The organism is Streptomyces sp. NPDC048277, assembly GCF_040652235.1.
Lineage (GTDB): Bacteria > Actinomycetota > Actinomycetes > Streptomycetales > Streptomycetaceae > Streptomyces.
In genome coordinates this window covers 1-56,047 of sequence record NZ_JBEZLQ010000034.1, presented here as the reverse complement: position 1 = coordinate 56,047, position 56,047 = coordinate 1, and the positions used below count along the sequence as shown (strand labels likewise).

The 56,047-nt window shown below is 70.3% G+C and carries 53 protein-coding genes and 3 pseudogenes (1 of these 56 cut by a window edge); 32 read left to right on the top strand and 24 right to left on the bottom strand.

Annotation, left to right across the window (positions count from 1 at the left end; genetic code table 11):
- Positions 1-88, bottom strand: the start of a protein-coding gene (locus AB0D85_RS45580) for a glycosyltransferase (RefSeq protein WP_362335107.1). 1,613 nt of this gene lie to the left of the window's left edge; the window shows 88 of its 1,701 coding nt (coding positions 1-88); it begins with the start codon at positions 86-88; its stop codon lies beyond the left edge, outside the window.
- Positions 89-257: 169 nt separating this feature from the next.
- Here AB0D85_RS45580 and AB0D85_RS45575 point away from each other — a divergent pair, with 169 nt between their 5' ends.
- From AB0D85_RS45575 to AB0D85_RS45545, 7 genes are all read left to right on the top strand, one after another.
- Positions 258-668: a BlaI/MecI/CopY family transcriptional regulator gene (locus AB0D85_RS45575; protein WP_362335104.1), complete on the top strand. Its 411-nt coding sequence runs from the start codon at positions 258-260 to the stop codon at positions 666-668.
- A gap of 4 nt (positions 669-672) precedes the next feature.
- Entirely contained in the window at positions 673-1,815 is a 1,143-nt protein-coding gene (locus AB0D85_RS45570; protein WP_362335101.1) for a M56 family metallopeptidase, read from the top strand.
- Between the two features lie 305 nt (positions 1,816-2,120).
- Complete coding sequence (locus AB0D85_RS45565) at positions 2,121-3,104, top strand: cyclase family protein (protein ID WP_362335098.1); 984 nt, start codon at positions 2,121-2,123, stop codon at positions 3,102-3,104.
- Positions 3,105-3,225: 121 nt separating this feature from the next.
- A complete protein-coding gene (locus AB0D85_RS45560) occupies positions 3,226-4,806 on the top strand; it encodes a GMC family oxidoreductase (protein ID WP_362335095.1) in 1,581 nt (526 codons plus the stop codon).
- A gap of 249 nt (positions 4,807-5,055) precedes the next feature.
- Positions 5,056-5,850, top strand: coding sequence for an SDR family oxidoreductase (locus tag AB0D85_RS45555; RefSeq protein ID WP_362335268.1), 795 nt, complete (start codon positions 5,056-5,058; stop codon positions 5,848-5,850).
- Between the two features lie 43 nt (positions 5,851-5,893).
- Positions 5,894-7,336 (top strand): cytochrome ubiquinol oxidase subunit I, encoded by a 1,443-nt coding sequence (locus AB0D85_RS45550; RefSeq protein ID WP_362335090.1) that lies wholly within the window; start codon positions 5,894-5,896, stop codon positions 7,334-7,336.
- Positions 7,333-8,361: a cytochrome d ubiquinol oxidase subunit II gene (locus AB0D85_RS45545; RefSeq protein WP_362335086.1), complete on the top strand. Its 1,029-nt coding sequence runs from the start codon at positions 7,333-7,335 to the stop codon at positions 8,359-8,361. Before AB0D85_RS45550 ends, AB0D85_RS45545 begins: the two co-directional genes overlap by 4 nt.
- A 15-nt stretch (positions 8,362-8,376) precedes the next feature.
- On the opposite strand, the gene AB0D85_RS45540 is transcribed toward AB0D85_RS45545, so the two are convergent.
- Together AB0D85_RS45540 and AB0D85_RS45535 are read right to left on the bottom strand one after the other, a co-directional pair.
- Positions 8,377-10,215 carry a glycoside hydrolase family 15 protein gene (locus tag AB0D85_RS45540; protein WP_362335083.1) on the bottom strand — a complete coding sequence of 613 codons (1,839 nt, stop codon included), beginning with the start codon at positions 10,213-10,215 and terminating at the stop codon, positions 8,377-8,379.
- A 44-nt stretch (positions 10,216-10,259) separates the two neighbouring features.
- Positions 10,260-10,823, bottom strand: coding sequence for a gluconokinase, GntK/IdnK-type (locus AB0D85_RS45535; protein WP_362335080.1), 564 nt, complete (start codon positions 10,821-10,823; stop codon positions 10,260-10,262).
- Between the two features lie 241 nt (positions 10,824-11,064).
- Between AB0D85_RS45535 and AB0D85_RS45530 the strand changes: the two genes are divergently transcribed.
- Positions 11,065-12,618, top strand: coding sequence for a hypothetical protein (locus AB0D85_RS45530; protein ID WP_362335077.1), 1,554 nt, complete (start codon positions 11,065-11,067; stop codon positions 12,616-12,618).
- A gap of 58 nt (positions 12,619-12,676) precedes the next feature.
- Here AB0D85_RS45530 and AB0D85_RS45525 read toward each other — a convergent pair whose 3' ends face one another.
- Complete coding sequence (locus AB0D85_RS45525; RefSeq protein WP_362335074.1) at positions 12,677-12,835, bottom strand: hypothetical protein; 159 nt, start codon at positions 12,833-12,835, stop codon at positions 12,677-12,679.
- Between AB0D85_RS45525 and AB0D85_RS45520 the strand changes: the two genes are divergently transcribed.
- The 3 genes from AB0D85_RS45520 to AB0D85_RS45510 all read left to right on the top strand — a co-directional run bounded on the left by AB0D85_RS45520 (position 12,834) and on the right by AB0D85_RS45510 (position 15,839).
- The gene (locus tag AB0D85_RS45520; protein WP_362335072.1) at positions 12,834-14,141 is read left to right on the top strand and encodes a hypothetical protein; all 1,308 of its coding nucleotides are present in this window, start codon (positions 12,834-12,836) and stop codon (positions 14,139-14,141) included. The genes AB0D85_RS45525 and AB0D85_RS45520 overlap by 2 nt on opposite strands.
- A 254-nt stretch (positions 14,142-14,395) precedes the next feature.
- The gene (locus AB0D85_RS45515) at positions 14,396-14,809 is read left to right on the top strand and encodes a hypothetical protein (RefSeq protein ID WP_362335068.1); all 414 of its coding nucleotides are present in this window, start codon (positions 14,396-14,398) and stop codon (positions 14,807-14,809) included.
- A 142-nt stretch (positions 14,810-14,951) separates the two neighbouring features.
- Entirely contained in the window at positions 14,952-15,839 is an 888-nt protein-coding gene (locus tag AB0D85_RS45510; protein WP_362335065.1) for a TOPRIM nucleotidyl transferase/hydrolase domain-containing protein, read from the top strand.
- A 500-nt stretch (positions 15,840-16,339) separates the two neighbouring features.
- Here the strand turns inward: AB0D85_RS45510 and AB0D85_RS45505 are convergent, their stop codons facing one another.
- From AB0D85_RS45505 to AB0D85_RS45490, 4 genes are read right to left on the bottom strand one after another with little or no spacing between them, the layout of a single operon-like run.
- Positions 16,340-16,690, bottom strand: a complete 351-nt coding sequence (locus tag AB0D85_RS45505; protein ID WP_362335062.1) for an ASCH domain-containing protein — start codon at positions 16,688-16,690, stop codon at positions 16,340-16,342.
- A complete protein-coding gene (locus AB0D85_RS45500; RefSeq protein WP_362335059.1) occupies positions 16,687-17,802 on the bottom strand; it encodes a hypothetical protein in 1,116 nt (371 codons plus the stop codon). The genes AB0D85_RS45505 and AB0D85_RS45500 overlap by 4 nt, the downstream gene beginning before the upstream one ends.
- Positions 17,803-17,857: 55 nt before the next feature.
- Positions 17,858-18,250, bottom strand: coding sequence for a hypothetical protein (locus AB0D85_RS45495; protein WP_362335057.1), 393 nt, complete (start codon positions 18,248-18,250; stop codon positions 17,858-17,860).
- A gap of 32 nt (positions 18,251-18,282) precedes the next feature.
- Positions 18,283-18,699 (bottom strand): hypothetical protein, encoded by a 417-nt coding sequence (locus AB0D85_RS45490; protein WP_362335054.1) that lies wholly within the window; start codon positions 18,697-18,699, stop codon positions 18,283-18,285.
- Between the two features lie 118 nt (positions 18,700-18,817).
- Between AB0D85_RS45490 and AB0D85_RS45485 the strand changes: the two genes are divergently transcribed.
- From AB0D85_RS45485 to AB0D85_RS45470, 4 genes are read left to right on the top strand one after another with little or no spacing between them, the layout of a single operon-like run.
- Complete coding sequence (locus tag AB0D85_RS45485) at positions 18,818-19,861, top strand: hypothetical protein (protein ID WP_362335051.1); 1,044 nt, start codon at positions 18,818-18,820, stop codon at positions 19,859-19,861.
- Positions 19,858-20,547 carry a YdcF family protein gene (locus tag AB0D85_RS45480; protein ID WP_362335048.1) on the top strand — a complete coding sequence of 230 codons (690 nt, stop codon included), beginning with the start codon at positions 19,858-19,860 and terminating at the stop codon, positions 20,545-20,547. Before AB0D85_RS45485 ends, AB0D85_RS45480 begins: the two co-directional genes overlap by 4 nt.
- Positions 20,483-21,304 carry a WbqC family protein gene (locus AB0D85_RS45475; RefSeq protein ID WP_362335045.1) on the top strand — a complete coding sequence of 274 codons (822 nt, stop codon included), beginning with the start codon at positions 20,483-20,485 and terminating at the stop codon, positions 21,302-21,304. The genes AB0D85_RS45480 and AB0D85_RS45475 overlap by 65 nt, the downstream gene beginning before the upstream one ends.
- The gene (locus tag AB0D85_RS45470) at positions 21,301-21,855 is read left to right on the top strand and encodes a flavoprotein (RefSeq protein ID WP_362335042.1); all 555 of its coding nucleotides are present in this window, start codon (positions 21,301-21,303) and stop codon (positions 21,853-21,855) included. The genes AB0D85_RS45475 and AB0D85_RS45470 overlap by 4 nt, the downstream gene beginning before the upstream one ends.
- A 141-nt stretch (positions 21,856-21,996) precedes the next feature.
- On the opposite strand, the gene AB0D85_RS45465 is transcribed toward AB0D85_RS45470, so the two are convergent.
- From AB0D85_RS45465 to AB0D85_RS45450, 4 genes are read right to left on the bottom strand one after another with little or no spacing between them, the layout of a single operon-like run.
- A complete protein-coding gene (locus tag AB0D85_RS45465) occupies positions 21,997-23,616 on the bottom strand; it encodes a glycoside hydrolase family 13 protein (RefSeq protein ID WP_362335039.1) in 1,620 nt (539 codons plus the stop codon).
- Between the two features lie 32 nt (positions 23,617-23,648).
- Complete coding sequence (locus tag AB0D85_RS45460) at positions 23,649-24,494, bottom strand: carbohydrate ABC transporter permease (protein ID WP_362335036.1); 846 nt, start codon at positions 24,492-24,494, stop codon at positions 23,649-23,651.
- Complete coding sequence (locus AB0D85_RS45455; protein ID WP_362335033.1) at positions 24,491-25,558, bottom strand: sugar ABC transporter permease; 1,068 nt, start codon at positions 25,556-25,558, stop codon at positions 24,491-24,493. Before AB0D85_RS45455 ends, AB0D85_RS45460 begins: the two co-directional genes overlap by 4 nt.
- An 11-nt stretch (positions 25,559-25,569) precedes the next feature.
- Positions 25,570-26,874 carry an ABC transporter substrate-binding protein gene (locus tag AB0D85_RS45450; RefSeq protein ID WP_362335030.1) on the bottom strand — a complete coding sequence of 435 codons (1,305 nt, stop codon included), beginning with the start codon at positions 26,872-26,874 and terminating at the stop codon, positions 25,570-25,572.
- Between the two features lie 395 nt (positions 26,875-27,269).
- Between AB0D85_RS45450 and AB0D85_RS45445 the strand changes: the two genes are divergently transcribed.
- Positions 27,270-28,289: a LacI family DNA-binding transcriptional regulator gene (locus tag AB0D85_RS45445; RefSeq protein ID WP_362335026.1), complete on the top strand. Its 1,020-nt coding sequence runs from the start codon at positions 27,270-27,272 to the stop codon at positions 28,287-28,289.
- Positions 28,290-28,298: 9 nt separating this feature from the next.
- Positions 28,299-29,050: pseudogene (locus tag AB0D85_RS45440) on the top strand (site-specific integrase); the annotation flags it as partial.
- A 67-nt stretch (positions 29,051-29,117) separates the two neighbouring features.
- On the opposite strand, the gene AB0D85_RS45435 reads toward AB0D85_RS45440, so the two are convergent.
- A complete protein-coding gene (locus AB0D85_RS45435) occupies positions 29,118-29,807 on the bottom strand; it encodes a hypothetical protein (RefSeq protein WP_362335023.1) in 690 nt (229 codons plus the stop codon).
- Between the two features lie 310 nt (positions 29,808-30,117).
- Between AB0D85_RS45435 and hemL the strand changes: the two genes are divergently transcribed.
- The 9 genes from hemL to AB0D85_RS45390 all read left to right on the top strand — a co-directional run bounded on the left by hemL (position 30,118) and on the right by AB0D85_RS45390 (position 38,928).
- Entirely contained in the window at positions 30,118-31,446 is a 1,329-nt protein-coding gene (gene hemL, locus AB0D85_RS45430; RefSeq protein ID WP_362335020.1) for a glutamate-1-semialdehyde 2,1-aminomutase, read from the top strand.
- Positions 31,443-32,135, top strand: a complete 693-nt coding sequence (locus AB0D85_RS45425; protein ID WP_362335018.1) for a histidine phosphatase family protein — start codon at positions 31,443-31,445, stop codon at positions 32,133-32,135. The genes hemL and AB0D85_RS45425 overlap by 4 nt, the downstream gene beginning before the upstream one ends.
- A 133-nt stretch (positions 32,136-32,268) precedes the next feature.
- Positions 32,269-33,525, top strand: coding sequence for a hypothetical protein (locus tag AB0D85_RS45420; protein ID WP_362335014.1), 1,257 nt, complete (start codon positions 32,269-32,271; stop codon positions 33,523-33,525).
- Positions 33,526-33,591: 66 nt separating this feature from the next.
- Positions 33,592-34,182, top strand: a complete 591-nt coding sequence (locus tag AB0D85_RS45415) for a TlpA disulfide reductase family protein (RefSeq protein ID WP_362335011.1) — start codon at positions 33,592-33,594, stop codon at positions 34,180-34,182.
- 1 nt (position 34,183) lies between these two features.
- The gene (locus AB0D85_RS45410) at positions 34,184-34,948 is read left to right on the top strand and encodes a cytochrome c biogenesis protein CcdA (protein WP_362335008.1); all 765 of its coding nucleotides are present in this window, start codon (positions 34,184-34,186) and stop codon (positions 34,946-34,948) included.
- Positions 34,949-34,951: 3 nt separating this feature from the next.
- Positions 34,952-36,664, top strand: coding sequence for a cytochrome c biogenesis protein ResB (locus AB0D85_RS45405; protein WP_362335005.1), 1,713 nt, complete (start codon positions 34,952-34,954; stop codon positions 36,662-36,664).
- The gene (gene ccsB, locus AB0D85_RS45400) at positions 36,661-37,770 is read left to right on the top strand and encodes a c-type cytochrome biogenesis protein CcsB (RefSeq protein ID WP_362335002.1); all 1,110 of its coding nucleotides are present in this window, start codon (positions 36,661-36,663) and stop codon (positions 37,768-37,770) included. Before AB0D85_RS45405 ends, ccsB begins: the two co-directional genes overlap by 4 nt.
- A gap of 69 nt (positions 37,771-37,839) precedes the next feature.
- Positions 37,840-38,472, top strand: coding sequence for a response regulator transcription factor (locus AB0D85_RS45395; protein WP_362334998.1), 633 nt, complete (start codon positions 37,840-37,842; stop codon positions 38,470-38,472).
- A gap of 57 nt (positions 38,473-38,529) precedes the next feature.
- Positions 38,530-38,928, top strand: a complete 399-nt coding sequence (locus AB0D85_RS45390) for a hypothetical protein (RefSeq protein ID WP_362334995.1) — start codon at positions 38,530-38,532, stop codon at positions 38,926-38,928.
- 93 nt (positions 38,929-39,021) lie between these two features.
- Here the strand turns inward: AB0D85_RS45390 and AB0D85_RS45385 are convergent, their stop codons facing one another.
- The 4 genes from AB0D85_RS45385 to AB0D85_RS45370 form a co-directional block, all read right to left on the bottom strand.
- Entirely contained in the window at positions 39,022-40,569 is a 1,548-nt protein-coding gene (locus AB0D85_RS45385; RefSeq protein ID WP_362334992.1) for a hypothetical protein, read from the bottom strand.
- Positions 40,569-42,680, bottom strand: coding sequence for a hypothetical protein (locus tag AB0D85_RS45380; protein ID WP_362334989.1), 2,112 nt, complete (start codon positions 42,678-42,680; stop codon positions 40,569-40,571). The genes AB0D85_RS45385 and AB0D85_RS45380 overlap by 1 nt, the downstream gene beginning before the upstream one ends.
- A 94-nt stretch (positions 42,681-42,774) precedes the next feature.
- Positions 42,775-43,755, bottom strand: coding sequence for a 2-oxoglutarate and iron-dependent oxygenase domain-containing protein (locus AB0D85_RS45375; protein ID WP_362334986.1), 981 nt, complete (start codon positions 43,753-43,755; stop codon positions 42,775-42,777).
- On the bottom strand, positions 43,748-44,197 hold the full coding sequence (locus AB0D85_RS45370) for a nucleoside deaminase (protein WP_362334983.1): 450 nt from the start codon (positions 44,195-44,197) through the stop codon (positions 43,748-43,750). The genes AB0D85_RS45375 and AB0D85_RS45370 overlap by 8 nt, the downstream gene beginning before the upstream one ends.
- A gap of 112 nt (positions 44,198-44,309) precedes the next feature.
- On the opposite strand from AB0D85_RS45370, the gene AB0D85_RS45365 reads away from it, so the two are divergent.
- Positions 44,310-45,698, top strand: coding sequence for a PucR family transcriptional regulator (locus AB0D85_RS45365; protein ID WP_362334980.1), 1,389 nt, complete (start codon positions 44,310-44,312; stop codon positions 45,696-45,698).
- A 22-nt stretch (positions 45,699-45,720) separates the two neighbouring features.
- On the opposite strand, the gene AB0D85_RS45360 is transcribed toward AB0D85_RS45365, so the two are convergent.
- Positions 45,721-46,629 carry a transglutaminase domain-containing protein gene (locus AB0D85_RS45360; RefSeq protein WP_362334977.1) on the bottom strand — a complete coding sequence of 303 codons (909 nt, stop codon included), beginning with the start codon at positions 46,627-46,629 and terminating at the stop codon, positions 45,721-45,723.
- 204 nt (positions 46,630-46,833) lie between these two features.
- On the opposite strand from AB0D85_RS45360, the gene AB0D85_RS45355 reads away from it, so the two are divergent.
- On the top strand, positions 46,834-47,811 hold the full coding sequence (locus AB0D85_RS45355; protein WP_362334974.1) for a CorA family divalent cation transporter: 978 nt from the start codon (positions 46,834-46,836) through the stop codon (positions 47,809-47,811).
- 108 nt (positions 47,812-47,919) lie between these two features.
- Here AB0D85_RS45355 and AB0D85_RS45350 read toward each other — a convergent pair whose 3' ends face one another.
- The 3 genes from AB0D85_RS45350 to AB0D85_RS45340 form a co-directional block, all read right to left on the bottom strand.
- Positions 47,920-49,308: a cytosine permease gene (locus AB0D85_RS45350; RefSeq protein WP_362334971.1), complete on the bottom strand. Its 1,389-nt coding sequence runs from the start codon at positions 49,306-49,308 to the stop codon at positions 47,920-47,922.
- Positions 49,309-49,501: 193 nt separating this feature from the next.
- Positions 49,502-49,765 (bottom strand): chaplin, encoded by a 264-nt coding sequence (locus tag AB0D85_RS45345; protein ID WP_362334968.1) that lies wholly within the window; start codon positions 49,763-49,765, stop codon positions 49,502-49,504.
- 108 nt (positions 49,766-49,873) lie between these two features.
- On the bottom strand, positions 49,874-50,524 hold the full coding sequence (locus AB0D85_RS45340) for an NAD(P)H-dependent oxidoreductase (RefSeq protein ID WP_362334965.1): 651 nt from the start codon (positions 50,522-50,524) through the stop codon (positions 49,874-49,876).
- 131 nt (positions 50,525-50,655) lie between these two features.
- On the opposite strand from AB0D85_RS45340, the gene AB0D85_RS45335 reads away from it, so the two are divergent.
- Positions 50,656-51,009 carry a helix-turn-helix domain-containing protein gene (locus AB0D85_RS45335; protein ID WP_362334962.1) on the top strand — a complete coding sequence of 118 codons (354 nt, stop codon included), beginning with the start codon at positions 50,656-50,658 and terminating at the stop codon, positions 51,007-51,009.
- 291 nt (positions 51,010-51,300) lie between these two features.
- Here the strand turns inward: AB0D85_RS45335 and AB0D85_RS45330 are convergent, their stop codons facing one another.
- On the bottom strand, positions 51,301-52,143 hold the full coding sequence (locus AB0D85_RS45330) for a hypothetical protein (RefSeq protein ID WP_362334959.1): 843 nt from the start codon (positions 52,141-52,143) through the stop codon (positions 51,301-51,303).
- Between the two features lie 374 nt (positions 52,144-52,517).
- Positions 52,518-52,628 (bottom strand): annotated as a pseudogene (locus AB0D85_RS45325) (oxidoreductase); the annotation flags it as partial.
- 232 nt (positions 52,629-52,860) lie between these two features.
- On the opposite strand from AB0D85_RS45325, the gene AB0D85_RS45320 reads away from it, so the two are divergent.
- Complete coding sequence (locus AB0D85_RS45320; protein ID WP_362334956.1) at positions 52,861-53,670, top strand: helix-turn-helix transcriptional regulator; 810 nt, start codon at positions 52,861-52,863, stop codon at positions 53,668-53,670.
- Here the strand turns inward: AB0D85_RS45320 and AB0D85_RS45315 are convergent.
- Positions 53,653-54,045 carry a transposase gene (locus AB0D85_RS45315; protein ID WP_362335286.1) on the bottom strand — a complete coding sequence of 131 codons (393 nt, stop codon included), beginning with the start codon at positions 54,043-54,045 and terminating at the stop codon, positions 53,653-53,655. The genes AB0D85_RS45320 and AB0D85_RS45315 overlap by 18 nt on opposite strands.
- Before the next feature lie 56 nt (positions 54,046-54,101).
- Between AB0D85_RS45315 and AB0D85_RS45310 the strand changes: the two genes are divergently transcribed.
- Entirely contained in the window at positions 54,102-54,368 is a 267-nt protein-coding gene (locus AB0D85_RS45310) for an integrase core domain-containing protein (RefSeq protein WP_362334952.1), read from the top strand.
- A gap of 194 nt (positions 54,369-54,562) precedes the next feature.
- Positions 54,563-56,047: pseudogene (locus tag AB0D85_RS45305) on the top strand (hypothetical protein); the annotation flags it as partial.

Here is a 56,047-nt window from a genome sequence, read left to right as displayed (position 1 = left end):
CGGCCCGGGCCGTCGGCGGCACCGGCTCGGGGCGCAGGGCGGCGGCCGCAAGGGCGCGCAGATGCACCGTACTTCCGAGGTGGGGCATGGGGCTCGTTCCTCCGCGGGTGGAGTGGGCGGCCGAACTCTACAACATGTAGTAGGTAAGCTCGTACAAGATGTAGTAGATCTGCTGGTCGGCGGCCGTTCCTCGTTCTACAAGGCGTAGTACATCCACAGGTAGGCTGGGCGGCCGAGCGGGAAGAAGGCGGTGAACGGTGCGCGACCGGAAGAGCGAGGAAATCGGTGGAGCGACCGGCAGAAGGGCGCGCGGCGAGCTGGAGAGCGGCGTGCTCGCCGCCCTGTGGGCCGCGGACGCACCGCTGACCGCACGGCAGGTCCAGGAACGGCTGTCCGGGGGCCTCGCCTACACGACCGTGCTGACGATCCTGTCGCGGCTGTACGACAAGGGCATGCTCGTACGCCGGCCCGCGGGCCGCGGCTACGCCTACGCGCCCGTCCGGGACGAGGCGTCCGAGACCGCCGTACGGATGCACAGCCTGCTGGAGCGGGGCTCGGACCGGGAGGCGGTGCTCACCCGTTTCGTGTCCGAACTCTCCCAGGCGGACGAGCAGCTGCTGCACCGCCTGCTGGGCGAGCAGGACCCCGGACGCGGCGACGGGCAGTGAGCCCATGAGGATCAGCGTCTACGTCCCCCTGCTGGTCACCGTGGTCCTCGCGCTGCTCGCCCCCGGGGCGGCCCGGCGGCCGGCACCGCGGCCCGCGGCCTGGTCCCTGGCGTGCGCGGCGCTCGTGGCGGCGGCCGGCTGGCTCGGCTCACTGGCCCTGCTGGCGTTCGCCGGGTTCGCGCAGCTCCCCGAGGTCGCGGCCGAGGGCCACTGGTCGGCGGCCGCGCTGCGCACCCAGGACCCGGTCTCCCTGGCCGTCGCGACCGTCAGCGCCCTGGCCCTGGCGGCCGGGCTCGTGGCGCTGGGGGTGGCGGCCGTACGGCAGGTCCGCGACACCCTGTGGGCCCGGCGGGAGAGCGGCCGGATGCCCGGGGACACCGAACTGGCGGTGCTCGACGAGGCGGCCCCGCAGGCGTTCGCGCTGCCCGGCGCACCCGGGCGGATCGTGGTGTCCCGCGGGATGCTGCGCTGTCTCGGCGACGCGGAGCGCGAGGCCCTCCTGGCCCACGAACGGGCCCATCTGCGCTGCCGTCACCACCTCTTCCAGGCCGTGTGGCGGCTCACCGCGGCCGTCAACCCGCTGCTGCGGCCGCTGGCCCGGTCGGGCGGGTTCGTGCTGGAGCGCTGGGCCGACGAGGAGGCCGCGGCCCGGGTCGGCAGCCGTACGGTCGTCGCGCGTGCCGTGGGCCGGGCGGCCCTCGCCACCGCGGGCGCCGAACGCCCCGCCGCCCTGGCCGCGACCGGCGGGGCGGTGCCCCAGCGGGTGCGGGCGCTGCTGGCACCGCCGCCTCCGCGCCGCACCGCGACCTTCGCGGCGGGCGCGCTCCTGCTCGCCCTGTGCTGCGCCAGCCTGGCGAACGCGGCCTCGGACAGCGAGGAGATGGTCGAGAGCGCGGAGCACGCCCAGTGCGTCGCGGACGCGGACGCGCCGGACGCGGGGGCGACGGGCGCCGGGGTGACCGACGCCGGCCCGGCGGACGCGGCGTGGGCGGGCCGCCTTCCGCAGCGGCCGGACGCGGCGGGCGAGACGCCGGAGAACCGGTCGGCGGAACGTCCCCCGCAGCGTCCGGCGGACCGTCCGCACCTGCGCCCGGACGCCTGCTGCGACCACCGGGGAGCCGACGCACCCCCATGGCACCGCGGGTAGCCGCGTAGCTGCAGCCCCGCGGTGGGACGTGCCGGGCGCAGGCAGGCCTTCCGGTACGGGTCGGGCGCGGGCCCGTCTCCCGGGTACGCCAGCGTCGGGGCGCTCCCTCTCTCGGCGTGACGGCGTGACGGCGAGGCAGCGTGGTGATCGTCCGCATCGGTCTCGGGCCGGACCCGGTGTGGAGCCCCCCGCCCGCCTCGGCAACCGCGGCCAGGGCGCCGCCGCGGCCGATCGGCGCAATCCGCTCGTGCTCGGCGTGTGGGCCGGGGTTCGGGGTGGTTCGGTGGCGGCAGGAGGAGTTTCCGATGACCTCGCACGAGCAGCCCCCGCCGTCTCAGCCCACGCCACCTCAGCCACCGCCGTCTCACCCCCCGACACCCCGGCCCCCGCTCTCCGAAGCGGCCTTCCGTGACCTTTACCGTCGGCTGCGGGGCCGGGCCCTGGACCGTGGTGCGCTGGAGCGGCTGACGCCGGAGCGGGTCGTGGCGGCTGCCGCCGAGGTCCGGATCGGGCGCAGCGTGTCGCTGGCCGCGACCGTCGAGACGCGGAGCGGTCCGGACTGTCCGGAGCCCGCGATCCACCGGATGACGGCTCCCGCCGCCGGGGAGACCGCCGCACCCGGGCTCGCGTTCGCCCGTGACCGGTTCGCCATGAACGTGCACGGCGATGTCGACACCCACCTCGACGCGCTCTGCCACGTGATCTACGACGGCGAGCTGTACGGCGGCGTCCCGGCGAGCACCGTGACACCGGACGGCGCCGGCGCGCTCACGCTCGATCTGGTGCGGGACGGCATCGTCGGCCGCGGTGTGCTGCTGGACATCCCCCGGCTGCGCGGGGTGCCCTGGCTGGAGCCCGGCGACCAGGTGACCGCCGACGACCTCGGCGCGGCCGAGACCGCCCAGCGGACCACGGTCGGACCCGGTGACCTGCTGTTCGTGCGGGTGGGGCACCGGCCGCGGCGCAGGAGCCTCGGGCCCTGGGACGTGACGCGGGCCCGGGCGGGCCTGCATCCGACGGCGATGGAGTTCCTGGCCGAGCGGGGCGTGTCCGTCCTGGGGTCGGACGGCAACAGCGACGCGGCGCCGAGCCCGGTGGCCGAGGTCGGGTTTCCCGTGCACGTGCTGGCCGTCAACGCCATGGGACTGCACCTGCTGGACTGGCTGGACTTCGAGGAACTGGTCCCGGTGTGCGAGCAACTGGGGCGCTGGCACTTCCTGTGCGTGGTCGCCCCGCTGCGCCTGCCGGCGGCGACCGGCTCTCCGGTGAACCCGATCGCCGTCCTGTGACCGCACCCGGAGCGGGTCCCGCTCCGGGTGCCGCGCCCCCGTACGGCGCGTACGTTCGAAGAGGAGGGCCCGCAAGGCCCCGCACCGGCCGCGGACCATGCGAACAAGGACGGTGGTTGCCATGGACGCCCTGCCCCCGTACGACGTCGTCGTCATCGGTAGCGGTGCCGGCGGCGGCACGCTGGCCCACCGTCTGGCCCCGTCCGGCAAACGGATCCTCATCCTCGAACGCGGCGGCTACCTCCCGCGCGAACGCGACAACTGGGACTCCACGGCCGTGTTCGTGAAGGCCAAGTACCGGGCCCCGGAGTTCTGGCTGGACCGGCACGGCAACGAGTTCCCGCCCGAGGTGAACTACTACGTCGGCGGGAACACCAAGTTCTACGGCGCGGCCCTGTTCCGGCTGCGCCCCGAGGACTTCGGCGAACTCCGCCACCACGACGGCATCTCCCCGGCCTGGCCCCTCGGTTACGACGACCTGGAGCCGTACTACACCCAGGCGGAGCACCTCTACCTGGTGCACGGCCGGCACGGCGAGGATCCCTGGGAGGGGTCGTGCAGCGCCCAGTACGCCTACCCTCCGGTCGAACACGAGCCGCGCATAGAGCAGTTGAGCATGGACCTGGAGAAACAGGGGCTGCACCCCTTCCACCTGCCGATCGGCGTCAACCTCACCCAGGACGAGGACGGCCGGGCCACCCACTCCAGCGCCTGCATCCGCTGCAACCGCGTGGACGGCTTCCCCTGTCTGCTCCGCGCCAAGTCGGACGCGCAGGTGATCTGCGTGGAGCCCGCGCTGGAGCACCCGAACGTGGAGATGGTCACCAACGCCCGGGTGACCCGGCTGGAGACCGACGCCACCGGACACAGCGTCACCACCGTCGTCGCCGAACTGCCCGGTGAGCGGGAGGCCCGGTTCTCGGCCGATGTCGTGGTCGTGGCCTGCGGGGCCGTCAACTCCGCGGCGCTGCTGCTGGCTTCGGCGAACGACCGGCATCCGCGCGGACTGGCCAACAGCTCGGACGTGGTCGGCCGGCACTACATGCGCCACAACAACCTTGCGCTGATGGCCGTTTCGAAGGAACCCAACGACACCCAGTTCCAGAAGACCCTCGCCCTGCACGACTGGTACCTGGGCGCGGACGACTGGGAGTACCCGCTGGGCGGGATCCAGATGCTCGGCAAGTCGGACGCGGACCAGATCCACGGCGAGGCCCCGCGCTGGGCCGGAGCGGTCGCACCGGACATGCCGTTCGAGGTGCTGGCCCATCACGCCGTCGACTTCTGGCTGTGCGGCGAGGACCTGCCGCGGCCGGACAACCGGGTGACCCTGGAGCCCGACGGGCAGATCCGGCTCACCCTCGACGAGGGCAACAACATCGCCGGTCTCCGGCGCCTGCGGCACAAACTGCAGCACATCCTGGGCCATCTCGGCATGCAGGAGCACCGTCTGCTGTCCCGCAGCATCTACCTGCACAAGGGGATGCCCATCGGCGCCACCGCACACCAGGCCGGCACCGTGCGCTTCGGCACCGACCCGGCGTCCTCGGCCCTGGACGTCCACTGCAAGGCCCACGACCTGGACAACCTCTACGTCGTCGACACCAGCTTCTTCCCGAGCATCGGCGCGGTGAACCCGTCCCTGACGGCCATCGCGAACGCCCTGCGCGTCGGCGACCACCTGCTGGAGCGACTGGGCTGAGCCCACGCGGGCACCCGGCCCCCGACCGGGTGGCCCCCGACCGGGCGGCCCCCGACCGGGCGAAGATCCTGCGCCGGGCAGCGCAACACGGTCCGCCGCGGCAGGCGGGCGTCTTTCCCCGGTGCTTGTCTGATCACCGGACTTCCGGGCGACGGGCCCGGCGGCAGCGGGCGCGCAGTGGAGGAGCAGGACATCGTGAGTTCCACCGAGGGGACATCCGGGGCACCCCAGGGCGTGATCCCCGCCCAGCTGCTGCGCGGCCAGAAGGCACTCGTGACCGGCGCGAACTCCGGGATCGGCAGGGCGACGGCCATCGCCCTGGGCCGGGCGGGGGCCGATGTCGTCGTCAACTACGTGGCCGGCGGCGACGAGGCCGAGAAGGTGGTCGAGGAGATCACCGCCCTCGGGGTCCGGGCCGCCGCCTACGAGGCGGACGTCTCCGACGAGCAGCAGGTCGTCGCCATGACGGACCGGATGGTCCGGGAGTTCGGCACGATCGACATCCTGGTCGCCAACGCGGGACTCCAGCGGGACGCGGCGCTCACGGACATGACCCTCGCCCAGTGGCAGAAGGTCCTGGACGTCAACCTCACCGGGCAGTTCCTGTGCGCCCGCGAGGCGGTCAAGGAGTTCCTGCGGCGCGGTGTCGTGCCCGAGGTGTCCCGCGCGGCCGGGAAGATCATCTGCATGAGCTCGGTGCACCAGATCATCCCCTGGGCCGGGCACGTCAACTACGCCTCCTCCAAGGGCGGGGTGCAGATGATGATGGAGACGCTCGCCCAGGAGCTCGCCCCGAAGAAGATCCGCGTGAACGCGATCGCCCCCGGAGCCATCAGGACCCCCATCAACCGCAGCGCCTGGGAGACGCCCGAGGCCCGGAAGGACCTGCTGCGGCTGATCCCGTACGACCGGATCGGCGACCCCGAGGACATCGGCCACGCGGCCGTCGGCCTCGCCTCCGACCTCATGGACTACGTCGTGGGCACCACCCTGTACGTCGACGGCGGGATGACCCTCTTCCCGGGCTTCGCCACCGGCGGCTGACCCACCCCCACTCGCGCGGCGGCCTTCCCCGGAGAGACGACACATGCACACGGTCCTGCTGCTGGCCGCCGTACCGGCGCAGACGCTGCCGGCCAGATCGATGATGGCCTTCACCCTGGCCACCCACATCATCCTGGTGCCCCTGGGCGTGGCGCTGCCGCTGATCACGCTGGTCATGCACGGCTACGGCCTGCGCCGCGGCGACGCCACCGCCCTGCTCCTCGCCCGGCGGTGGTCGGCCGTCATGGCCGTGCAGTTCGCGATCGGCGTGGTCACCGGCACGGTGCTGTCCTTCGAGTTCGGGCTGCTGTGGCCGGGCATGATGGGCCGGTGGGGCGATGTCTTCGGCATCGGCTTCGGCGTCGAGGCATGGGCGTTCTTCCTGGAGGCCGTCCTCATCGCCATCTACCTCTACGGCTGGCGCAGGCTTCCCGCCCGGACCCACTTCCTGCTCGGACTGCCCCTGCCGCTGGTGGCCCTGCTCGGCGCCTTCGGCATCCTGGCCGCCAACTCGTGGATGAACACCCCGCGCGGCTTCACCCTCGACTCCGCGGGCAACCCGGTCGACGTGAAGATCTGGAAGGCCGTCTTCACCCCCATGTTCGGCCCGGAGTACTGGCACTTCGTCTTCGCGATGTTCGTGACGGCGGGTTATGTCGTGGCCGGCGTCTACGCCGTCGGGTGGCTGCGCGGCCGCCGGGACCGCTACCACCGGCTCGGCTTCACCATCCCCTTCACGCTCGCCGCCGTCTGCACCCCCGTGCAGTTCGTGCTCGGCGACTCCATCGCCCGGCAGGTCTTCCACAAGCAGCCGGTGAAGTTCGCCGGCATGGAGATCGTCTGGAAGACCGCCACCCACCAGCCGGAGTACCTGTTCGGCCGGCTGCACCCGGACGGCACCGTCTCCGGCGGCATCAGGATCCCGCAGCTCGACTCCATCCTGGCGGGCTTCCGCCCGGACACCCGGGTCACCGGGCTGACCTCGGTCCCCGCCGACGACCGGCCGACGGCCGCCCAGGCCACCATCGCCCACTTCGCCTTCGACACCATGGTCGGGATCGGCTCCCTGCTGCTCCTGCTCGCCCTCTGGTACGGCCTCCTGTGGCTCCGGCGCCGCCGGCTGCCCGGCTCCCCGTGGTTCTACCGCGCCGCCGCGTGCGCGGGCGTCGCCTCCGTCGTCGCCGTCGAGTGCGGCTGGATCACCACCGAGGTCGGCCGCCAGCCGTGGATCGTCTACCAGAACATGCGGGTCGCCGAGGCGGTGACGGCGACCCGCGCCACCAGCCTGTGGATCATGTTCGCCCTGGTCGTCGTCGTGTACGTCTTCGTCTTCGGATCGTTCCTCGTGGTGCTGCTCAGGATGCGCGCACGCTGGCGGCTCGCCGACGAGCGGGGCGGACCGCTGCCGCCGAAGGAGACACCCGAGCCCGACACACCCGAGACGGACACCCCGTACGGGCCGCGCTCCACCGGGAGCCGGCTGTGATCGCCGGGGTCATCGCCGTCGTCCTGCTGCTCGCCATCTCCGCCTACGCCTGCGGCGGAGGCACCGACTACGGAGCCGGCTTCTGGGACCTGACCGCGGGCGGCGCGGAGCGCGGCAGGCGCCCGAGACAGCTGATCGACCAGGCGATGGAGCCCGTCTGGGAGGTCAACAACGTCTGGCTGATCTTCGTACTGGTCATCATGTGGACGGGGTTCCCCGTCCTCTTCCAGCGGGTCTTCACCACGATGTGGCTGCCGCTGGCGCTGGCCGCCCTGGGCATCGTGCTGCGCGGCGCCGGCTTCGCCCTGCGCAGGCCCGTCCGGCGGCTGGCCGGCCGGCGCCTGTACGGGGCGGTCTTCGCCGTCTCCTCGATGCTGACGCCGTTCTTCCTCGGCGCCGCGGCCGGGGGAGTGGCCTCGGGCCGGGTGACCGCCACGACCACGGCGTCCACCGACGTCTGGGCCAACCCCACGTCCCTGCTGTTCGGCCTGCTGGCCATCGCGACCACGGCGACACTCGGCGCCGTCTTCCTCGCCGCGGACGCCCGCCGCTTCGCCGCACCGGACCTGGACCGCTACTTCCGCCGCCGGGCCCTCGCCGCGCTCGCCGCCGTGGCCGTACTCGCCGTCGTCACCCTCTTCGTCACCCACGGCGACGCGCCCCACGTCTGGCACGGCCTCACCCACGGCGTCGGCCTCGTCTTCGTGATCGTGGCCGTGCTGGCCACGCTCGCCACCGTATGGCTGCTGACCCGTCCCGCCGGGGCCTGGTCCCGGGTCACGGCGGTCGGCGTGGTCGCCTCGGCCGTCATCGCCTGGGGCATGGCACAGCGCCCCTACCTCATCCCGACCTCGCTGACCGTCGCCGAGGGCGCGGGTGCCCACACCACCCTGCGCTGGCTGGCCCTCGTCACCCTCGTCGCCCTCGTACTCGTCGTCCCCGCGGTCGCCTTCCTGTACTGGCTGGACACCCACGGCGAACTGGAGGGTCTGACGGACGCGGACCTGCGGCGGGACAGCTCCTAGCCTGAACGAGCCCGGCTACTTCTTGTCGAGCGCCTCGTTCAGCGTGAGGGCCGAGTCGATGAGCGCGAGATGCGTGAACGCCTGCGGGAAGTTGCCGAGCTGACGGCCCGTCGGGTCGATTTCCTCGGAGTACAGGCCCAGATGGTTGGCGTACCCCATCATCTTCTCGAACACCAGCCGCGCCCGGTCGGTCCGGCCGGCGCGGGCCAACGCGTCGACGTACATGAACGTGCACAGGGAGAACGTGCCCTCCGAGCCGCGCAGGCCGTCGGGCGAGGCCTCGGGGTTGTAGCGGTAGACGAGGCTGTCGCTGACCAGTTCCTCCTCCATGGCGTCCAGGGTCGACGCCCACATCGGGTCCCCGGGGGTGAGGAACCCGACCGTCGCCATGCGCAGCAGCGAGGAGTCCAGGACCTCACCGCCGTAGTGCTGGACGAAGGTCTTGCGGTCCTCGCTCCACCCCTTGGCCATGACCTGCTCGTAGACAGCGTCCCGCTCCGCCTTCCAGCGGTCGGCCGCGGACGGCCACCCCTTCGACTCGGCGAGCCGCAGGGCGCGGTCGAACGCCACCCACGACATCACCCGCCCGTACGTGAAGTCCTGGCGGCCGCCGCGGGTCTCCCAGATCCCCTCCTCCGCCTGGTCCCAGTGGTCGGCCAGCCACTCCAGGTCCGTCCGCAGCGAGGTCCAGCCCCCGTGCCCGAGTTCGAAGCCGTGCCGGTGCGCGAAGTAGATGCTGTCCAACGCCTCGCCGTAGATGTCCAGTTGGAGCTGGGTGGCGGCGCCGTTGCCGATCCGGACCGGGGCGGAACCCGCATAGCCCTCCCAGTGGTCGAGGATCTGCTCGTTCAGGTCGGAGGAGCCGTCGACCTTGTACATGATGTTGAGCGGGCCCGAGATCCCGTCGCCGCCGGCCCGCTCCCTGACCCGGTCGCCCAGCCAGATGATGAACGCCCTGGCCTCCTCCGTGAACCCCAGCCCCAGCAGGGCGTACACGGAGAAGGAGGCGTCCCGGATCCAGGTGAAGCGGTAGTCCCAGTTGCGTTCGCCGCCCAGCTGCTCCGGCAGGGCCGCCGTCGGGGCGGCCACCAGGGCGCCGCTGGGGGCGAAGGTCATGAGCTTCAGCGTGATCGCGGAACGCTCCACCACCTCCCGCCAGCGCCCGGTGTAGCGGGACTGGGCCAGCCAGGAGCGCCAGAACGCCGTCGTCTCGTCGAAGAGCCGCCAGTGTTCGTCGTGGCGGACCTCCCTGGGCGGGCCCTCGGCAGCCGTCTCCAGGATCAGCCCGCGCTCCTCGCCGGCCTGCAGGGTCAGCGAGACCTGGAGGTCGCCGTCCCGGTTCGTGAGAACGTCCGCCAGCCGTTCGTCCCCCGGTTCGCGGACGGGGTGCACGGTGAGCGACGTGCCGTCCTCCGCGGCGAAGACCGCTCCGTGCGGGGTGATGTGCAACTCGTGTTTCATGAGCCCGTAGTCGAACCGCGGGGCGATCTCCACCTCGAAGGTCATGCTGCCGCGCACACAGCGGACCAGGCGGACCAGCCGGTGGCGGTCCGTGGCCGTCGTACCGGTCACCGGCATGAAGTCGATCACCTCGCCGGCGCCCGCCTCGGTCATGAACCGGGTCACCAGGATCGCCGTGTCGGGCAGGTACAACTGCTTGGTCGAATGGGTCGGGTGGGCCGGCCGGACCGTGCAGTGTCCGCCGTTGTCCTTGTCCAGAAGCGCCCCGAACACACTCGGCGAGTCGAACCGCGGGGAGCAGAACCAGTCGACCACTCCCTCGGTCGTCACCAGCGCCGCGGTCTGCAGATCGCCGATCAGCCCGTGGTTCTCGATCAGCGGGTAGTCCTCCATCGGGGCGCCCCTTCCGGTGTGCGATTCACCCGAATGCCCCTCGATCAGCGTAGGCCTGAGCTCGTGTTCCGGCTCGTCGGACCGCCGTCCGTCAGGGCCCGTACGACGGCCTCCAGCACCTCCGCCGGGCTCTCCGACGCGTTGACGTCGACGGTGACGCCCGGTTCGTCGGCGTGCAGCGGGTCCAGCGTGGCGTACTGGGAGTCGAGCAGCCTCGCGGGCATGAAGTGGCCCCGCCGTCGCGCCAGGCGCCGCTCGGCCACCGCGCGGTCGAGGGCCAGGTACACGAACCGCACGTCCGCCCCGGTCCGCCGGAACCGATCGCGATACGCGCGCCTGAGCGCGGAACAGGCGGCCACCCCGCCCTGTCCACTCGCCGCGGCGGCCCGGATCCACTCCGTGACCGCCGCCAGCCAGGGCCGCCGGTCGGCGTCGTCCAGCGGGTGTCCGGACGCCATCTTCGCGCGGTTGGACGCGGGGTGGAGGTCGTCCGCCTCCAGGAACGGCACACCGAGCAGGTCCGCGAGCCGGGCTCCCACGGTGGACTTGCCGGACCCGGACACACCCATCACGACCACCACCCGCGCACCGCCGACCACCTCGCCCAACGCGCCTCCCGGAACCGGCGGCGGAATGCGTCACCCGTCCACTGTCGCCCGCACCACGGACAGCGGCATCCCCACGGAAACGGCCCGCATCCGCTGAACCGTCCGACGGTCCGTGCCGTCGGCGCCGTAGCGCCATACGGCTGAGTCGCGCCCGACACGACGCCGGTCGCCCGGGTGCCGGACGGACCGGCTGGATAACTGGATTTCCACACGATCAGTCGCCGATGTGTTCGGAGGGTTGATGCAGGTATCCCGCGCCTTGCGGTCGATCGTCGTCGTCGCCTCGATGGGAGCGGCGCTGCTGGCCTCCCCGGCGTGGTCCGCCGCGCCCGCCGCCGGCACCGTGCCCAAACCGGCCGGCCGGACAGGGGCCGTTCGGTCCCCTGACTCCGGCCCCGCGGTGCACCATGACACCTCGCCACCGTTGCGAGAGCTGTGGAAGAGATCCAGAACGCTTCGGTCCACCCCGCAGCAGCACCACCACGGCGGCCGGGGCCCGATCCGGCTGGGCGTGAATTTCGAGGGCATCAGGAAGGGCGGGGGCGTCCCGCCCGACCCCAACGCCTCGGTCGGCTCCCGCCAGCTCGTGGAGATCACCAACTTCGACCTCGCGGTGTACTCCAAGTCCGGTGCCACGCTGCTGGGACCGCTGACGACCCAGACCCTGTTCCGCGGCTTCGGCGGACCGTGCGAGACCGCGGGGACCGACTTCCTCGGGGACCCCGAAGTCCGCTGGGACTCCCTGGCCCACCGCTGGGTCATCAACCAGTTCGCCAGCGACGACGGAACCACCACGAACCGGCTGTGCGTGGCCGTGTCCCGCACCGCGGACGCCACCGGCCAGTACTACCGCTACGCCTTCGGGTACCGGAACCTCCCCGACCACCCGAAGTTCGCGGTGTGGCCGGACGCCTACTACGTGGTCGCCACCGCCGCCGATCCGCTCTTCGAGGCGTGCGCCTGGGACCGGCACAGGATGCTGCGCGGAGCCGACGCCGACCAGCAGTGCTACACCCTCCCCGCGGCGACCATCCCCATCGGCTCGGACCTCGACGGTAGGACCCCGCCCCCGCGCGGCGAGCCCAACCTGCTGATCAACCTCGGCCCCACCGGTGACAGCCTGCAGTACTGGCGGTTCCACGTGGACTGGAAGAACCAGACCCGCACCACCCTCGCGGGCCCGGACCGACTGCGGGTGGCCCCCTACACCCCGGCCTGCACGCACACCGATCCCACCCGGTGCGTCCCCCAGGCCGGCACCGCCCAGAAACTGGACTCGCTCTCGTACTCCCCCATGTACCGGTTCGCCTACCGCAACTTCGGCGACCACGAGTCCCTGGTCGTCAACCACGCCGTCGACGCCCGCGGCGGTGTGGGAGTGCGCTGGTACGAACTGGGGCTGCGCCACGGCCGGCCGGTCGTCCGCCAGCAGAGCACCTACGCTCCGGACTCCACGTACCGGTGGATGGGCTCCGCGGCCATGGACGGGAACGGCGACATCGCCCTGGGATACTCGCAGTCGTCCTCCCGGACCCGCCCCTCGATCCGCGTCACCGGACGCCTGGCGCACGACCCGCCGAACCGGATGACGTTCCACGAGACCACCGTGTGGACCGGCGCCGGCTCCCAGACCGGGAGCAACCGCTGGGGCGACTACACCTCCATGGCGATCGACCCGGTGGACGACTGCACGTTCTGGTACACCAACCAGTACCAACCGTCCGACGGCACCGGAAACTGGCACACCCGTATCGCCTCCTTCCGGCTCTCGGACTGCCACGCCCACAGCCGGTGACACCCGGGGCGGACGGCACACCGCCGTCCGCCCCGCCGTACCGCCGTACTGCCGTGCTTCAGACCACCCCCACCAGCACGATGACCAGGGCGGGCAGCGCGAGGAAGACGGTGCCGAGGTAGACGGCCGAGGCCGCCGCCGGGACCGGCGTCGCGGTGCTGGTCCTGGACGAGTCGGTCAGCTGGCTGTCGGCGGCGGCCGACTGCCGGGCCCTCATGGCATCGCCCGTGCCCGACGCGCTCGGCCTGCGGCACGGGGCCCTGATCGACGAGGTGATCGACGCCGTCGCCCTGCTGCTGGACGCGCCGGTGATCCTGACCGATCCGCAGCACCGGCTGCTGGCCTACTCCGGCAGGCAGGAAGCGGCCGACGACCCGAACCGCTGGGTGATCGTGCACCGCCGGCTGCCGGACGTCACCGTCGACGGCCTGAGGCGCGGCGGAGGCGAGGAGCAACTGCGCCGGAGCACCGACCCGGTGCACATCCCCGCCTACCCGGAGCACGGAAATGACCCGAAACTGGGCGTGCCCATCCACGCCGGCGGCGAACTCCGCGGTGTCCTGTGGGTGCACGGGGCCGGCGAGCCCACGGAGGAGGACCGCCGTCGGCTCACACCGGCCGTGCACGCCCTCGGCATGGCGCTGCTGCGGATCGCGCAGTACCGGTCCGCGCTGCGCGCCGGGTACACCGAGGACGTGCGGGCACTTCTGCGGGGCGGCGGCACACCAGGGGCGGGGGAGGCGGCCGGACGGCAGGGCGTGGCCGGCCACCGGCTGGGGGTCCTCGCCCTGGTTCCCGCGGACGGCGCGAGCACCGGCGTGCTCGATCTGGAGCGGATCCGCACGGCGCTCGCCCTCTACCTGGCCGCGCTCCACGAGCGGTCGCGGACGGCCGTACTGGACGGAGCCGTCTACGGGATCGTCCCGGTACCGGCCGGGGTGCCGGACGGCGGGGACGGGGCGGAGCACTGGCTGACGGGGGTGGCCGGCGACTTCCTGGAACGCGCGGATCGGGCCCGGGAACTGGTCGGCGGCGTGGGGCGGGTTGCTCGTAGCGCCGAGGAAGTGCCCCTGGCCAGGAAGGACGCCGACCTGGCGGCGTACACCCTGAGGTCCCGTCCCGGCGACCGGAGCCCGCGGGCGGTGCCCCTCGCGGCCGTACGGGCGGAAGCGGTCCTGCTCCAGGCGGCTCGTGCGGTGGCCGCGGACCACGGTCGGCTGGACGGGCCGGTCGCCCAGCGCATCGCCCGGCAGCTCCTGAAGCACCGTGACCGATTCGCATGGGACAGCTGGGCCCGGTACTGGCTGGAGGAGATCGTGGAGAACCTCGACAACCGGGACGACGCCGCGAAGCGCGCCCGCTTCACCGACTGGGTCGAGAACTTCGTCAAGGCCGTCCACGCCCACGCACGCCGGCGCAATCAGCCCTCCTCCACCACCGATGCCGCCCAGTGTGCTCTGCCGCCGGGCCCGAGGCGGTCGGCCGACCAGATGACCCTCCCCACCGATTCCGTCACCCCATGATCCGCCATTTCGTCGGTCGCCCCCTCCTCGATGAGGCCGTGCACCCACAGCCCGCAGCCCACTAAGCCGTCATTCCAACTGTGATCAATGCAGGTCACAGGCGTGCCGTCCCGCTGTTCCGTCATCTGCGCGGTCGGCCTGGAGGTCAAGAACAAACCGGAACCTAGTCTCTTACCCGATCACTCCGGAACGCGTGCTCGGGTGCTCCACGGCGCGTCCCGGTTACGTCCCAACGGCTACCTCAGGAGAGACTCGTGCGTTCTCGACGCATACTCGCCACCGCTGCGACCGGACTCGCGGCCGCCACTCTCGCGTTCGGCTTCCCGGCCCAGGCCTCGGCCTCCACGGGCGGCGGCTGTGGCACGGGCGCCGACGGCGGCGCCATCAAAGCCTGCATCAGTGCCAGCGGCATCTACGAGATTCCCGACATGTACATCAACTGGATCCCCAGCGGACCGTGTCAAGGGGTGACCTTCTATGTCACCGACGACAGCACGGGACAAACCATCTGGAGCACGGGGATTCCCTGCAAGACCGGTCACTTTCCCGAGGCCAGTCCCTGGCACCTCGTGGGCGTGAATGGGGACAAGTACAGCAGCCACGTGACGTACTACGGCGCGAATCTCGTCGAGACGGTCAATTCAAAGGAGCAGACGTTCAGCTGGTAGCGACAACCGACCCGCCGCGCCCCATCCTCACAGTCGGGGATCTTGGAGGTGCCGAGGTCAGGCGCCCAGGGTTCGCCAGGACTTCGGCCGGGCTGTCTCGCGTTGGTCGCGGTGGTTCTGGAAGGCGGTCGGCCGGCGGGGCGTGGGTGCTTCTTCGGCCGGCGGCAGGCGTCCGGCCGACGGGATGCGGACGTTGTGCCTGGCGATCGAGGAGCCCGAACTCTTCCAGCATCCCCCTCAGGCACGGACCTTCGCGAAGGTGCTTCGCGAGCTGGTCGCCGCGTCGCCGCAAGGGCGTACGCAGGTCATGTACGCGACCCATAATCCGGTCTTCATCGACCCGAAGGGCTACCACCAGATCCGCCGTCTTTGCCGCGCTGGCGGTGTGGAGCATCCCGCTACCGAGGTGTGGCAGGCCACGGAGGAGGACCTTTGCCGGGCCCTCGACGGACTCGTAGACAAGAAGTCGATCCGCAGCAGGACCGAGGGAGTGATCAATGGCTGCGCCGAGCGGTCCGGGATCAACCTGGGCGCGGAGGGCATCAGCGTCATCGAGGTGAATGGCAAGGACAACATCATGATCTCCGATGCGCTCTTCAGCGCCTTGGGCGTGCCGTGCTATGTGGTGTTCGACGGTGACTCCGGAATGGAGGAGCGCAAGCGGGAGTCGGTGAGCCACCTCGTTCCGCATCAGCGCCAGGAGAAGGAGGCAAAGTTCGAACAGCAGGCGCGGGCGAACCGGGCCAAGAACGCGAACCTTCTCCAGTACTTGGGCGCGACGCCGGCTTCTCAGCCCACCGACGACTCGACCGGCCGGTACACCGTCTTCGAGGACACCCTGGAGACCTACCTCGACCAGCACTGGCCGACCTGGGAGGAGCGCCGCCAAGAGCTCATCCGAGTCGGCGAGGGCATCGACGGAAAGAACGCGGCCACCTACCTTGAGACGACGCGGACAGCCGGGGCAGAGCCGCCGTTCCTGCTCCATGCTCTGTTGGAAAACGTCCGCGTGCTGGCCGGCCGACGGTAGTCACCAGGGTCGAGACGGATCGCTCAGCTCGGCCTTCGACCGCAGTCGAAGTAGCTCGCAGACACCGGTGTGGAGACGTCCGCCCAAGCCTGCTCCCAGCAGGCTGACTTCGATCTCCACAGCGGGCAGCCTGCTGCCCAGCCCGGCATCCCCAGCAGCTCAAGATCAGGCGATTTACCCATGCGGGTAAAGACTTCAGTCCACGTATCGGGGAGCCTGGTGTCTGCGGGTGAGGAGGCATCCCGATGGGGTGGGTGGGCTTGGGATGTGACTCTGCGATCGGCCTTGTTGTGATGCGCGTACTGCTTCGGCAGTTCCGGGAACTCCTTTTAGACCTGGGAAACGTCGTCCGGGCATGGCGTGAACTTGTTTCTATGGTGCAGGACTGGCGTGCTGTGCGCCGGGCACGACGTTCTACGAGGGATTCTTGACGGTGAAGATTGCCGCAAGTGGCACGTTCTTCACAGCAGCGGGGCTCAACATCGCCCGAGTCCGGTGTATCAACCAGGAAGGCCGATCTCGATTGCGAGAGCGCCGAGGGCCTCTTTCTCGGGTGGGTAAATGACCCGGATGTTGGCGAGTTGCTCGTCGCGGGTGGCCGTGGGGTTGACCGTGAAGGCACCTTCACCGTCGAGGAGAGCCTCGAAGTCGGGGTATTCAGTGACCCGCTTGACCTCGACCTCGCACGTCTCGTCCGTGCCCTTGATGCGGAAGCGGATGACGTCACCGGCCGCGAGGTCGGCCAGGTGGGGGTATTTGACCCGGACCTCGATGGTCTTGGCGCCTGCGGCGACCAGGTCGAAGTACTGGCGGTAGAGGTTGAGTTCGCGGACGCGGGAGCTGCTGCTCATGAGGCGGGAAGGCTCCGGGGGGCTTGGGCGGTCATCATGCGGTTGATCTCGGCGGCCGTGTACGAGCGGAAGAAGTGACGGGGGTCGGACAGGAGCGTCTCCGTCATGGCCAGCAACTGGTCGGCGTACTCGGCCACGATGCCAGGCCACTTCCGGGTGTCGAGCATCCAGTCGGCGGCGCCCAAGGGGGCACGGCCTTCTCGGATGAGGGACTTGGAGAGTTTCGCGCCGGTTTCGGTGACGACCTGCGGGCAGAACAGGCGGGCGGGGAGCTGGGCGCGGGTGAGGCCGACGGCCTGGAGCGCCTCGTCGACGAGGAGGGAGCCGAAGACCCAGTCGCCGCCTTTGACCATGACGTGCAGGGTTCCGTCGACTGGTGTGCTGGTGAGGGCCAGTTCTTTGACGAGGTTGCGGTAGAGGGTGGCCAGGTCGAGGTAGCCACCGGTGGTGGGTGTGATGGTGGTGCGGTAGGAACCGTGGTGGAGGCAGCTGGCCTTGATGGTGGCTGTCTCGCGGTCGGTGAGGTGGACGCGGGTTCGTTCGGCGTGCTTCTCAGCCCAGCCGCAGCCGGGGTGCGGGCAGGGAATTCGTAAGTGTGGCGTGCCGGTGGACGGGGCGAGCCACCATCGGGCGGCGTCAAGGCGGGGGAGCAGCCGCAACCAGGTGCGACGGAATTGCTCACCGGCCTGCTGTTGGCTGTAGGTCTCCACTCGATGCGGGATACCCAGGCGCCGGGACAGGGCGGTGAACAGGGGTTGGTAGAGGGCGGCCACGAGGTCGGTGAGCGCCTCCGCACCGAGGGTCTGGGCGTAGGCGCGCTGGTAGGTGTGGCTGCTGGCCGGGTCGGTGGCCAACTCGTACGGGGCGTTGTCGAGGGCGCTGAAGACGACCTCGACGGGGATGCCGAAGCGGTCGCGCAGCCGTGCTGCCATGGCGAAGGTGAGTGACTGGACCAACGAGGTGCCGATGTGTGGGGTGCCGTTGATCTGGGTGCCGACGACCAGCACGATCCGCGTAGGTGGGCTGGCCAGGATGCGCGGGGTCAGGACGTCCTCGGTGCGGAGAAGGGCGTTGGCGAGGACGGTGTTCGGTGAGACAGGGTGGGTCGTCACGGGTGTCCCCTCGCTGTCGAGGTGGAAGGCCGGGGGTGCTGCCGAGTGCCGACCGCTAGCGGAAGGCACCGGAGTGTCCCTCTTCGGCGGCGATGACGTACGGGTGCCGGAGGGCGGTGCGGAGGGCGGCGGCGTCGGTCAGAGTGTCGTCGTCGGGTAGCTCGCACCAGCCGCCGAACCAACTGTCGAGGATCTCCAGACCGGGCGCGACGAGCCATGAGTTGGCAGAGAGGTGCCGTACCGGCAGTTCGTGCCAGTGTCCTGCGGTGCCGGTAGCGATGGCGTAGTACAGGCGGCCGTTGGTCCTGTCGTAGAGCACCGGACCGATCGGAGCGCCGGTCGCCCGCAGGTGGGCGAGGACCAGGAGGCCGATCTCGGCGGAGGTTCGCACCAGATCCCAGCCGTCGCCGACCTTCAGCAGACGCAGTCCGGGCGCATCTTCGACCATGGGCGCACGTCGCAGTGCGTCACGAACGGACGTCATGTGGTCCCTCGTGGCCGGACGCCGGCGCCTGTGCCCGGGGATGTTTCGGAACCCCTCGTCGGTGTGATGGAACGGACCACGAGCAGGCGGGTGCCTGTAGCTGTTATCCGCCGCCTTCGCTCGGCACCGATGCCCTTGGGGCCGAGGTGGCTGAGGGCGGGGACCACCGCGCCGTAGGTGTCGGGCAGTTGGAGGGCGTCGACCAGCCCGACGAAAGCTGCTGAGCGGACGGTCACCGTGGCGTCGCGGTCGGTGAAGACGCCGCCGAGGGTCAGTTCGTGCCGACGGCAGTATTCGGTGAGGCAGTCGACGAGTGCCGCGTGGCGGGGCAGGCCACCGGTGATGTGCCGCAGGTAGCCGAAGACCTGCGGGAAGGCGACGGGGCGGCGTTCGGTGATGAGTTCGTCGTCCATGACCACAGCGTCGGCTGCCGCGTACGGCCTCGAAATGACCTGCTGTTGCACTTCCGTTGCACTTCGCGCCCTGGCCATCACTGAGAGTGCTTCCATACGTGACAGAGGGAGGTCGTCCGTGGTCAGCGTGCAGCAGTGGACTGGTCGGGAGGCGAGTGCCTTGCGCGCCGCCCTGCGCATGAGCACCCGCGCCTTCGCCGAGCACCTCGGAGTCGCACTGCGCACCGTGGCCAAGTGGGAAAGCCTCGGCACGGAGACCCAGCCCCGACCGGATACACAGGCCATTTTCGACACCGCGCTGTCCCGCGCGGACACCGCCGCCCATGCTCGGTTCGACGCGCTGCTGTTCCCTGAGCGGAAGGCCGCACGGCCGGCCGACTACGAGACCTGGACCGAGGACATAGAACGCGCCGTGGTCTGCGTCAGCCGCCAGGACTTCCCCTTCGCCTCGACCCTGCTGAACCGCTGGCTGGGCGGCCACGACCCGCACGACCTCGATGACAAGGGCCTCTACCTGTACGGCCGTTCCCTCGTGCTCCTCGGTGATGTGCAGCGTGACCAAGGGGCGATCCTCGGTCCACTGTCCGCACGCCAGTCCTACCTGACCGCACGCGCCATGTTCTCCGAACTCGACATCCCCCGTCGTCTGGCCCAGATCGAGCTGTCCCTCGCCGTCGTACAGGAGATGTCGGGTCAGCTCGACGCGTCCGCCCGCTGGTACGAGCAGCTTGCCGCAGACGAGCGCCTCAGCAGGCGTGACCGGGCCCGGGCACGCCTGTGGATCGGGACGGCCCTGAGCAAGGAGGGCAACAACGCATACGCCACCACGGTCATGGCCGCCGCCACCCGCGAGTTCGAGGAACTCGGCGAGCCGGAGGACTGGTCGGTCGCCCACCAGAAACTGGCCCTGGCCCATCGCGGTGCCGGCAACCTGACCCAGGCCCTGCACTGCATCGACATCGCACGCACCACCGGCACGGTCGACTCCCCCATGCAGCGGGTGCGGGTGGACACCGCGTACGGGCACATCCTTCTGTCGTATGCAGCGACCCGGAATGATGGGCTGTCCGTCCTCGACCGGGCGGCACAGGTGGCCCGACAGTACGGGCTGAGCCACCAGCTGCGCAGCATCGAGGGCATCCGAAAGGGCCAGCAAGGATGAGCCAGGGAGTGCCAGTGCCGGAGCACGAGCAGCGCCAGATCACCGACGAGCAGTTCCACGACGCGACGCTGATCTGGAACTACCACCAGATGGGACACGAGCCGCGGCCCTGCTCGGCGGCGATCGGCCTCGGCAGCCACGACCTCGGAGTGGCCACCACAGCCGCGGACCTCTACGGCGCCGGTCTCTTCCCAATCCTCGTCTTCAGCGGCGGCAACAGCCCCACCACCCGAGCCCGCTTCCCGCGCGGCGAAGCCGTCCACTACCGCGAGTACGCGCTGAGCCTGGGCGTGCCGGACGAGGCGATCCTGGTCGAGGCAAAGGCAGCGAACACTGGCCAGAACATCACCCTCTCCCGTGAGCTGCTGACCGCGGCCGGCATCACGGTCGACTCCCTGCTGCTGATCTCCAAGCCGTACATGGAGCGCCGCTCCTACGCGACCTGCCGAAAGCTGTGGCCCGAGGTGGAGGTCGTGTGCGCCTCCGAGCCACTGGAACTGGACGACTACATCAAGTCCATCGGCGACGAGAGGCTCGTTGTCGACATGCTCGTCGGTGACCTGCAGCGGGTGATCGAGTACCCGAAGCTCGGCTTCGCCGTCGAGCAGCACGTACCGGGGGATGTTCATGACGCCTACGAGCGCCTCCTGGGCGCCGGGTTCGACAGCCGCCTCATCAGCGACTGAGCCACCCTGCGCCGGCCCGCCGTCGGGAGGGGGCTGCGCGATCCATCAGCCGAACCTGTTCCCACGGCTGTCCACGTTGGCGAAGCTCTTCGCCGCCGACCGCTGGATCGTCCTGGACGACGTGCAGTTCGCCCGGCGCGACTACCAACATCGAGCCCGGCTGGCCGCCCTGGACGACCCTGCGCGGCAACAGTGGCTCACCCTCCCTGTTCACCTTCCTCATGGACGCCCAACGCTGATCCGACAGGCACGGTTGGTCGATCAGCGTCGGGCTCGACGGAGAGTCGAACTGCTCGTGCGCCAGTTTTACGGTCGCAGCGCCCACTGGGATGCGGTGTCCGAGGTACTTGGCGCGGTCTCGGACGCGTTCGATGTCTCCGACCACGTAGCCGACCTCGCGAAGATGTCGACGACGGCCCTGCTCACCGCACTCGGCTGGTCGGGCGAAGTGATCGACAGCAGCCAGATCTCGGCCCGCCCAGGCCGGTCCGACCGCCTTGCCGACCTGGCCGCGGCCACCGGCGGCACCGGCTACCTGTGCGGCACCGGCGGTCTGCGTTACCTCGACGCGCGTCCTTTCGACGCCGCAGGCATCCCCGTGCTGTTCTTCCACACCCCTGTGGATACGAACGACCCGCTCTGGCACCGATCCCGGCGAATCAGCAGCCTCTGGGCCCTCAGCAAGATCGGGCCTCGGGAACTCGCGAACCAACTGGCAGTGCATCGAGACACTCACCGTCCCGGAGCCCATACGTGACCGAACCGACCGCCCCGCAGAAGAAGCCCTTCCTCTACGTCGTCGTCTGCGGCTGCGGCATCGCCGGAGACGTCGGCAAACTGATCACCGCTGCGCAGAAGCGACAGTGGGACGTCGGGGTGGTCGCCACCCCGCAGGGTCTCGGCTTCCTCGACACCGAGGCGGTGCAGGACCAGACCGGCTACCCGATACGCTCCGCCTGGCGCACCCCCGGCGAAGCACGCCCTCTCCCGCCCGCAGACGCGATCGCCGTCGCCCCGGCCACCTTCAACACGATCAACAAGTGGGCCAACGGCATCTCCGGCACCCTCGCCCTGGGCATCCTCTGCGAGGCGTACGGCATGGGTATCCCCGCCGCTGTCCTGCCGTACCTGAACTCGGCCCAGGCCGCCCATCCCGCGTATCGCCGGAGCCTGGACCACTTGCGCGAGATGGGCGTGCTCATCGGTACGTACGAGCCGCACCGTCCGAAAGCCGGAGGCGGGGCTGACCACTTCCGTTGGGCGGAGGCGCTGGACCTGCTCGCTCCGAAGCTGCGTGCCACCGCTTGATCAGCGCCGCCGTGCCAACGAACCCGACCCGTAGCTGGAGGAGGATGTGCTCTGCTGCCGCCTCGGGCTGCGAGGCCAGGGCCTGTCCGGACAGCGGGGAGTGGGACCGGACAGGCCCTGGGTCTGTGGGGTGGTGGCTCGCTACACCGTGAGCCAGACGGCCTGGTCCGGGGCCAGGCGGTTGTCCTCGACGGGACCGCTGGTGAGCAGGATCGAGGCGTGTGCAGGTAGCTGGTACGGCTCGGTGGAGAGGTTGACCACGCAGATGAAGCCGGGCTCGCGGCGGAAGGCGAGGACTCCGGCCGGGGTGTCGTCCAGCCAGGTGAGGGTGCCGTCGCCGAGGGCGGGGTGTTCGCGGCGTATGCGGAGGGCGGTGCGGTAGAGCTCCAGCATGGAGGCGGGGTCGCCGGTCTGGGCTGCCACGGTGCGGGGTGCCCAGTCGGCGGGCTGGGGCAGCCAGGGGGAGGCCGTGGCGTCGGCGGCGCTGAAGCCGTAGGGGGCGGTGGTGCCGGACCAGGGGATCGGGACGCGGCAGCCGTCGCGGCCGCGTTCGGTGTGGCCGGAGCGTTCCCAGACGGGGTCCTGGAGGACGGCCTCGGGGAGGTCCTCGATCTCAGGGAGGCCGAGTTCCTCACCCTGGTAGACGTAGGCGCCGCCGGGGAGGGCGAGAGTGAGCAGGGCGGCGGCGCGGGCGCGGCGGGTGCCGAGTTCGAGGTCGGCGGGTCCTGCGGGGATGTAGGACTCGTTGGCCAGCCACTTCTTCGCGGCTTTACGGCCGTAGCGGCTGGTGTGGCGCATGACGTCGTGGTTGGACATGACCCAGGTGGCGGGGGCGCCGACGGTGCCGAGCATGGCGAGGGTGTCGTCGATGACGGCGCGCAGGTCCTTCGCGTCCCAGTCGGTCATGAGGAAGTCGAAGTTGAAGGCGGTGTGCAGGCCGTCCTCGCGGACGTAGGCGGCGAGGCGTTCGGGGGTGTCGGTCCATGCCTCGGCGACGAAGGAGCGGTCGCCGGGGTACTCGTCGGCGAGCTTGCGCCAGGAGCGGTAGATCTCGTGGACCTCGTCGCGGTCCCAGAAGGGGTGTACGCCTGTGGAAAGGTCGGCCAGGTCAGGGAGTTCGGGGTCCTTGAGCAGGCCGTGGGCGACGTCGATGCGGAAGCCGTCCACGCCCCGGTCGAACCAGAACCGCAGGACGGACTCGAACTCCGCGTGGACCTCTGGGTGCTGCCAGTTGAGGTCGGGCTGTTGGGGGGTGAAGAGGTGGAGGTACCACTCGCCGTCGTCCACCCGGGTCCAGGCCGGGCCGCCGAAGCGGGAGTCCCAGTCGTTGGGCGGAAGTTCACCGTGCGCACCGCGTCCGGCGCGGAAGACGTACCGCTCGCGCTCGGGGCTGCCGGGGCCTGCCGCCAGCGCCTGCTGGAACCAGGCCGCTTGGTCGGAGGAGTGGTTGGGGACGATGTCGGGGATGATCCGGATCCCGTGGGCGTGGGCTTCCTCGATGAGCTGTTCCGCTTCGGCGACCGTGCCGAACAGGGAGTCGATCTCGCGGTAGTCGGCGACGTCGTAACCGTGGTCGGCCTGGGGGGACTTGTACCAGGGGTTGATCCACAGGGCGTCCACGCCGAGGGATTTGAGGTACGGGAGCCGGGAGCGGATGCCGGCGATGTCGCCGACCCCGTCGCCGTTGCCGTCGGCGAAGCTGCGGATGTAGACCTGGTAGATGACGGCGCTGCGCCACCAGGGCGCGGTGGTGGGGGGCACGGGTCCTGCTCCTTGCGTGTCTGCTGAGGGGGTCACTTGGCGGCGCCGGCGGTCAGTCCGGCGACGATGCGGCGCTGGAAGATCAGCACCATGACGACCAGCGGGATGGTGACCAGGACGCCGGCGGCCATCTGGCTGCCGAAGGGGGTCTCGTACGTCGTGGCGCCGGTGAACTTGGAGATGGCGACCGGCGCGGTCTGCATCTGGGGTTTGTTGGTCATCGTCAGGGCGATGAGGAACTCGTTCCAGGCGGCGATGAAGGTGATGATCGCGGTGGTGAAGATGCCGGGCGCGGCGAGCGGCATGATGACTCTGCGGAACGCCTGGCCGCGGGTGCAGCCGTCGATCATGGCGGCGTGTTCCAGTTCGTCGGGCATCTGCCGGAAGAACGTGGTCAGGTTCCACACCGCCAGCGGCAGCGCGAAGGACATGCTCGGCACGATCATCGCCTGGTAGGTGTTGATCCAGCCGATGTCCGTGAACAGCTTCAGCAGCGGGACCACGATCGACACCACCGGGAACATGGAGGTGGCGATGATCAGGGTGAGGATGAACCGCTTGCCCCGGAACTCCAGGCGGGCCATGGCGTATGCCGTGAAGGTGGCCAGCAGCAGGGACAGCGTGGTCGTGATGCCGGCGACGACCAGGCTGTTGAGGAGTGCGCGGGGGAAGCCTTGTGAGCTGTCGAGCAGGGCGCGGTAGTTCTCGAAGGACACCCGGGTGGGCAGCAGCGAGTTGTCGAAGATGTCGGAGGCGCCGCGCAGGCTGGAGACCAGCATCCAGTAGAAGGGGGCCAGGCAGTAGGCGACGACGGCGAGGACGCCGACGTACGGCAGCCACCTGCGCCAGACGGCCGGGGACGAGGACGAGGAGGTCATGCCGTCACCTCCGTACGGCGGGGGAGGATCCGCTTCCTGCGCCAGCCCGTGGTCCTGCTCTTGCCGCCGCTGCCGCTGTCGTCGCCGACGAGGTCGGCGCCGAGCAGCCGGACGAAGGCGAGGGCGACGAGGAAGACGTAGAGGAAGAGGAGCACGGAGTAGGCCGAGGCCGGTCCGAAGCGGACGTTGGACGCCTCGCTCTGCGCGAGCATGGACAGGGTCTCCACGGAGTTCTTCTGGGCGCCGATGAGGAGGTAGGGCAGGTCGAACATCCGCAGGGCGTCCATGCAGCGGAACAGCATGGCCACCAGCAGGGCGGGCTTCACCAGGGGCAGGGTGATGTGCCAGAACTGGCGTGGGGCGCTGGCGCCGTCGAGGCGGGCGGCCTCGTAGACCTCCTTCGAGATCACCTGGAGCCCGGCGAGGACCAGCAGTCCGATGAAGGGGGACGTCTTCCACACCTCGGCGACGATCACCGCGACCTTGGCGTGGAAGCCTTCCGTCGTCCACAGGACCTGGTGGCCGATGAGGGCGTTGGCGATGCCGTTGCTGTTGAAGATCCAGCGCCACAGCAGGCCGGAGATGGCCGTGGGCACGGCCCAGGGGATGAGGATGCTCGCCCGGATCAGCCCCCGGCCGCTGAACGCCTTGTGCATGATCAGGGCCATGGCCACACCGATCACCGTCTCCAGCCCGACCGTGACGACGGTGAAGAAGGTGGTGTTCCAGAAGGCGTTCCAGAACCGGTTGCCGGCGGCTCCGAAGATGTCGGCGTAGTTCTTCAGCCCCACGTACGGCTCGGTGTCGCTGATGAAGCCGGTCTTCGGGTCCAGCCCCTTGGTCCCGTACAGCGACTCCTGGAGCGCCATGATCGTCGGGTAGAGCACGACGATCGACAGCACCAGCAGGGTCGGGGAGACCAGCAGGGCTGCCACCCGGCCCGAGCCCGCGGTGGCGCGGGCGCCGGAACCGGAGCGCCGCCGCCCGCTCACCGGAGCCCGTCCGCCGGCCGGGCGCTCGGTCCCGGCGGTGGCGGATCCCGGTGGGATCTTGGTGTCGGCCATGGCCCCTCTCCTCACTGCCCGGTGGACTTCTGCAGCTCCTGCTGCAGGTCCTTCAGCGCCTGCGCGCTGCTCTTGCTGCCGGTCAGCGCCGCGTACGCCTCCTGCTGGATCGCCGAGGTCACGTCGCCGTACTGCACGACCCGGGGGCGTGGCACGGCGTTCGTGATCGACTGCTTCAGGACGGGCAGGTACGGGTACTGCGCGGTCAGCGCCTTGTCGTCGTACAGGTCGGCGTAGGCCGGGGCGAAGGCGGCGTCCTTGAGGAAGGTCGTCGCGTTCTCCTCGTCGGTGAAGAACTTCATGAAGTCCAGCGCGGTGGCCTTGTTCTTGGCGTAGGAGGACAGGGCGAGGTTGGAGCCGCCCAGGCTGGAGGCGCCGGTCCCGTTCAGTCCGGGCAGGGGTGCGACCGCGTACTTTCCGGCGATCTTGCTCTTCTCGGCGAGGGCGTACACGTAGGGCCAGTTGCGCAGGAAGACCAGCTTGCCGTCCTGGAACGCCTGGCGGCTGTCCTCCTCCTGGTAGGTGATGGCCTCCTTGGGGATGGTGCCGTCCTTGAACGCACTGACGAGGAAGTCCAGGCCCTTCCTGGCCGCGGCGGTGTCCACGTCCGGCTTGCCGTCGGCGTCGGTGATCACGCCGCCGGCCGAGTTCACGGCCTCGGCGAAGTTCACCGTCAGGCCCTCGTACTTCTGGAACTGCCCGGCGTAACAGGACACGCCCTTGCCCTCGGGCAGCTTCTTGATCTTCGCGCAGTCGGCGGTCATCTCCGCCCAGGTGGTCGGAGCCTTGCTGATGCCGGCCTTCTTCAGCAGGTCGGTGCGGTAGTAGAGGATGCCGCCGTTGGAGATGTACGGCGCCGCGTACAGGCTGCCGCGGTACTTCGCCGTGTCCACCGCGGGCGTCAGCATCTTGTCGAGCGGGAACTGCGTCTCGGGCAGCTTGGCGATCCACTGGTGTGCGGCGAACTCCGAGGTCCACACGGCGTCGAGGGAGAGCACCGTGTAGGCGTCGGACTTGGTCTCCGCGTTCTGGATCATCTGCTGGCGCTGCGAGTCCGGGTCCGTCGGCAGGTCGATGACGGTGACCTTCTCCTTCGGGTGCAGCTTGTTCCAGCGGTCGATCACCTTCTGGACCACGCCGGTGGTGTCCTTGCCGGACACGTACGTGATCGGGCCGCGGCCGGTGAACGACGTGCTCTGCGACTGCCCCGAGGAGCCTGCGGAGCTGCCACCGCCGGAACCGCAGGCGGTGAGGGTGAGCCCGGCGGCGACGAGGGCGGCCGAGCACTGAAGGGCTCTGGTGGTTCTGGCGTTCACTGTCTCTCCTGAACGTGCGGTACCGAAGTCTCGGCGGGGGCGCCCTGTAGGGAGTAGCTACCGAGATGACTCTGGGATGGCTCTGTTACGAGACTGTGCTGTCACGGCATTTTCTTGATCAAACACGCAGGTCAAAGCCTTGAGGGATGACTTCGCGGTGACGGCTCCGACTCCGCTGAGACAACGCTTGCACCGTAGGAGTGCATCTGGCGGAAGTCAATCCGTAACTTCCTGGTAGCACGGGGAGAATTGGGTGGGTCATGCAGCTTATATACGGGCAAAACTACCCATTGAACTCGCCTGAACGGGCGAGACAGCGCTGTCACGAGGTATCTGGCGGAGGCGTGAATCTGTGCTAACTTCCGCTCATGCCGCCAGCTCAACGACTGCCCACCATGGCCGATGTCGCAGAACGGGCGGGGGTCTCCCCGTCCACCGTCTCGCGCACCCTGCGCGGCCTGACATCGGTGGCCCCGGACGTCCGTGCCCGGGTCGAGGAGGCCGCGCGTGAGCTGAACTTCGCGGTCTCCCGGCATGCCGCGAGCCTGGTCACCGGCAAGACCGGAGTGGTGGCGGTGCTGGTGCCCACGCTGGACGCGTGGTTCATGGGGGCTGCGCTGTCCCGGCTGGGACCGCTGCTGCGGGCGGCCGGCCTGGAGATGACCGTCTACGTCATCCCCGACCTCGCCGAACGCACCGCGTTCTTCGAACGCCTCCCGGCCCGCCGCAACGCCGACGCGCTGCTCGTCTTCTCCTTCGACCTGACCGCCGAGGAGACCGCCCGCCTCGACGACCTGGAAATGCCGGTCATCTACGTCAGCCAGCACGTCCAGGGCCGCCCGAGCGTCTACGTCGACGACGTGGCCGGCGCCTGCAAGGCCACCCGCCACCTGCTCAACCTCGGCCACCGCCGGATCGCCTTCGCCCAGACCGTCGGCGCCCGCGGCTTCAGCTTCAGCACCCGCGACCGCCTGCTCGGCTACCGGCAGGCGCTCACCGAGGCGGGCATCCCCCTCGACGACGACCTCGTGGTCACCATCCCGCCCCGCGACAAGCGCGGCACCATGGAGGCAGTGGGCGAGTTGCTGAGCCTGCGCGAACCGCCGACCGCGATCTTCGCCGACGCCGACGAGCAGGCCGTCTCCGTCATCTGGACCCTGCGCAAGACCGGCATCCAGGTCCCCGAGCGGATGTCCGTCGTCGGCTTCGACGACCAGGACACCGCCGAGTGGTTCGACCTGTCCACTGTGGCCCAGTCGCCCTCCGACATGGGCCGCGTCGCCGGCGAACTCGCCCTGAAACTGATCGACGACGCCGAGACCGACCGCGAACAGCACATCGTCCTGCCCACGACACTGATCCCACGGGCGACGACGGCACCCCCGCCTCCTGGGGAGCGCGAAGGTGATTCTTGAGGGCCGAGTGACATCCTCTCCAGCATCCTCGGCTCGGCCGTGGAGGACGGACTGCTGCCGAAGAACCCCTGCAAGGCGAAGTCGGTCAAGCTCCCGACCGCGACCAAGAAGAAGATCATCCCTTGGTCACTGGAGCGCGTCCGCGCGGTCATCGCCGGACTCCCGAAGCGCTTCCAGGCCGGCGGCAAGGTCGCCTTCGGCTGCGGCCTGCGTCAGGGCGAGGTGTTCGGCTTCGCCGTCGGGGACATCGACTTCAAGGGCGGCTGGAGCCACGTCAACCGCCAGGTGCGGCTCGTCGGCACGAAGCCCGTCTTCGCGCTGCCCAAGGGCAACAAGATCCGGTCGGTGCCCCTGCCGACCCGGCTTGCCGTCGCCCTCAGGGCTCACATGAAGGAGTTCCCGCCGGTCGAGGTCACCGGCCGGCGTGATACCTCCCCGCGAGCGCGGCGCGCGCTGACCTCCAGGCGGCGCCGGACGACGGCATGCACGCCCTCCGGCACGCCTACGCCTCCGTGCTCCTGGACGCAGGGGAGAGCATCAAGGCGCTCTCCGAGTACCTCGGTCACTCGGACCCGGGCTTCACGCTGCGGACGTACACGCACCTGCTGCCGTCCAGCGAGACCCGCACGCACAAGGCGATCGACGACACCTTCACGGAAAAGGAAGCCGAGGCGGACGACGACGGCGGCTCGCCAGCAGCCCAGGGCACATCAGTGCCCCCGACGAAACCAATGTGCCCTCGATGTGCCCCGGCCGCCTGACGGCCCCTCTCCGCCACCAAAAAGGGCGAGGCCCGAAGACCCCGCCCGCCCCGCAAGAAACCTCGACTCACGGCCACACCAGGCAGTACGGCTGGTGCCCCGCCTCATGCAGGCGGTGGCTGAAGTCCTGCCACTCGTGCAGCAGCTGGTACACGTTGAACGCGTCCCTCGGGCCGCCCCGGTCCGGGACCGTCGACCAGATGAAGGCCGCCGCGCCGACCGCCTCCTCGCCTATGCCGCGCAGCGGGTCGACGACCGTCATGGGGAGTTTCACCACCGCGTAGTCCGGGTGCAGGACGACCAGTTCCAGCGGCGGCACCTTGTGCAGGGGCACGCCTTCGATGCCCGTCAGCACCATCGCGGCCATCGTCTCCGGCTTGATCTTGGTGAACATGCCGTTCATGCCGAGCTCGTCGCCGCCGAGTTCCTCGGGACGCATCGAGATCGGGACGCGGGCCGCGGTCGCGCCGTCCGGTGCGCCGAAGTATTTGTACGTCACCCCCACCCGACCACCATTCCTGCTTCCGGTCTCCGCACGGTCGGTCCGCCGATCGACCCGCCGGTCCCGCGCATCCCTCTGGTCGCGGTCCCACTGATCGATACGTCGGTCGCGCCGCTCGGACTCACTCGGTACGCCGCTCTGTTCATGACGTGCTGCTTCGGCCGCTTCCTCCGCGTCGCGCCGGTGCCTTCCCCGCCGGGCACGTCGAGGACCCAGGTCATCAGTCCCCTCGCCCAGTCCGCCACCGCGATGCATATCTCCACCCGACTGCTTTTCTAGGACGCGTGGCCCCCGCCGCGCAACCCGATCATCGTGTCAGTGACCTCCCCCACGGCCGCCCGCCGAAACGTGCGTCGAAACATCAGTCCGCAGGATCTTTACAGCCCCCGGCCCATGACGTGCCGGATGAGCTGCGTGTATCGGGTCACAGTCTCGCAGATGCCGCACGGATGCCTCAGGCACCGGCGGAAGAACGGCGGCCCCGACCGGAAGAGGTCCCGCCTCGGCCTACCCTGAGGAGGTCACCCAGCATCCGGAGTCCGAGAAGTCGGAGAAGTCGCACGTCATGAGTGCCCAGAGCGAAACGCCCTATCCCTACGACGCGCCCGTCTCACAGGCGCTCTTCGACCGCGCCTCCGTCGTCACGCCGGGCGGCGTGAACTCGCCGGTGCGCGCCTTCCGCGCCGTCGGCGGCACCCCCCGTTTCATGGTGTCCGGCAAGGGGGCCTACCTCACCGACGCCGACGGGCGCGAGTACGTCGATCTCGTGTGTTCCTGGGGGCCCATGATCCTCGGGCACTCCCACCCCGAGGTCATCGCCGCCGTCCGGGACGCCGTCTCCCGCGGTACCTCCTTCGGCACGCCCGGTGAGGGCGAGGTCGCCCTCGCGGAGGAGATGGTCGCCCGGATCGAGCCCCTGGAGCAGGTGCGGCTGGTCAGCAGCGGCACCGAGGCCACCATGTCCGCCATCCGGCTCGCCCGCGGGTTCACCCGGCGCACCAAGGTGATCAAGTTCGCCGGGTGCTACCACGGGCACGTCGACTCGCTGCTCGCCGCGGCGGGGAGCGGGGTCGCCACCTTCGCGCTGCCCGACACCCCCGGTGTCACCGGCGCCCAGGCCGGCGACACGATCGTGCTGCCGTACAACGATCTCGAAGCCGTGCAGGAGGCCTTCCACCGGCACCCCGGTGAGATCGCGTGCGTGATCACCGAGGCCTCGCCCGGGAACATGGGGGTCGTGCCGCCGGGGCCCGGGTTCAACCAGGGGCTGAAGAACGCCTGCCGGGAGAACGGCGCCCTCTACATCTCCGACGAGGTCATGACCGGCTTCCGGACCAGCCGGGCCGGCTGGTTCGGGATCGACGGGGTCGTGCCCGACCTGATGACCTTCGGGAAGGTGATGGGGGGCGGGTTCCCCGCCGCCGCCTTCGGAGGCAGGGCGGACGTCATGGCGCATCTCGCGCCCGCCGGGCCCGTCTACCAGGCCGGCACCCTCTCCGGGAACCCCGTCGCCACCGCCGCCGGGCTCGCCCAGCTGCGGCTGCTCGACGACGCGGCGTACGACAAGGTCAACGCCGTGTCGGAGCAGATCCAGGCTCTCGTCGGCGAGGCGCTGAGCAAGGAGGGCGTCGCGCACCAGGTGCAGACCGCCTCCAACATGTTCTCCGTCTTCTTCACCAACCGCCCGGTGCGGAACTACGAGGACGCCAAGCGGCAGGAATCCTTCCGCTTCACTCCCTTCTTCCACTCCCTCCTCTCCAGCGGCGTCTACCTGCCGCCGTCGTCCTTCGAGTCCTGGTTCGTGTCCACGGCCCACGACGAGCGGGCCATCCAGAAGATCGCCGACGCCCTTCCGGCGGCGGCCCGAGCGGCCGCGGAGGCCACGGCAGAATGAGCGAGCAGAGCGAGCAGCGGGACATCACCGTCGTCCATGTGATGCGGCACGGGGAAGTGGCCAATCCGGAGGGGGTGCTGTACGGCAGGCTCCCCGGCTACCACCTCTCCGAGCTCGGGCGGCAGATGGCCGACCGGGTCGCCGAGCACCTCTCCTCGCGGGACGTCACCCATGTCGGCGCCTCCCCGCTGGAACGCGCGCAGGAGACCGCGACCCCGATCGCCAAGGCGCACGGGCTCGACCTCGCCACCGACGAGCGGCTCATCGAGGCCGAGAACATCTTCCAGGGCAAGACCTTCGGCGTCGGCGACGGAGCGCTGAAGAACCCCGCCAACTGGAAGTACCTCGTCAACCCGTTCAAGCCGTCCTGGGGCGAGCCGTACGTCGACCAGGTCGTCCGGATGAAGGGCGCGCTGGACACGGCGCGGGACCGGGCGCGCGGTCACGAGGCCGTGCTGGTCAGCCATCAGCTGCCGATCTGGATCCTGCGGTCGCACGTCGAGAACCGCCGGCTCTGGCACGACCCGCGCAGGCGGCAGTGCACCCTCGCGTCCCTGACGAGCTTCACCTACGAGGGCGACAAAATCGTTTCCGTCGGATACAGCGAGCCCGCCATCGATCTCGTACCGGCCCATCTCCGTGCCGGTGCCAAGCCGGTGAAGGGGAAGGACAAGGCCTTCGGGGCGTGAACGCCCCCGAGTGACGGCGTCAAACCCCGCTTCATGAAATTAGTCTGAAAATATACGGTTCCTTGCGGAACTTGCCGGTTCGTCACGCCCTCTGACTGGGTGACCACCAGAGAACGTGACGAATCGGGGAACCATGGGGACCTTCACCCGAAGGGGAATACTCGGCATCGGTGCGGGCGCCGCCGCCGGACTGGGCCTCGCCGGCTGTGGCACTCCCACACCGTCTGACGGGACAACCCGTGCCGGAGGTTCCACCAAGTCGCCGAGCGGCAGGCCGACCGTCACCGCCCGCCCCCTCGGCGACGGCTCCACCTCCCGCGGCGGCAAACAGCCCCACCAGCCCGCCGCCCCCGAGCCGCTGGAGCCCGGCCAGACCCCGCCGCAGTTCGTGATCTTCTCCTGGGACGGCGCGGGCGAGGTCGGCAACGGCCTCTTCCCGCGCTTCCTGGACCTGGCGAAGGAGCACGGCGCGTCGATGACCTTCTTCCTCTCGGGGCTGTACCTCCTCCCCGAGTCGAAGAAGCGGCTCTACGACCCGCCGAACAACCCGCGCGGCGCCTCCGCCATCGGCTACCTCACCGACGAGCACATCAAGGCGACGCTCACCAACGTCCGCCGCGCCTGGCTCGAAGGGCACGAGATAGGCACCCACTTCAACGGGCACTTCTGCGGCGAGACCTACGGCTCCGTCGGGCGCTGGACGCCCGCGCAGTGGCGCAGCGAGATCGACCAGGCCAAGGCGTTCGTGAAGGAGTGGCGGACCAACACCGGCTGGACCGACCTGCCCTCCCTCCCCTTCGACTACGACAAGGAACTGGTCGGCGGCCGTACGCCCTGCCTCCTCGGCCAGAACAGCCTGCTCCCCACCGCCCGCGAGCTGGGCTGGCGCTACGACGCCTCCTCGCCCGGCGGCCGCCAGGTGTGGCCCGAGAAGAAGCTGGGGCTGTGGGACCTGCCGTTGCAGCAGATACCGTTCCCCGGCCGCAGCTTCGAGGTCCTGTCCATGGACTACAACATGCTCGCCAACCAGTCGGTCAACTCGACGAAGGCCCCCGCCTACAACTACCCGGGCTGGCGACAGCAGTCGACACAGGCGTACATAGCGGGCTTCGAGCGTGCATATACGACAAACAGGGCACCGTTCTTCATAGGCAACCACTTCGAGCACTGGAACGGCGGCCTCTACATGGACTCCGTCGAGGCGGCCTTCAAGCACATCGCACGGGAGAAGGAGAAGGGCGCCGACGTCCGGCTGGTCTCCTTCCGGCAGTTCGTGGACTGGATGGACGTACAGAAGCCGGCGGTACTGGCGAAGCTGCGCACGCTGGACGTCGGCCAGCGGCCGGCGGGCGGCTGGAAGGGCTTCCTCAAGCAGGGTGCCCCGGCCTGAAAGCGGCCTTTTCCGGACCAAGGGGGGCGCGCAAGATCCTCAGATCGGGCATGCGAAACTTTTCACATGAGTACCCGTAGCCGCGCCGTCCTGCTCGGCGCCACGGCCGCCGCGGCGGCCCTGACCCTGTCCGCGTGCGGCAACGGCGGCACCTCCGGCGGCGGCGGTGACACCAACTTCGTCACCGGCAAGGACGGCATCGACACGGTTGCGCGGGGCCACCGGGCGGCGGCCCCCGACCTGTCCGGCAAGACCATCGACGGCCAGACCCTGGACGTCGCGAGCTACAAGGGCAAGGTCGTCGTCATCAACGTCTGGGGCTCCTGGTGCAGCCCCTGCCGGGCCGAGGCGCCCAACTTCGCCTCCGTCTCCAAGGAGTACGCGAGCAAGGGCGTCCAGTTCGTCGGCATCAACACCCGGGACACCAGCACCGGTTCCGCGGTCGCCTTCGAGAAGCAGAACGGCATCGGCTACCCGAGCCTGTACGACCCGACGGGCAAGCTGATGCTCCGCTTCAAGAAGGGCACGCTCAACCCGCAGGCGATCCCCTCCACCCTGGTCCTCGACCGGGACGGCAAGGTCGCGGCGCGCTCGCTGGCGGCGCTCAGCGAGGAGAGCCTGCTGAAGATGATCAAGCCGGTCCTCGCGGAGAAGTGACGTGACCGCGCTCGCCGCCGTCACCGGCACCAACGGAACCGTCCTCAACGGCGCACTGCTGCTCGCCCTGCCCGTCGCGCTGCTCGGTGGGCTCGTCTCCTTCTTCTCGCCGTGCGTGCTGCCCCTCGTCCCCGGATACCTGTCCTACGTCACGGGGGTCGCCGGCACGGACCTCGGCGATGCCCGGCGTGGCCGGATGGTCGCCGGCGCCTCCCTCTTCGTACTCGGCTTCACGGCCGTGTTCGTGTCGAGCGGCGCTCTCTTCGGCTACTTCGGCTCGACGCTCCAGGAGAACTCCGGCACCCTCGGCAAGGTGCTCGGCGTGCTCATGATCGCCATGGGCGTGTTCTTCATGGGCCTGATGCCCTGGTTCACCCAGCGTGAGTTCCGTTTCCACCGGCGGCCGGTGGCCGGACTGATCGGCGCCCCCCTCCTCGGCGCGCTGTTCGGCATCGGCTGGACGCCCTGCATCGGACCGACCCTCGCCTCCGTGCTCGCGCTCTCCTCCCAGCAGTCGAGCGCGGGCCGCGGTGCCATACTGACCGTCGCCTACTGCCTGGGGCTCGGCGTGCCCTTCGTGGTCGCGGCGGTCGCCTTCCGCAAGGCGCTCGGCGCGTTCGGCTGGGTCAAGCGGCACTACGTCTGGGTGATGCGGATCGGCGGCTCGATGATGATCGTGACCGGTCTGCTGCTGCTGACGGGTGCCTGGGACCGCCTCGTACAGGACATGCAGTCCTGGTCCGCCGGCTTCACTGTGGGGATCTGATCCATGAGCAACACCGAAACCGACAACACCGAGCAGGACCAGAGGGAACTCGGCGAGGCGAGCTCCCAGCTCTCCACCGCCCCCGTCGAGGACCCGCCGGCCGTCCCCGGCCTCGGGGTCGTCGGCTGGGCCCGCTGGTTCTGGCGGCAGCTCACCTCGATGCGGGTCGCGCTGCTGCTGCTCCTGCTGCTGTCGCTGGGCGCGATCCCCGGCTCGCTGATCCCGCAGACCGGCGCCGACATCAACAAGGTCGCCGACTTCCGCAAGGCCCACACCACGCTCGCGCCGATCTACGACAAGCTCGGCCTGTTCCACGTCTACAGCTCGGTGTGGTTCTCCGCGATCTACATCCTGCTCTTCGTCTCCCTCATCGGCTGCATCGTGCCCCGCGCCTGGCAGTTCGTCGGCCAGCTGCGCGGCCGCCCGCCGGGCGCCCCGAAGCGCCTGGACCGGCTGCCGGCGTACACGACCTGGCGGACGACGGCCGAGCCGGAGGAGGTCCGCGAGGCCGCCCTCAGGCTGCTGAAGAAGCGGCACTTCCGCTCGCACCTCGCCGGGAACGCGGTCGCCGCCGAGAAGGGCTACGTCCGCGAGTTCGGCAACCTGGTCTTCCACGTCGCGCTGATCGTGCTGCTGGTCGCCTTCGCCTCCGGCCAGATGTACAAGTCGGACGGCACCAAGCTGGTCGTCGAGGGCGACGGGTTCGCCAACACCCTCAGCCAGTACGACGACTTCAAGTCCGGCTCCATGTTCAGCACCGACGACCTGGTGCCGTTCAGCTTCGACCTGAAGAACTTCAGCGCCACCTACCAGACCAGCGGCCCCAGCAAGGGCACCCCGGTCACCTTCAAAGCGGACATCGACTACAGCAAGGGTGCCTACGGCAAGTCGAAGCGGACCACCATCAAGGTCAACGAGCCGCTGCAGATCGACGACGCCAAGGTCTACCTCGTCAGCCACGGCTACGCGCCCGTCATCACGGTCCGCGACGGCAAGGGCGACATCGTCTACCGCGACGCCGTCGCGCTGCTCCCGCTCGACGCCAACATCACCTCCCAGGGTGTGGTGAAGGTGCTGGACGGCTACAAGAACGCCCAGGGCACCACCGAGCAGCTCGGTATCTCCCTCGTCTTCCTGCCGACCTACGGCGGCGGCACCTCGGTGCTCTCCAGCTTCCCGGCGCTGCAGAACCCGGTGCTGAACCTGACGCCGTACCACGGCGACCTCGGCGTCGACTCCGGCATCCCGCAGAGCGTGTACCAGCTGGACAAGACCCATATGAAGGAGTTCAAGGACTCCAAGGGAGCGCAGTTCCGGGACAACCTGAAGCCCGGCCAGACCATGCAGCTGCCGAACGGCGCCGGTTCCGTGACGTTCGAGAAGGACGTCAAGGAATGGGCCGGCTTCGAGATCGTCCAGGAGCCCGGCAGCGGCTGGGCACTGGCCGGCGCGCTCGCCGCGATCTTCGGCCTCGCCGCCTCGCTGTTCATCCAGCGCCGCCGCGTCTGGGTGCGCGCGGTGCAGGGCCCCGACGGCGTCACCGTCGTCGAGATGGCCGGCCTCGGCCGCAGCGAGTCCGCGAAGGTGCCCGAGGAACTGGGCGACCTCGCGGGAATCCTCTACGACCAGGCGCCGGGGGCTCCCGACCCCGACGACGACTCTTCACCCTCCCCCGACCCCGAAGTCGTACCTGCCGAAGGGGCTGAGAAGCGATGACTTCCGCCGCCGCAACCGCGCTCGACGCAACCACGCTCGCCGCGACCAACGAGCATCTCGCGAGCATGAGCAACACGCTCGTCTACTCCTCGATGGCCGTCTACACGCTGGCCTTCTTCGCCTACATCTTCGAGTGGCTGCTCGGCAGCCGCAGCCGGGTCGCGCGCACCGCCAACGCGCTCACCGCCACGGCGGAGACGAAGAAGGCGCCCGCCGTCACCGTCAAGAAGGCCGGCGGCACCGCCGTACTGGAGCGTCCGCAGGTCGTCGTCCGCTCCGCGGCCGGCGCCCGTGACGTGCCGGACGGCCCCGGCGCCCACGGCGGCGACGAGCAGGGCGACCTCTACGGCCGGATCGCGATCTCCCTCACGGTCCTCGCCTTCCTGGTGGAGCTGGCGGGCGTGATCACCCGCGCGGCCTCCGTGCAGCGGGCGCCGTGGGGCAACATGTACGAGTTCAACATCACGTTCTCCACGGTCGCGGTCGCGGTCTACCTGGGCCTGCTGGCCCTGAAGAAGAACGTCCGCTGGCTCGGCCTCTTCCTCATCACCACGGTCCTGCTGGACCTCGGCCTCGCGGTCACCGTCCTCTACACGGCGAGCGAGCCGCTGGTCCCGGCCCTGCACTCGTACTGGCTCTACATCCACGTCTCGACGGCGATCTTCTGCGGCGCGGTCTTCTACGTGGGCGCGGTGGCCACGATCCTCTACCTCTTCAAGGACTCCTACGAGAGCAAGCTGGAGAACGGCGGCAAGCCGGGCAACTTCGCCACCTCGGTCCTGGAGCGCCTGCCCGCCTCGTCCTCCCTCGACAAGTTCGCCTACCGGGTGAACGCGGCGGTCTTCCCGCTGTGGACCTTCACGATCATCGCGGGCGCGATCTGGGCGGGCAGCGCCTGGGGCCGCTACTGGAACTGGGACCCCAAGGAGACCTGGTCCTTCATCACCTGGGTCGCCTACGCCTGCTACCTGCACGCCCGCGCCACCGCCGGCTGGAAGGGCCGCAAGGCCGCCTACCTGGCGATGATCGCCTTCGGCTGCTGGCTGTTCAACTACTACGGTGTCAACATCTTCGTCACCGGCAAGCACTCCTACGCGGGCGTGTGAGCCAGGCGGGCTAGTCCGACGCGCCGGAGCCCGCCGTCCCGCCCAGGCTGAGGGCAGGGCGGCGGGCCCGTGCGTGAGATCGGAGATGCCATGAGCGAGGGCGGCGAGTCGGCGGCCACGGCCATCGCGGTCGTCGGCGACTGCCCCGTCTTCCGGGAGGGCGTCTCCCAGCTGGTCCGCACCGTGCCCGACCTCCGCCTGGTCGCCACCGCGCCGTCCGTCGAGGACCTGGACGGCGGACTGCGCGGGGTGGACGTGGTCGTGATGGACCTCCAGCAGTCCGCCCACAGCCTCGCCGCGACCGTGACCCTGCTGCGGGACCGGGGCCATGCCGTCATCGTCGTCTCCTCCTCACCGCAGATCGACGCGGTCCAGGTGATCCGGGCGGGCGCCAGCGGCTACCTGAGCCGGCAGACCGAGGGGGAGGAACTCCTCACGGCGATCAGGGCGGTGGGCGCGGGCCGCGGCTATGTCTCCGCCCCCGCCAGCCAGCTCCTCGGACAGTCCCCGCACTTCACGGAGCGGGAACAGGAGATCCTCGCACTGGTCGCCGACGGAGCGACGGACCACGAGATCGCCGGGCGCCTCTCGATCAGCAAACACACCGTCCAGTCCCACCTCGACCGCATCGGCGAGAAGACGGGCTCCCGCCGCCGGTCCGACCTCACCCGACTGGCGATCGAGCTGGGTCTCACCGGGTGAGCACCGGGTGAGCGTGCGCGGGGTGCGGATCGCACGCCCCGGGGTCAGGCTGGTGTCATGACCGGTTCCATCGAACAGGGCACCAGTCAGACCCACGGGAACACGCACATCCTGCACTTCCTGGTACGGCTCCCCAGGCCCATGGCCGAGGTCTGGCCGAGCCTGTCCACCCCCGAGGGCCTGGCCGCCTGGTTCACCCCGGTCGACGTCCTCCAGCCCAGACTGGGCGGCACGGTCACCCTGGGCGACCTGGGCACGGGCCGGGTGACGGCGTGGGACGTGGACCGGGTCGCGGAGTACACGGTGGAGAACGGCGGCAGGGTCCGCTTCCACCTGGAACGCGACGGCGAACACGGCGCGGCCCTCCGCTTCACACACGAGTTCAAGGGGGAGGCGGAGACGGAGGGAGCCTGGCGGACGCGTTTCGAACATCTGATCGATGCCTTGGCCTCTTGAGGGCTCCGACTGGAGGCGCCCCTCAGGGGCGCGGGGCTGTATCGATATGCGGCTCCGCCGCGTGGGCGCGACCAGCCCCCACCGGCCCGCACATTAAGACGGCGGCAGACACTCCCCACTCGGCGGCTTCCCCTCCGGCCACGCGATCGTCACGAACCGCGACCCGCCCTCCGCCCGCAACTCCACGATCGGCACCGCCTTGTCGTACGGATTCCCGTGCACATCGAGGCAGATCCACCCACTCGCCCCGTCCACCCGCAGCGACCCCTTCACCTGGGGCCACTGCAACCCCACGTCGGCCAGCGCCGGCACGGACTTCCCCTCCGGCACCGCCTCGCGGATCCCGTGCACCGCGAGCCGCATCGCGTCGTAGGCGATGATCAGCTGCCCGTCCTCGAGCGCGTAGGTCCCGATCGGCCCCACCGGGGATTTCGCCGCACTCTCCAGCAGCCGCATCAGCGTCTGCGCGTCGGCCGCCGAACCCCCCGTCTTCGGGCTGTTCTTCCCCCACGCGTCCGGATGGGCGAGCGCGGTGTACCGGACCGCCAGATTGTGCCGCAACGCGTCGCGGTCCAGGTCCTTCTCGCCCGTCAGGTACGCCCCCTCGTCCCCCGTCAGCACCGTGAACGTCCGGTCCTGGCACCCCCGTCCGCCGAGCGCGTTGATGAACTGGCGGAGCTGCGTGTGCCGGCCGGCGAAGAGAATCGTGTCGGTCGTCCGCGAGGTGTCGCAGATCAGGTTGGTGATCTGCCGGAACGTGTTCGCGGTCGTCCCCTCCTGGCTGCGGTCGGCCGGCGGGGTGAACGGCTGGGGCTCGTACGGAGAGTTCTTGATCAGCGCCGCGAAGGCCCGCTGCAGCGTCCGCGTGTACGGGTCGCCCGGCTTGTCGTACACCAGCAGCGCCCGGCCCGCGCTGACCTTGGCGAAGGAGGCGAGGGCGCGGGCCTCGTCGGTGTTGGTGGGGGACACCCTGGCCAGTCCCGGGTACGGGTCCTTTCCGTTCTGCCCGTTGGCCAGGTCGTCCGCCGTGATCGACGACCCCACCACCGGAATCCCCAGCCGGGTCAGCTCCTTGACGGCCTTCTTGTTGTTGTCGGTGCTCTGCCCGACCCCGGCCACCGCGCGCAGCCGGTCCGTGCCGCCGGTCATCTTCGCGAGCTGGGCGACCATCTGCTGCCAGTACCCGCTCGTCGCCCCGGGGTTGGCGAGCACCAGCCGGATCGCCGGGGACTGCCCGTTGGAGTCGTGGTTGGCCTGGTACTGGGCCAGATAGGCGCCCTGGAGCTCGTGCTGGACGTCGGCGAGGTTCGCCGCCGCCGTCACGGTGTACGGCAGCATCACCGCCACCGTCACATAACTCCCGGCCTTGAGGCGGGCGTTCTCGCGGGCGATCGCCCGCACCGTGTCCCGGAGCTCCGGGTGCCCGAAGTCGTACGCCGTCGTCGCCACGCCCACGCACTCGTCGCTGTTCGCGGGGCGGGCCACCCCGGGCGCGCAGGAGCGGTCGTCGTGGGCGAGGACGCGCACCCCGACGACCAGGCCGGCGACCAGCACCGCGGCCACCAGCAGGGCGAGATAGCGGCGCAGCGGGATCTCCCAGACGCGTTCACGCAACCACGTGCCCACGCCCCGCCGCGCCATCACGCCACCCCGCTCCGGTTGTCGCCGCCCTCGTCGTCGCCCTCGTCACCCTCGTCGTGCTCCGGCTCCGTCAGCGGCCGTCCCGCCAGCGCGGCCGCCGGCCAGTCCCGGGAGGCCCGCCACAGCAGCGCGTTGCCGGCCGGCCGCAGGTTGGACAGCTGCTCCAGCTCGAAGCGGAGCCGTTCGCCGACCCTCGGGTCGGGCAGCACCAGCGGGTCGGCCAGTTGCCACACCGCGTGCAGCAACCGCCGTACCCGCAGGTGCAGTACGGGATCCACGTCCTCCGGCACCTGCCGGCTCGCGTCCGTGCGGCCCAGCGCCACCGCGACCCGCCGGTCGCCGTGGCCGGCGGAGTCACGGCCCTGGGCGTCATGGGCGTGGAAGTAGGGGGCCGAGGCGATGAAGCGCAGGGTGTGCAGCCAGGTGCGGGTGTCCAGGAGCGCGAAGCCGTCGCGGAGGTGCGCGACCGCCGACTCGGTCCTTCCCAGGGCCAGTTGGTGGTGCAGCCGGAAGCGGGCGAGCCGGTCGGTGCCCAGGTGCTCCGCGTAGTGCGCGATCAGCGTCCGGTGGGCGGTGCGCCAGCGGCTGTGGTCGGCGTCCCGGAGATGGAGCCGGAGCAGCAGGAGGGTGCGCAGGAAGGGGTCGCCGACGAACTGGCCGGGCACGACCGGCAGTCCCTCCCGCACGAGCCGGCTCTGCAGCGCCCGTACGTCCGCCGGGCCGAAGTCGTCCGGGAGGAGCGCGGCGGCCAGCGCGCACGCGGAGTCGTGGTCGTGGGCGGCGGCGAGGACGGTCAGTTCGTCGAGGCGGTCCTCCGGGACCAGCCGGTCGAGGAGCTGGACGTACGCGGGGGCGGCGGGGCCGTCCTCGGTCAGCCGTACGTCGGCCCTGAGCAGTTCGCCCAGTGAGCCGGCCCGCTCCGGGTGCTGCGCGGCCGCCTCCGCGAGCAGGGCGATGCCCAGCGGGTTGCCGCCGGTCAACCGGTGCACTGCATGGGGGAGTTGGGGCGCGGCGGGGGCGGCGACGAGGTGCAGGGTGTCGTCGGGGGAGAGCGGCGGCAGCGCGACCAGCAGCGCCCGTGAGGACGGTACGGCCGGGTCCGGTGTCCACTCGCTGCGCCGGGCGACCTCGGCCAGCTCCCGTCGTGCGCCGTTGCGCAGCAGTTCCCGGCCGTCGCCGCGCAGCCCGGCGACGAACGCGACCTGGTCGGCGACCCCGTCGGCACGGTCCCGCAGCACCGCCTCCACCAGCCCCGGGCCCGGTCCGGCCTGGGCGTTGTCGACGAGGACCAGCGGGCGGCCGAGGCGCTGCATCCGCGGCAGGACGCCCGCGTACGCCTCCGTCAGGTCGGCGAGGAGGGCCCGTACGAGATAGCGCTCGGCGTGCTCGCGGGAGGTGCCGCCCGCGCGGAAGTGCCCGGAGAGCAGGATCAGCCCGCGCTGCGCGTGGCCGCCCGCGTTGGGGTAGGTCCGGTACCAGACGGACGCCTTCTGGTGCCGGCGGCTGGTGAAGCCCTCGGCGATCGACTCCAGGGTGGCCTCGATGGCCCCGGAGACCAGGGGGCCGGTGCCGGTCGCGGCGGCGACCACCTTCGCCGCCACCTTTCCGGCCCAGCGCCCCGCGAACCCGCTGATCCACGAGCCGCTCTCGTTCAGCAGCAGGATCCGCTCCACCTCGCGCCGGATCCGCTCCGAGTCGGCGTCGCCCCAGCCCCCGGCGGCCACCGCCACCAGCCCCGACATCAGCCTCGGGAACGTGATCCGCCCGGCACCGGTCACGGGTTCCGCCAGCTGCTCGGCGACGACCAGCAGCGTCTGCGCGACCGGTGACCAGGACTCGGCGGGCCGCTCGGCGGGCGGCGCCGCGAACTGTGCCTCCGCGCAGTCGACCAGCGCGACCGGGGTGTGCCCCTTGTAGGCGTCCCGCAACTCGCCGAGCACCGCGCTCTTGCCGAGCCCCCGCGCCCCGGTCAGCACCACGAACGGCAGCTCACCGGGGTGTTCGAGGGGATGGGCACGGTGCTGGTACGGCCGTAACCCGACGATTCTCGGAACGAGCCCGGCCGGCTCGACGTCGAACAGCGCCCCACGCCCGTGCAACCGTCTGTGCAAGGCATTCCCCCCTCAACGCCAGTGTAGGAAGGGGGAGTTGCTTCGGGCCAGATCGAGTGATGACTGTTGGGTTACGAATCCTGACTCTATGAGATCAGCCGACGGTGATGGAGTCGAGCTTCTCCCGCAGGTACACGTGCGAGTCGACCGGCGGGTACGCCACCCGGCCGACCGGTTCCGGTACGGACTCGACGAGCGTGCCCGGGGTGCACTCGCCGAAGTAGACGAGGGACATCAGCTCCTCGCTGGGCGCGTCCGTGGGCGGCGGCAGCACCCGGTGGCGTCCCGAGCGCCACCGGTCGCCGGTCCAACGGGCCATCAGGTCACCGATGTTGATGGTGAAGGCGGCCGGGTCGTAGGGCGCGTCCTCCCAGCCGCCCTCGTCCGTGTACACCTGCAGCCCGCCCTTGCCGGCCTGCCGGTCCAGGATGGTCACCGTCCCGAAGTCGGTGTGCGGCCCGATCCGGAACTGGCCGGGCTCGGCCTCGCCGATGACGTCCGTCCCCGGGTACCAGTTGATGTTGAAGCCGTACGTCGGATGGTCCATGTGCCGGGAGAAGAAGTCGGGTTCGAGCCCGAGCGCGTACCCCAGCAGGGACAGCAGCTCCTTCTCCAGCCCGGCCATCCGGTCCAGGTACTCCGCGCAGAGCGTGCGCAGTTCGGGGATCTCGGCCGGCCACACGTTGGGGGCGTACCACTCCGCGTTGACCACCGGGTCGTCGAAGGGCTCGTGGGTCGCGAAGGTCAGCGACTCCTTCAGGTCCGGCGGGGTCTCGGTGCCCTCCGAGTAGCCGTTGGCCTCCGCCTTCGGGCCCAGCCACCCCCGTCCGCCGACCTTCGCCTCGTACGCCGCCTTCACCTCGGCCGGCAGCGCGAAGAAGGCGCGGGCGGCCTGCCGTACGGCGCCGCGCAGCTCCGGGTCGACCCCGTGCCCGGTGACGAGCAGGAAGCCGGCGGTCCGCAGGGCCGCGTCGACGGTACGGGCGATCTCCCGCCGGCCGTCCTCGTCACCGTCGAGCCAGGGGCGCAGGTCGATCGTCGGGATACGGGGGCTGGGGCTGTCGCTGTCACTCACCGATGTCCTCGTTCCACAGGGCCGGGTTGCTGTTGATGAAGTCGCGCATCAGGCCGGTGCACTCCGGGTCGTCCAGCAGGACGATCTCCACACCGTGCTCGGCGAGCCAGTCGTGTCCGCCGTGAAAGGTGACCGCCTCGCCGATCACGACCCGGGAGATCCCGAACTGGCGGACCAGTCCGGAGCAGTACCAGCAGGGCGACAGGGTGGTCACCATGGTGGTGCCCCGGTACGTCCGCTGCCGTCCGGCCGCGCGGAAGGCGGCGGTCTCCGCGTGCATGGACGGGTCGCCGTCCTGCACCCGCCGGTTGTGCCCGCGGCCGAGCAGTGCGCCGTCGGCGCCGTAGAGCGCGGCGCCGATCGGGATACCCCCCTCGGCGAGCCCGGCGCGGGCCTCGGCGACGGCGGTGGCGAGCCAGGTCCGGTCTTGCAGCTGATCCATGTCTTCCACTCTCCTGTGGCCGAAACACGAGGGCAACGTGCGGAAAGTACCCTCCGGGCAACCCGCGGCCGGACGAAATGTCAGCGCCGCGTCCAGCGCCCTGGAGGTCCCCGTGCCCGCACTCACCCTCCGTGAAGTCCTGGCCCTCGATCCGGTGCGGGCGGCCCGCCCCGAGCTGCTCGCCGGGGAGGGCGCCCTGGACCGCCCCGTGCGCTGGGTGCACTCCAGCGAGGTCTACGAGGGCGCCAACTTCCTCGACGGCGGCGAACTGCTGCTCACCAACGGCTTCGGGCTGACCGACGCCGACGACGAGATCCGCCGCCGGTACGTCCGCGAACTGGCCGCGCGCGGTGCGGCCGGGCTCGCGGTGGAGATCGGCCGCTCACTGCCGACCATGCCCCCGGAGGTGGCCGACGAGGCCCGCCGGCTAGGCCTGCCGCTGCTGGCCCTGCACCGGGTGGTGCCCTTCGTCCGGATCGCCGAGGCCGCCAACCGCGCGATCGTCGCGCGCGGACTGTCCGGGCGGTCGGTGGCACGGCCCTGGGGCGACGACCACACGGCGGCCCTGCTGGCCGACCTGGCCGACCGCGCCGCGCTGAACCAGCCGGAGGTGGAGGCCCGTTCGGCGCTCGCCGGGTTCCATCCGGGGCCGGGGGCGCGGCTGATCGGGGTGTCGGTCCACGGCACCCGGGAGACCGGGGCCGTGGACCAGGCGGTACGACTGCTGGGCGGGGCGGGCGTGATGCGCGCGGCCTTCCCCGGCGACGTCCTGGCACTGCTCGCGCTGCCGGGCGACGGGGGCCGGGGGCGATGGCGGGGTGTCGCCGCCGACGGGGGGCATGCCGGTGTCGGGCGTGCCGGCGTCGGACAGGGGGGCGTCGGGCGGGGTGGCAGGGGTGCCGGTGCCGGTGTCGACGGTGGTGTCGGCTTCGGTGATCCCGTCCGTGCCGTCCAGGAAGCCTTCCGCGCGGTCGCCGGTCCCGGGCTCACCGTCGCCGTCGGACACGCCGTCGAGGCGGCCGGCGGCTGGCTGCACTGGAGCGAGACCCTGCGCGCGGCCCGGACCACCCTCGAACTCGCGCTCACCGTGCCACCCGCCGAGCCCGCCGCCCCCGAGGGCCCGTCGGTGACCTCCGCCCGCTCCCTCGCCCTGGAGCGGGAGCTGACCCGGGGCGGCATCGCCGCCAACCGGGAACGCCTCGCCGCCCTCGTCCGGCACACCCTCGGCCCGCTGCTCGCCTGGGAGGCGGCCCACCCCAGCGACCTCGTACGGACCCTGGAGGTCCACCTCCGCCACGGCTGCTCCCCGACCCGCACCGCGGCCCTCCTCCACATCGGCCGCCAGTCCCTCTACCAACGCCTGCAGCGCATCGAGTCGTTGCTCGGCCTGGAGATCGACGACCCCGACCTGCTGGGGGAGTTGCTGCAGGCGGCCTGCGCGCACCGGGTCGTGCGGGGTTTGGGGGCGGCCCGGGTGCCGGGGTTGCGGACGGTCGCCTGAGCCGTGTCGGCGACCCGGCCACCTAGCGCAGGGTGACCTGACTCGGCCCGTTGAAGGGGGCGTAGCACGTCACCGTCGGCGGGGTGCGCAGGGTGTCGTCCTCGGTGAACAGCTCGCGTACCGCCGCGAAGGACACCTCACCGGCGACCACGGGGGCGACCCGGTCGTAGAACCGACGGACCTCCTCCGGCAGCGGCTCCCCGAACTCTCCCCCGTCGTCTCCCCAGACGTCCCACAGCAGAGTCTCGGTCCTGTTCAGCATGGCGAGGTCGAGGCGGATGTTGCCCGCCACGAACCGCTCGCCCCAGAACGGGCCGTCCTGCGGCGGGTGCAGCCCGAAGGTCTTCTGGTCCGCGGCGCCCTCGCGGATCGCCTGCCACGCCCTGCCCGCCACCAGGAAGCGGTCGCGGGGCACGTCCATGGGGTCGAAGTCCGCGTTCCAGCCGGCGGTGATGCCGGGGTCCGTGAGCTGGGCGTCGGCGAGGAGCCAGCCCCGTGTCCCGTCCCAGTACTCGGTGACGACGTGGTCGAAGTGGAAGCCGTCGCCCGTGAAGTAGTCGGCGAAGCCGGAGCGGATACGGGCGGGGACGCCCGCGTGCCGCAGGAACGAGCAGTGCAGCAGCGAGAAGTCCCGGCAGGTCCCGACGAACCGGTCGCCCACCTCGCGCCGCCTCCCCAGCGGGGCGCCGTCGCGCTCCACGAGGATCCGCAGGACGTCGTCGATGTAGCGGGTCTCGGCGTCGTTGTGGAGGCGGTCGGTGGGGTGGGTGTGGCCGAAGAGCGGGCCCTCGACCCGGTGCACCAGCAGGTCCCTCGAGATGCGGGCGAGCCGGGCGGGGTCTCGTGGCAGGTCGGCGTAGAGGTGGGCGAGTTCGCCCGGGGTGGAGAAGGCGCTGTGTGCGGCGTAGAAGTCGAGTGGATCGAGGGACACGGGTGGCCTCCCCATGCGTCATCGGCCACATGTTCGAATGCGGTCGCCGGGCCACACCGTGTCAAAATTCGCCGCGAATTGTCCAGCGGGGCGGTCCTCACCCGTTCGGGGCCGTGTCGAGTGGCACATGAAGGCATCCGGGTGCGCGGACCGTGGCGCGCGCACACGCTGGGAGCGTGGGTCACGGGATCAGCGGTGAGGGCGATGATCGTAACGATGGTGTCGGTGCCGGACGGGGGCACGACGCGTGTCTCCGTGCCGGAGGCGCGTCGGCGGCTCGCCACGGACCGGTTCCTGCTCCTCGGCGTCGAACTGCCCGAGACGGAGGGCCCGGAGGATGAGCCGGTGGTCCGCCGGCTCGGACTCGACGACGAGGACCTGGAGTGGTTCGGCAGACAGGGCGCGTCCCCGCGGGCCGAGTTCCTGGGTGAGTTCGCCGGGTTCGTCGTGCCGGTGGTCCATGGCGGCCAGGTCGCCCAGGTGCACGCCCTGGCCTCGGAGCGCTTCCTGGTGATCGCGCACTGGGGCCACCGGATCGGCCTGACGGCGGACCTCACGGCGCAGGTGCGGCGGGAGCGGCCGCACGACGCCGTGGCCGCGCTGTTCCTGCTGCTCCAGGAGGCACTCGCGACGTTCCGCCGCGCCGCGGTGGAGTCGCTGCTCCAGGTGGAGGAGCTGGAGGACGCCATGTTCCAGGGGCGGCGCCCCGAGCAGGTCTACCGGCTGTCCCAGCTGCGCCGCCGTTCCGCCGTCCTGCACCACGCGCTGCTGCCCTACCTCCAGGGCGTCGACGAGGTGATCACCCGCAGGATGATGAGCCGCGACTTCCCGCTGGAGCGGCAGCGGGTCGCCCAGGAGTTCCAGCGGGCGGCGCGCCTGGTCCTCGCGGACATCGAGTCCCTCCAGGACGCCACCCGCCGGGCCTTCGCCAGTTACGGCTCCCTGGTCGCGGGCGAACAGAACGGTGTGATCAACCGGCTGGCCATCGTGTCGGTGATCTTCCTGCCGCTGTCGTTCCTGACCGGGTTCTTCGGCATGAACTTCACCTTCCTGACGAACAGGCTGGAGACCAGGGACGAGTTCTGGCTGCTCGCGGTGGGGCTCCAGCTGGTCGCCGTGGTCGGCTCGATGTTCCTGCTGCACCGTAGCCGGATCTGGCGGCGGCTGCGGGACGACGAGTAGGCGCTCCGCTGGGAGGGCCGGGGTGGGGCGTCGGTCTGGTGCGGGCCGGTGGGGGCTGGTCGCGCAGTTCCCCGCGCCCCTTCGGGGGCGCTTCCAGCGAGGGCGCTGTCAGCGTGCCCGCTTGCGCAGGGCCGCGTACAGCAGCGCGCTCAGCGCGAAGCCGACCACCGGGGTGATGTCGCCGAAGGACGGCCAGTGCTTCGGGACGTATCCCACGTAGTCCTCCTGGTTGGAGAAGAGCGGGACGGAGACCGCCACGCCGATCAGCAGGGCCGCCAGCCCCGGCCAGTTGGTGAAGGTGCGGTCGGCCAGCCGCGCGGCCAGGTCCTCGTCCGTCGCCGTACGGCCCTGCAGCCACCGCTCCACCAGGACCACGCCCAGCCAGGGCGCCACCCAGTACGCGATGACCAGCAGGAACCCCTCGTACGCCGCGCCCGCGTCGTCCAGCGAGGCCCAGGCCGCCGCCGTACCGGCGATGCCCGACACCACGACCAGGGTGCCGCGGCTCAGCCAGGTGGGGAGCTTCAGGCCGAAGGACGCGATCGAGATCGCACCGGAGTACACGTTGAGGGCGTTCGCCGAGACCCCGCCGAGCATGATGGCGATCAGCACCAGGTCGCCGAGCCAGCCGGGGAGATGACCGGTGAAGGCGGCCGTCGGGGTGGCGTCCTTCGGGGCGATGATCGTGGCCGAGGCCGCGCCGATGACGGCGACGATCGAGACGGAGACGAACAGGCCGACGGCCGGCCACAGGACCGTCTTCACCTTGTCCGCCGTACGCGGCAGATAGCGCGAGTAGTCCGTGGCGTACGGGTTCCAGCCGGCCGCGTACCCCCAGGCCGCGCTGAACGCGAGCAGGAAGCCGCCGATGCCGCCGCCGGAGCCGCCCCCGCCGAGGTCCGCGTCCTTGAACGTCCACACCCCGGCCAGCAGGAAGATCACCGCGAGCGCCGGGAACGCGTACTTCTCGAAGGTGTGCACGAAGTTGTGGCCGATGAACCCGATCAGGATCTCGGCGACCACGACCAGGAGGAGGGAGGGGAGGGGCCGCAGGCCGGTGAGGGTGTTCAGGGCGAAGGCCGCGCTCACGCTGTTCACCGCGAACCAGCCGACGCCCGCGAGCAGGCCGTTGGCGGCGGAGGGCAGGATGTTGCCGAGGTAGCCGAAGGAGAAGCGGCCGATCACCATCTGCGGGACGCCGAACCGCGGCCCGTCCAGGGACAGTACGCCCTGGGTGACCGCGCCGATCGCGGTGCCCAGCAGGATCGCGGCGGTCGCCGTCCAGAAGTCCAGGCCGAAGAAGAGGACCGCGATCACGCCGATGTAGACGGTCGCGAACTCGATGTTGGGAGATGCCCAGGTCCACAGCAACTGGAGCGGGCCGCCGTGGCGTTCGGCGTCGGGGATCGGTTCCGAGCCCGCCGCCTCCACGGCGATGACCCGGTCGCCGTACTCGGGGGCGATGCTGGTGGTGGAACCGGCGGGAGCAGTCGTCATACGTGGTAAGTGTCGGGTTCGCTCCCGGTCCGGCCCAGGGGCGCACTGTCCGCTTCGGACGGCTCACCGGCGTACAACCTGCACGCAGTCGGGGAGCTCCGGAGGACCGGTGTCCTCCGGAAGCTCCCTCGCACGGACCGGTCGGGAACCGACGGGTCCGTCATGTGTCGACTACTGCTCGACCACTGCTCGACTACTTGTTGACGCAGTGGTTGCCGGCGGTCGGGTTGAGCAGGCCGACGAGGTTGACCGTGTTGCCGCACACGTTGATCGGGATGTCGATCGGGATCTGGATGACGTTGCCCGACAGTACGCCCGGGCTGCCGATCGCGGCGCCGTGGGCGATGGCGCCGTGGCCGTCGTCGTCGTGGTCGCCGCCGGCGAAGGCGGCGGTGGAGCCGGCGAGGACGAGGGTCGTGGCGAGGGCGCCGGTGGCGGCGAGGACGCGGATGCGCATGAAAGCCTCCTTGGTGTCGGGGGGATGTGTGACCCAGAACATCCCGCCCGACACCGGACCCGCACGTCCTGCTCGGCCGATCGGCTCAATCCGACGGCCGGACCGGGGCTACGCGGCGAGGCGTTCCGCCAGGTTCTTGCCCTTGGTCGCCGCCTCCTGGAGGGCGCGCTCGCGGGATGCCTCGTAGAGGGGTACGAGCTCGGCCATCGCCGGGACCTGCGGGGCCATGGTGAGCTCCGGCACGATGAAGTCGATCTCCAGGCCGAGCCCCTCGGCGAGGGCCGCGTTCAGGTAGTTCTGGACGTACTCGAACGGCTCACGCGGGGTGCCCGGCGCGTACGAGCCGCCGCGGCTGGCCACCACGGTGACCGGGGTGCCCTTGGCGGACTGGGACTCGCCCGCCGTACGGCCTATCAGGATCACGTTGTCCAGCCACGCCTTCAGCGTCGAGGGGATCGTGAAGTTGTACATCGGGGCGCCGATCAGCACCGCGTCCGCCTGCTCCAGCTCCTCGACCAGCTTCACCCGGTCCGCGAACGCGGCCGCCTGCTCGGGGGTGTGCGTGGCGGGGTCGGCGAAACCGGCGCTGTGGGCGGCCGCGGTGATGTGCGGCACGGGCTCCGCCGCCAGGTCGCGGTAGATCACCGTGCCGTCGGGGTGCTGCTCCTGCCAGGCCTTGCGGAAGGCGTCCGTGACGGCACGGGAGGAGGACGCCGCGCCCGGGAGGAGCGACGAGTCGATGTGGAGGAGGGTGGCCATGGGGGACTCCAGACAACGGATGACGAGCCCGGCGCGGGACGCGAGGGGCTGAGAATTCGTACTCGGCTATAGATAACACAGGTACTTACTTTTTTTCATCCCTGTCCTGTAGTGGCCTGTACCCTGAACGCATGGCGTTGGAGCAGGCCCCTGACCCGGAACAGTGCAAAGGCGTGGACACCGGCATCACGCGCGTCTTCCAGGTGCTCGGAAAGCGCTGGAACGGCCCGATCCTGTCGGTCCTGATGGACCAGCCGGCACACTTCGCCAACCTGCGCCGCGCCATCCCCGGTCTCAGCGAACGCATGCTCTCCGACCGCCTCGTCGAACTCGCCGCCGCGGGACTCGTCCTGCGCGAGGTCGACGAGGGCCCACCGCTGCGGGTCTCGTACCGCCTCACCGCGGCGGGCGCCGCACTGGGCCCCTCGCTCAAGGAACTCCGCCAGTGGGCGACGGTGCACCTGCCCGACGGCCCGTCCTGCTAGCGGGCGGTGGCCTCGGGGCTCGGGGACTGTGCGGCGGCCGGATGATCTGCGTGATCAGGAACTGCCCTGTCCGGAGTCGGTGATGCCCCGCTGCGGCGGATGCGGGTCGCGGCGACGCGGTGGCGCCGACCGGTCCTGGCCTCGCACACGGTCGGCTCCGCGACGAAGCGACCCTGCTGAAGGCTGCCGTCGAGGTGTTCCGGCAGCCCGCGCGTGGCCCCTGCCCTGTCTTCCCGGACCGGTGATCTGTGGCGCTCTGCGACTGCGTACCGCTTCGGGTGCGGGCGGCACTCAGCGCGAACGGCGGCTGCTACTTGTTGCGGAGGGGGGCGATTTGGCCGCGTTGGCGGATGCGGATGCCTGTGGCACTGCCGCTGCCGCTGCCGCTGCCGCTGCCGAAGGAGACTTCCTGCCTTCCGGCCCCAGCGGATGAAGGGAAGCCGCTGCCGCAACGGCCGCGGAGCCGGGTTTGCTGTACCCCTGGATCGCGTCGGCCAGCCGTGCGGGATCGTAGCCGAGCTCTCCGGCCATGGCGACGGCTTCCTTCTGGGCCGTTTTGTCCTGCCTGGCCGCGATGCGCGCTTGCTCATAACGCGCCGCGGCCGTCTGTGCGGTTTCCCGTTCGGCAACGGTCGCCGTGGCCGCCTGGGCCGAAGGCGCGGGTACCCGCGGGGAAACAGAACTCGGCCGCCCCATCTCGATCGTGAGCTGGTGGACCTTCCCCGCCACCCGCAGCATCTTCACCTGAAGCGCTGTTGAAGGGGTCGGTTCCATCAGGTCTTCCAGCTGTCGCTGCGACTGCTCGAGCCCCGTCATCTCTTGTGACCGGCTCTTGAGCATCTGATGCATCTCGCGCTGGGCCTCTGTGGGTGTCAGCCGCCCCACCAACTGGTCAGCAAGCCCCGAGATCCTGTCTGCCAGCTTCTGCATGCCCAGCTGCCGCCCGCGCTCGTCCCCCAGCACCTGCAACCGGACGAGCTGTTCCTCCGGCGATGCTTCCGGTGAGAGCTTCGTCCATTCCCTCCGTCGCCGCAACGAATCCTCGCGCTGCTTCAGCACCTTCTGCAACTGCCCGAAGACCCTGCCCAGTTGCTCATGTGATCGATGTACATCATGTGCCACCGGCGAAGTCATGACAGGCACCGTCCTCTATGTCCACGGCAACGCGTCGCCTGTCCGTACGGTTCAAAAGTCCCGAGTCGGCTGCGATCACGCAGCCGACTCCCGCCTCCGCCCGTCTCGTGGCGATCTTTATGACTCCGCAACAGCGGACCCCATTGAATGACGGCTGCCGGCGCCGAAGGACGGCCCGGCAGAAAGGTCCACGTCATGAAGATCAAGAGCCCTCTCGCCGCGGCCGTGCTCGTTCTCGCCCTGGCCGGTGGCGGCGTGGTATCGCGTTGTCCAGACCTGATGAGGGCAGGACCTCGCGACACCCCCGCGGCGGGTCCGGCAGCGCGTGGAACGGTCCCGCGGGTGCGGGTGCCGGCACCGGAAGGGCGGAGAGGTCAGCTCTGGGCGGTGGGCCGGACGACGATCTCGTTCACGTCGACCGCGGCGGGCTGTTCGATCGCGAACGCGATGGTTCGGGCGACCGCGTCGGGCGGTATCGCGATACGGTCCCGCATCTGCGTGATCTCCGCTCTGACCTGGCTGTTGGTGGACGCCTCGCCGATGCCGCTGCTCGCTCCCGTGATCGCCACCACTTTGCCTGCGATTCCGGACATGAAGTGGTCCTCTCCGTGTGAGGCCGTCGCAAGTGCCGCGGCCCGTGCTCGGGGACCAGTCCCCGGAGAGTCCTGGCCTGGTATCCAGACCGTACTTATTCTGGAACTGAAGGTGCCCTTCGTCATGCCCACGCAACCGGCCCAACGCCGTCAGCTCGGTGAGTTCCTGCGCAGCCGGAGGGAGTTCCTGACCCCTGACGAGGTGGGCCTGCCCCGGACCGGCCGCCGCCGGACTCCGGGACTCCGCCGGGAGGAACTGGCACTGCTGGCCGGGATCAGCGCCACCTGGTACACGTACCTGGAGCAGGGGCGGGAGATCCGCGCCTCCGAACAGGTGCTGAACGCACTCGCCGTGGCTCTGCGGCTCGACCGGCACGAGCGCGACCACCTTCTCTGTCTCGCCGGTCACGCGCCCGCGCCCGAAGCCGGGGAAAGCGAGCCGCTGACGGCCGAGGCGGGTGCCGTCCCGCTGCTGCTCCAGCCGAATCCGGCGTACGTCATCGGCGGCAACTACGACGTGCTCAGTCACAACCAGGCGGCTGACGAGTTGTTCCCGCGGCTCATCACCGAGGAGGAGCGGCCGCCCAAATTCGTCCGCTGGGTGTTTCTCGAACCGGCGGCCCGGGACGTTCTGGTCGACTGGGAACCCGAGGCACGCGGCCTGCTCGGCCGACTACGGGCGCTGGCCGCACGCCATCCCGGCGACCCGCGATACAGCCGACTGATCGAGGAGCTGAACGAGGGCAGCCCGCAGGCACGCGACTGGTGGCCCCGGTACGAGGTACAGGCCCGGCAGAGCGGTCGGAAACGGCTACGGCACCCGCGACAAGGGGTGATCGAATACGCGTACACGGCTTTCCACCTGGCCGAACAGCCGGAGCACACACTGGTCGTCTACTTCGACAGCGGCAAGGCATCAGCCCCGGCAGGCTGAACCACCGGAAAACGTTAACCGCCGCGGCGAACGAAGACCGCCGTCACCTGAGGAGCGCCTCCACGCCGGAAATACCACCATTGCGTCGGGGCCGTTGTCGGCGGTGAGGGCTCGCGGGGGAGGGGGGAGAAGGACGGCCTCGGTTCCTTCGAGGCCTTGGTGGGCGGCGGTGATGCCGGGACGATCGCCGATGAGGTGGTGGCAGGGGCTTTCGGCGGCGCCGGTGGCGGTGGGCTGGCTCGGCGCCGGTGGCGGTGGGTCGGCCGACTTCGAGAGGTCCTCGGCGACCTCGGGGATCGTCTTGTCGGTCTTCGTGACGATCCGTACGGCCTCCGTGCGGAACTCCGGATCGAACTTCCGTCGCTTCTCCGCCATGACTCTCGACTTCCCCTGCCAGTCACGGCCTCCACGCCACGAGGGGAGGGACGCACGTGCTCGACAAGGGCATCGCCCGCACCTGTATCAAGCCCCGCACCTCACGCCTGAACGGCAAGGCCGAACGCTCCCACCGTATCGACGCCGAGGAGTTCTACCGGCTCCTCGACGGCTTCAGCATCGACGACGCCGCAGCCTTCAACGACAAGTTGCGCGAGTGGGAGGGCCACTACACCCACCATCGCCCCCATCGGAGGCCTCGACGGCCAGACCCCCCTGCGAACGCCTCAAGCAGAAGACCACGGCCCAGGCGTATTCACTGATCCTCAGTCATACACCCACAGCACAAGGCCCTGCCATGCCCAGCCCCACCCACCACCCGGCCCGGCTGATGAGCTCATCACCGGAAGGCGCTCCCGTTCAACCTGGCGACGCCGGCCGCGGTGAACCAGATGACGGCGCACGCCGTTGACAGTGGCGTCACGGCTCGTCTCCAGATCGATTGGATGCAAACCTAATGCCGATAACAAGCGAAGAGGAAAGGCAGCAGAGGCAGGAAGAGGCAAAGCAGCGGCACCGGGACTATGGCCGGATGAGGATGCGGGTGCGGAGGAAGGACCCGAAATACCGCGCGGAGCAGAATGGGAAGGATTACACATATAAGAAGGCGCAGAGGGAGGACCCGAAATACCGCGCGAAGGAGACGGAGAGTCAGAGGGACCAGTATCACCGGCGGAAGGAGGCGGCGGAGTCTAAAGCGCGGGAGGTGTATGCCGGCTACCGGCAGTTGAATAGGGGCTGGCCGGCGATGCCGCCGATGGGTTTGAAGGTTGCGGTGCATCCGAACTCGGCCGGACTGAAGGGCAAGAGACCGCAGGTGGTAAGGCTGGATAGGGTGCAGCCGTCCGCCGGACCGTCGGCGGAGTCGAGGGTTCCCACATTCATCGCTGATCCCTGGATGGAAAGGCTGCATAAGGAGCAGCCGTCCGCCGGACCGTCGGCGGAGTCGAGGGTTCCCGCATTCATCGCTGATCCCAAACTCGACCTCAGCAGTGACTACGTTCGGACGTCGCTCACCAAGGGGAAGATGAATAAGGGGAAGATGCGCGAGGGGCAGGTGAGTGAGGGGGAATACGCGGTAGCCGTACAGTTGCGGGATTCCTTCCTGGACGCGGTACGCGTCGAGGAATTCGGAGTGGACGCTGTACCGTCCGCTCACGCTCCCTCCGAGAATCCCGCCCCCGTACCCGTATCCGCCTGGGCCTCCGTCCCGTTCGTCCCCTCGGCGCTGGCCGACGATGACGATGACGATGACGCCGACATGAGCATCCTGGCGGCCGCGGGCAATATGCCGCCACTGGCGGCCGGTCAGCTTTTCTCGGGCGGTGCCGGAACCTACTCGGGCGGTGCCGGAACCTATTCGTCGGGCTGGGGGACGGGGGTGGCTCCTCTGGCGGCTGCTCCTGGTGCGGGGGCAGCGGGGCGGGGCCCGTTCGAGGGGCAGGGATGGTCGGACGGCGGCGATGCTCATGGCGGTCTTGGGTACGGGGGTGATGTCGGCTACGGGCAGCCGGGTGCGGATCCGGTGACCGGGTTGCAGGACCTCGACGGCGATGCCGAGGGGTGGGAGACGGCGTGGAGAGCGGTGTTGAGCGCGCGCCCCGGCCAGGCGCCCGACCTGAACGCTGCCGCTCCGGCGCAGGAGTTTGGCGCGGGACTGGCCGCCACCACGGACGGTCAGGACCTCGAGGGCGATCCCGAGGGGTGGGAGACGGCGTGGAGAGCGGTGTTGAGCGCGCGCCCCGGCCAGGCGCCCGGCCTGAACGCTGCCGCTCCGGCGCAGGAGTTTGGCCTGAACGCTGCCGCTCCGGCGCACGGGTTTGGCGGGGATATGGCCGCCACCACGGCCAGTTTCGGATCCCTGTCACTGACCAGCGGCCTCTCCCCTGACCTCGGGTACGGCCAGGAGCTGTGGACCGACACCCCTCTCTATCCTTCCTTT

Coding starts and splice junctions, on each gene's coding strand:
- AB0D85_RS45320 (WP_362334956.1), top strand. CDS start 52,861: ATGCCCACGCAACCGGCCCAACGCCGTCAGCTCGGTGAGTTCCTGCGC.
- AB0D85_RS45340 (WP_362334965.1), bottom strand. CDS start 50,524: ATGGCCACCCTCCTCCACATCGACTCGTCGCTCCTCCCGGGCGCGGCG.
- AB0D85_RS45385 (WP_362334992.1), bottom strand. CDS start 40,569: ATGGCGCGGCGGGGCGTGGGCACGTGGTTGCGTGAACGCGTCTGGGAG.
- AB0D85_RS45355 (WP_362334974.1), top strand. CDS start 46,834: ATGATCGTAACGATGGTGTCGGTGCCGGACGGGGGCACGACGCGTGTC.
- AB0D85_RS45505 (WP_362335062.1), bottom strand. CDS start 16,690: ATGAGCAGCAGCTCCCGCGTCCGCGAACTCAACCTCTACCGCCAGTAC.
- ccsB (WP_362335002.1), top strand. CDS start 36,661: ATGACTTCCGCCGCCGCAACCGCGCTCGACGCAACCACGCTCGCCGCG.
- AB0D85_RS45460 (WP_362335036.1), bottom strand. CDS start 24,494: ATGACCTCCTCGTCCTCGTCCCCGGCCGTCTGGCGCAGGTGGCTGCCG.
- AB0D85_RS45490 (WP_362335054.1), bottom strand. CDS start 18,699: ATGGACGACGAACTCATCACCGAACGCCGCCCCGTCGCCTTCCCGCAG.
- AB0D85_RS45455 (WP_362335033.1), bottom strand. CDS start 25,558: ATGGCCGACACCAAGATCCCACCGGGATCCGCCACCGCCGGGACCGAG.
- AB0D85_RS45520 (WP_362335072.1), top strand. CDS start 12,834: ATGGCATCGCCCGTGCCCGACGCGCTCGGCCTGCGGCACGGGGCCCTG.
- AB0D85_RS45565 (WP_362335098.1), top strand. CDS start 2,121: ATGACCTCGCACGAGCAGCCCCCGCCGTCTCAGCCCACGCCACCTCAG.
- AB0D85_RS45475 (WP_362335045.1), top strand. CDS start 20,483: ATGTTCATGACGCCTACGAGCGCCTCCTGGGCGCCGGGTTCGACAGCC.
- AB0D85_RS45390 (WP_362334995.1), top strand. CDS start 38,530: ATGACCGGTTCCATCGAACAGGGCACCAGTCAGACCCACGGGAACACG.
- AB0D85_RS45315 (WP_362335286.1), bottom strand. CDS start 54,045: ATGGCGGAGAAGCGACGGAAGTTCGATCCGGAGTTCCGCACGGAGGCC.
- AB0D85_RS45560 (WP_362335095.1), top strand. CDS start 3,226: ATGGACGCCCTGCCCCCGTACGACGTCGTCGTCATCGGTAGCGGTGCC.
- hemL (WP_362335020.1), top strand. CDS start 30,118: ATGAGTGCCCAGAGCGAAACGCCCTATCCCTACGACGCGCCCGTCTCA.
- AB0D85_RS45540 (WP_362335083.1), bottom strand. CDS start 10,215: ATGGAGGACTACCCGCTGATCGAGAACCACGGGCTGATCGGCGATCTG.
- AB0D85_RS45570 (WP_362335101.1), top strand. CDS start 673: ATGAGGATCAGCGTCTACGTCCCCCTGCTGGTCACCGTGGTCCTCGCG.
- AB0D85_RS45525 (WP_362335074.1), bottom strand. CDS start 12,835: ATGAGGGCCCGGCAGTCGGCCGCCGCCGACAGCCAGCTGACCGACTCG.
- AB0D85_RS45480 (WP_362335048.1), top strand. CDS start 19,858: ATGAGCCAGGGAGTGCCAGTGCCGGAGCACGAGCAGCGCCAGATCACC.
- AB0D85_RS45370 (WP_362334983.1), bottom strand. CDS start 44,197: ATGGATCAGCTGCAAGACCGGACCTGGCTCGCCACCGCCGTCGCCGAG.
- AB0D85_RS45530 (WP_362335077.1), top strand. CDS start 11,065: ATGCAGGTATCCCGCGCCTTGCGGTCGATCGTCGTCGTCGCCTCGATG.
- AB0D85_RS45330 (WP_362334959.1), bottom strand. CDS start 52,143: ATGACTTCGCCGGTGGCACATGATGTACATCGATCACATGAGCAACTG.
- AB0D85_RS45550 (WP_362335090.1), top strand. CDS start 5,894: ATGCACACGGTCCTGCTGCTGGCCGCCGTACCGGCGCAGACGCTGCCG.
- AB0D85_RS45405 (WP_362335005.1), top strand. CDS start 34,952: ATGAGCAACACCGAAACCGACAACACCGAGCAGGACCAGAGGGAACTC.
- AB0D85_RS45335 (WP_362334962.1), top strand. CDS start 50,656: ATGGCGTTGGAGCAGGCCCCTGACCCGGAACAGTGCAAAGGCGTGGAC.
- AB0D85_RS45445 (WP_362335026.1), top strand. CDS start 27,270: ATGGCCGATGTCGCAGAACGGGCGGGGGTCTCCCCGTCCACCGTCTCG.
- AB0D85_RS45495 (WP_362335057.1), bottom strand. CDS start 18,250: ATGGTCGAAGATGCGCCCGGACTGCGTCTGCTGAAGGTCGGCGACGGC.
- AB0D85_RS45420 (WP_362335014.1), top strand. CDS start 32,269: ATGGGGACCTTCACCCGAAGGGGAATACTCGGCATCGGTGCGGGCGCC.
- AB0D85_RS45415 (WP_362335011.1), top strand. CDS start 33,592: ATGAGTACCCGTAGCCGCGCCGTCCTGCTCGGCGCCACGGCCGCCGCG.
- AB0D85_RS45345 (WP_362334968.1), bottom strand. CDS start 49,765: ATGCGCATCCGCGTCCTCGCCGCCACCGGCGCCCTCGCCACGACCCTC.
- AB0D85_RS45425 (WP_362335018.1), top strand. CDS start 31,443: ATGAGCGAGCAGAGCGAGCAGCGGGACATCACCGTCGTCCATGTGATG.
- AB0D85_RS45435 (WP_362335023.1), bottom strand. CDS start 29,807: ATGCATCGCGGTGGCGGACTGGGCGAGGGGACTGATGACCTGGGTCCT.
- AB0D85_RS45350 (WP_362334971.1), bottom strand. CDS start 49,308: ATGACGACTGCTCCCGCCGGTTCCACCACCAGCATCGCCCCCGAGTAC.